The 57,010-nt window shown below is 72.7% G+C and carries 55 protein-coding genes and 1 rRNA gene (1 of these 56 cut by a window edge); 15 read left to right on the top strand and 41 right to left on the bottom strand.

All coding sequences use genetic code 11. The annotated features are described in order from the left end of the window. A protein-coding gene (locus tag ACZ7GX_RS35700; RefSeq protein WP_498783431.1) for a branched-chain amino acid ABC transporter permease crosses the window boundary here: on the bottom strand, positions 1–560 show its 5' portion. Its footprint begins 541 nt before the window's first position; the window shows 560 of its 1,101 coding nt (coding positions 1–560); its start codon is at positions 558–560; its stop codon lies off the left edge, out of view. An 89-nt stretch (positions 561–649) separates the two neighbouring features. Between ACZ7GX_RS35700 and ACZ7GX_RS35695 the strand changes: the two genes are divergently transcribed. Continuing rightward, a complete protein-coding gene (locus tag ACZ7GX_RS35695) occupies positions 650–1,858 on the top strand; it encodes an RNA-guided endonuclease InsQ/TnpB family protein (RefSeq protein ID WP_498783429.1) in 1,209 nt (402 codons plus the stop codon). 54 nt (positions 1,859–1,912) lie between these two features. Here ACZ7GX_RS35695 and ACZ7GX_RS35690 read toward each other — a convergent pair whose 3' ends face one another. The 4 genes from ACZ7GX_RS35690 to ACZ7GX_RS35675 are packed head-to-tail and all read right to left on the bottom strand — an operon-like array spanning position 1,913 to position 6,247. Next, positions 1,913–2,800, bottom strand: a complete 888-nt coding sequence (locus ACZ7GX_RS35690) for a branched-chain amino acid ABC transporter permease (protein WP_498783427.1) — start codon at positions 2,798–2,800, stop codon at positions 1,913–1,915. Continuing rightward, positions 2,797–4,650: an AMP-dependent synthetase/ligase gene (locus tag ACZ7GX_RS35685; RefSeq protein ID WP_498783425.1), complete on the bottom strand. Its 1,854-nt coding sequence runs from the start codon at positions 4,648–4,650 to the stop codon at positions 2,797–2,799. Before ACZ7GX_RS35685 ends, ACZ7GX_RS35690 begins: the two co-directional genes overlap by 4 nt. Then, complete coding sequence (locus ACZ7GX_RS35680; protein ID WP_498783423.1) at positions 4,647–5,465, bottom strand: ABC transporter ATP-binding protein; 819 nt, start codon at positions 5,463–5,465, stop codon at positions 4,647–4,649. Before ACZ7GX_RS35680 ends, ACZ7GX_RS35685 begins: the two co-directional genes overlap by 4 nt. After that, positions 5,462–6,247: an ABC transporter ATP-binding protein gene (locus tag ACZ7GX_RS35675; protein ID WP_498783421.1), complete on the bottom strand. Its 786-nt coding sequence runs from the start codon at positions 6,245–6,247 to the stop codon at positions 5,462–5,464. Before ACZ7GX_RS35675 ends, ACZ7GX_RS35680 begins: the two co-directional genes overlap by 4 nt. 211 nt (positions 6,248–6,458) lie before the next feature. Here ACZ7GX_RS35675 and ACZ7GX_RS35670 point away from each other — a divergent pair, with 211 nt between their 5' ends. From ACZ7GX_RS35670 to ACZ7GX_RS35655, 4 genes are all read left to right on the top strand, one after another. After that, positions 6,459–6,821 carry an ATP-binding protein gene (locus tag ACZ7GX_RS35670; RefSeq protein ID WP_498783419.1) on the top strand — a complete coding sequence of 121 codons (363 nt, stop codon included), beginning with the start codon at positions 6,459–6,461 and terminating at the stop codon, positions 6,819–6,821. Further along, positions 6,818–7,564 (top strand): SigB/SigF/SigG family RNA polymerase sigma factor, encoded by a 747-nt coding sequence (locus ACZ7GX_RS35665; RefSeq protein WP_230566250.1) that lies wholly within the window; start codon positions 6,818–6,820, stop codon positions 7,562–7,564. The genes ACZ7GX_RS35670 and ACZ7GX_RS35665 overlap by 4 nt, the downstream gene beginning before the upstream one ends. A gap of 109 nt (positions 7,565–7,673) precedes the next feature. Beyond that, positions 7,674–8,039 (top strand): hypothetical protein, encoded by a 366-nt coding sequence (locus ACZ7GX_RS35660; protein ID WP_498783417.1) that lies wholly within the window; start codon positions 7,674–7,676, stop codon positions 8,037–8,039. 259 nt (positions 8,040–8,298) lie between these two features. Next, the gene (locus ACZ7GX_RS35655; RefSeq protein WP_498783415.1) at positions 8,299–9,222 is read left to right on the top strand and encodes a hypothetical protein; all 924 of its coding nucleotides are present in this window, start codon (positions 8,299–8,301) and stop codon (positions 9,220–9,222) included. Positions 9,223–9,685: 463 nt separating this feature from the next. On the opposite strand, the gene ACZ7GX_RS35650 is transcribed toward ACZ7GX_RS35655, so the two are convergent. Further along, a complete protein-coding gene (locus ACZ7GX_RS35650) occupies positions 9,686–10,648 on the bottom strand; it encodes a DNA topoisomerase IB (protein WP_498783413.1) in 963 nt (320 codons plus the stop codon). 99 nt (positions 10,649–10,747) lie between these two features. Between ACZ7GX_RS35650 and ACZ7GX_RS35645 the strand changes: the two genes are divergently transcribed. Continuing rightward, entirely contained in the window at positions 10,748–11,836 is a 1,089-nt protein-coding gene (locus ACZ7GX_RS35645) for a carboxylate-amine ligase (protein ID WP_498783411.1), read from the top strand. A gap of 58 nt (positions 11,837–11,894) precedes the next feature. Then, on the top strand, positions 11,895–12,254 hold the full coding sequence (locus ACZ7GX_RS35640) for an STAS domain-containing protein (RefSeq protein ID WP_498783409.1): 360 nt from the start codon (positions 11,895–11,897) through the stop codon (positions 12,252–12,254). Positions 12,255–12,266: 12 nt separating this feature from the next. Here ACZ7GX_RS35640 and ACZ7GX_RS35635 read toward each other — a convergent pair whose 3' ends face one another. From ACZ7GX_RS35635 to ACZ7GX_RS35620, 4 genes are read right to left on the bottom strand one after another with little or no spacing between them, the layout of a single operon-like run. Continuing rightward, the gene (locus ACZ7GX_RS35635; protein WP_498783407.1) at positions 12,267–12,617 is read right to left on the bottom strand and encodes a hypothetical protein; all 351 of its coding nucleotides are present in this window, start codon (positions 12,615–12,617) and stop codon (positions 12,267–12,269) included. A 58-nt stretch (positions 12,618–12,675) separates the two neighbouring features. Continuing rightward, positions 12,676–13,104, bottom strand: a complete 429-nt coding sequence (locus ACZ7GX_RS35630; protein ID WP_498783437.1) for a nucleoside deaminase — start codon at positions 13,102–13,104, stop codon at positions 12,676–12,678. 36 nt (positions 13,105–13,140) lie between these two features. Continuing rightward, a complete protein-coding gene (locus ACZ7GX_RS35625) occupies positions 13,141–13,470 on the bottom strand; it encodes a TfoX/Sxy family protein (RefSeq protein ID WP_498783405.1) in 330 nt (109 codons plus the stop codon). Between the two features lie 25 nt (positions 13,471–13,495). Next, on the bottom strand, positions 13,496–16,111 hold the full coding sequence (locus ACZ7GX_RS35620; RefSeq protein WP_498783403.1) for a CHAT domain-containing protein: 2,616 nt from the start codon (positions 16,109–16,111) through the stop codon (positions 13,496–13,498). 76 nt (positions 16,112–16,187) lie between these two features. Between ACZ7GX_RS35620 and ACZ7GX_RS35615 the strand changes: the two genes are divergently transcribed. From ACZ7GX_RS35615 to ACZ7GX_RS35600, 4 genes are all read left to right on the top strand, one after another. Beyond that, entirely contained in the window at positions 16,188–17,390 is a 1,203-nt protein-coding gene (locus tag ACZ7GX_RS35615) for a S8 family peptidase (protein WP_498783401.1), read from the top strand. Between the two features lie 218 nt (positions 17,391–17,608). Then, the gene (locus tag ACZ7GX_RS35610) at positions 17,609–18,241 is read left to right on the top strand and encodes an RNA polymerase sigma factor (protein ID WP_498783400.1); all 633 of its coding nucleotides are present in this window, start codon (positions 17,609–17,611) and stop codon (positions 18,239–18,241) included. After that, entirely contained in the window at positions 18,207–18,671 is a 465-nt protein-coding gene (locus tag ACZ7GX_RS35605; protein WP_498783398.1) for a hypothetical protein, read from the top strand. The genes ACZ7GX_RS35610 and ACZ7GX_RS35605 overlap by 35 nt, the downstream gene beginning before the upstream one ends. Before the next feature lie 88 nt (positions 18,672–18,759). Then, entirely contained in the window at positions 18,760–20,310 is a 1,551-nt protein-coding gene (locus tag ACZ7GX_RS35600) for a diguanylate cyclase domain-containing protein (protein ID WP_498783397.1), read from the top strand. Here the strand turns inward: ACZ7GX_RS35600 and ACZ7GX_RS35595 are convergent. From ACZ7GX_RS35595 to ACZ7GX_RS35575, 5 genes are all read right to left on the bottom strand, one after another. Beyond that, positions 20,264–21,016, bottom strand: a complete 753-nt coding sequence (locus ACZ7GX_RS35595; RefSeq protein WP_498783395.1) for a class I SAM-dependent methyltransferase — start codon at positions 21,014–21,016, stop codon at positions 20,264–20,266. The two genes, ACZ7GX_RS35600 and ACZ7GX_RS35595, sit on opposite strands and share 47 nt — an antisense overlap. Positions 21,017–21,088: 72 nt before the next feature. Continuing rightward, entirely contained in the window at positions 21,089–21,685 is a 597-nt protein-coding gene (locus ACZ7GX_RS35590) for a GTP-binding protein (protein WP_498783393.1), read from the bottom strand. A 47-nt stretch (positions 21,686–21,732) separates the two neighbouring features. Next, positions 21,733–22,155, bottom strand: coding sequence for a roadblock/LC7 domain-containing protein (locus tag ACZ7GX_RS35585; RefSeq protein WP_053721145.1), 423 nt, complete (start codon positions 22,153–22,155; stop codon positions 21,733–21,735). After that, positions 22,152–25,148, bottom strand: coding sequence for a nitrate- and nitrite sensing domain-containing protein (locus ACZ7GX_RS35580; protein WP_498783391.1), 2,997 nt, complete (start codon positions 25,146–25,148; stop codon positions 22,152–22,154). The genes ACZ7GX_RS35585 and ACZ7GX_RS35580 overlap by 4 nt, the downstream gene beginning before the upstream one ends. Positions 25,149–25,557: 409 nt before the next feature. After that, positions 25,558–26,583 (bottom strand): ABC transporter substrate-binding protein, encoded by a 1,026-nt coding sequence (locus ACZ7GX_RS35575; RefSeq protein WP_498783390.1) that lies wholly within the window; start codon positions 26,581–26,583, stop codon positions 25,558–25,560. 184 nt (positions 26,584–26,767) lie between these two features. Here ACZ7GX_RS35575 and ACZ7GX_RS35570 point away from each other — a divergent pair, with 184 nt between their 5' ends. Continuing rightward, positions 26,768–27,973, top strand: a complete 1,206-nt coding sequence (locus ACZ7GX_RS35570) for a 4-hydroxybenzoate 3-monooxygenase (RefSeq protein WP_498783388.1) — start codon at positions 26,768–26,770, stop codon at positions 27,971–27,973. Between the two features lie 542 nt (positions 27,974–28,515). Here ACZ7GX_RS35570 and ACZ7GX_RS35565 read toward each other — a convergent pair. The 12 genes from ACZ7GX_RS35565 to ald all read right to left on the bottom strand — a co-directional run bounded on the left by ACZ7GX_RS35565 (position 28,516) and on the right by ald (position 41,704). Continuing rightward, positions 28,516–29,397, bottom strand: a complete 882-nt coding sequence (locus ACZ7GX_RS35565; protein WP_498783386.1) for an ABC transporter ATP-binding protein — start codon at positions 29,395–29,397, stop codon at positions 28,516–28,518. Beyond that, positions 29,394–30,200: an ABC transporter permease gene (locus ACZ7GX_RS35560; RefSeq protein ID WP_498783384.1), complete on the bottom strand. Its 807-nt coding sequence runs from the start codon at positions 30,198–30,200 to the stop codon at positions 29,394–29,396. The genes ACZ7GX_RS35565 and ACZ7GX_RS35560 overlap by 4 nt, the downstream gene beginning before the upstream one ends. Continuing rightward, entirely contained in the window at positions 30,197–30,964 is a 768-nt protein-coding gene (locus ACZ7GX_RS35555) for an ABC transporter permease (protein ID WP_498783382.1), read from the bottom strand. The genes ACZ7GX_RS35560 and ACZ7GX_RS35555 overlap by 4 nt, the downstream gene beginning before the upstream one ends. A gap of 162 nt (positions 30,965–31,126) precedes the next feature. Continuing rightward, complete coding sequence (locus ACZ7GX_RS35550) at positions 31,127–34,867, bottom strand: nSTAND1 domain-containing NTPase (protein WP_498783380.1); 3,741 nt, start codon at positions 34,865–34,867, stop codon at positions 31,127–31,129. Between the two features lie 177 nt (positions 34,868–35,044). Then, positions 35,045–35,791, bottom strand: a complete 747-nt coding sequence (locus tag ACZ7GX_RS35545; protein WP_498783378.1) for a pseudouridine synthase — start codon at positions 35,789–35,791, stop codon at positions 35,045–35,047. Beyond that, on the bottom strand, positions 35,784–36,557 hold the full coding sequence (gene scpB, locus ACZ7GX_RS35540) for an SMC-Scp complex subunit ScpB (RefSeq protein WP_498783376.1): 774 nt from the start codon (positions 36,555–36,557) through the stop codon (positions 35,784–35,786). Before scpB ends, ACZ7GX_RS35545 begins: the two co-directional genes overlap by 8 nt. Then, positions 36,554–37,423, bottom strand: coding sequence for a segregation and condensation protein A (locus tag ACZ7GX_RS35535; protein ID WP_498783374.1), 870 nt, complete (start codon positions 37,421–37,423; stop codon positions 36,554–36,556). Before ACZ7GX_RS35535 ends, scpB begins: the two co-directional genes overlap by 4 nt. Continuing rightward, the gene (locus ACZ7GX_RS35530) at positions 37,420–37,740 is read right to left on the bottom strand and encodes a hypothetical protein (RefSeq protein WP_498783372.1); all 321 of its coding nucleotides are present in this window, start codon (positions 37,738–37,740) and stop codon (positions 37,420–37,422) included. The genes ACZ7GX_RS35535 and ACZ7GX_RS35530 overlap by 4 nt, the downstream gene beginning before the upstream one ends. Next, positions 37,737–38,711 carry a ParA family protein gene (locus ACZ7GX_RS35525; protein WP_498783370.1) on the bottom strand — a complete coding sequence of 325 codons (975 nt, stop codon included), beginning with the start codon at positions 38,709–38,711 and terminating at the stop codon, positions 37,737–37,739. The genes ACZ7GX_RS35530 and ACZ7GX_RS35525 overlap by 4 nt, the downstream gene beginning before the upstream one ends. A 131-nt stretch (positions 38,712–38,842) precedes the next feature. Next, on the bottom strand, positions 38,843–39,211 hold the full coding sequence (locus ACZ7GX_RS35520) for an ArsR/SmtB family transcription factor (protein WP_498783368.1): 369 nt from the start codon (positions 39,209–39,211) through the stop codon (positions 38,843–38,845). Positions 39,212–39,296: 85 nt separating this feature from the next. Beyond that, positions 39,297–40,187, bottom strand: a complete 891-nt coding sequence (gene xerD, locus ACZ7GX_RS35515) for a site-specific tyrosine recombinase XerD (RefSeq protein ID WP_498783435.1) — start codon at positions 40,185–40,187, stop codon at positions 39,297–39,299. A 407-nt stretch (positions 40,188–40,594) separates the two neighbouring features. Beyond that, positions 40,595–41,704: an alanine dehydrogenase gene (gene ald, locus ACZ7GX_RS35510; protein WP_498783367.1), complete on the bottom strand. Its 1,110-nt coding sequence runs from the start codon at positions 41,702–41,704 to the stop codon at positions 40,595–40,597. 67 nt (positions 41,705–41,771) lie between these two features. Here ald and ACZ7GX_RS35505 point away from each other — a divergent pair, with 67 nt between their 5' ends. Continuing rightward, the gene (locus ACZ7GX_RS35505) at positions 41,772–42,371 is read left to right on the top strand and encodes a DUF1707 domain-containing protein (RefSeq protein WP_498783365.1); all 600 of its coding nucleotides are present in this window, start codon (positions 41,772–41,774) and stop codon (positions 42,369–42,371) included. On the opposite strand, the gene ACZ7GX_RS35500 is transcribed toward ACZ7GX_RS35505, so the two are convergent. Beyond that, on the bottom strand, positions 42,360–42,740 hold the full coding sequence (locus tag ACZ7GX_RS35500; protein WP_498783364.1) for a DUF2752 domain-containing protein: 381 nt from the start codon (positions 42,738–42,740) through the stop codon (positions 42,360–42,362). The genes ACZ7GX_RS35505 and ACZ7GX_RS35500 overlap by 12 nt on opposite strands. Positions 42,741–42,774: 34 nt before the next feature. Here ACZ7GX_RS35500 and ACZ7GX_RS35495 point away from each other — a divergent pair, with 34 nt between their 5' ends. Next, complete coding sequence (locus tag ACZ7GX_RS35495; RefSeq protein ID WP_498783363.1) at positions 42,775–43,158, top strand: hypothetical protein; 384 nt, start codon at positions 42,775–42,777, stop codon at positions 43,156–43,158. Positions 43,159–43,230: 72 nt separating this feature from the next. On the opposite strand, the gene ACZ7GX_RS35490 is transcribed toward ACZ7GX_RS35495, so the two are convergent. From ACZ7GX_RS35490 to ACZ7GX_RS35435, 12 genes are all read right to left on the bottom strand, one after another. Continuing rightward, positions 43,231–43,809: an NUDIX domain-containing protein gene (locus ACZ7GX_RS35490; RefSeq protein WP_498783361.1), complete on the bottom strand. Its 579-nt coding sequence runs from the start codon at positions 43,807–43,809 to the stop codon at positions 43,231–43,233. A gap of 38 nt (positions 43,810–43,847) precedes the next feature. Next, positions 43,848–45,536: a CTP synthase gene (gene pyrG / locus ACZ7GX_RS35485; RefSeq protein WP_372470788.1), complete on the bottom strand. Its 1,689-nt coding sequence runs from the start codon at positions 45,534–45,536 to the stop codon at positions 43,848–43,850. A gap of 433 nt (positions 45,537–45,969) precedes the next feature. Next, the gene (locus ACZ7GX_RS35480) at positions 45,970–46,908 is read right to left on the bottom strand and encodes a copper transporter (RefSeq protein WP_498783360.1); all 939 of its coding nucleotides are present in this window, start codon (positions 46,906–46,908) and stop codon (positions 45,970–45,972) included. Beyond that, the gene (gene steA, locus ACZ7GX_RS35475; protein ID WP_498783359.1) at positions 46,905–48,089 is read right to left on the bottom strand and encodes a putative cytokinetic ring protein SteA; all 1,185 of its coding nucleotides are present in this window, start codon (positions 48,087–48,089) and stop codon (positions 46,905–46,907) included. Before steA ends, ACZ7GX_RS35480 begins: the two co-directional genes overlap by 4 nt. 75 nt (positions 48,090–48,164) lie before the next feature. Beyond that, positions 48,165–48,929, bottom strand: a complete 765-nt coding sequence (locus tag ACZ7GX_RS35470; RefSeq protein ID WP_498783357.1) for a hypothetical protein — start codon at positions 48,927–48,929, stop codon at positions 48,165–48,167. 136 nt (positions 48,930–49,065) lie between these two features. Next, positions 49,066–49,716, bottom strand: a complete 651-nt coding sequence (locus tag ACZ7GX_RS35465) for a hypothetical protein (RefSeq protein WP_498783355.1) — start codon at positions 49,714–49,716, stop codon at positions 49,066–49,068. Then, complete coding sequence (gene recN / locus ACZ7GX_RS35460; protein WP_498783353.1) at positions 49,713–51,494, bottom strand: DNA repair protein RecN; 1,782 nt, start codon at positions 51,492–51,494, stop codon at positions 49,713–49,715. The genes ACZ7GX_RS35465 and recN overlap by 4 nt, the downstream gene beginning before the upstream one ends. Positions 51,495–51,569: 75 nt before the next feature. Then, positions 51,570–52,463, bottom strand: coding sequence for an NAD kinase (locus ACZ7GX_RS35455; RefSeq protein WP_498783351.1), 894 nt, complete (start codon positions 52,461–52,463; stop codon positions 51,570–51,572). An 11-nt stretch (positions 52,464–52,474) separates the two neighbouring features. Beyond that, the gene (locus tag ACZ7GX_RS35450) at positions 52,475–53,281 is read right to left on the bottom strand and encodes a TlyA family RNA methyltransferase (protein ID WP_498783349.1); all 807 of its coding nucleotides are present in this window, start codon (positions 53,279–53,281) and stop codon (positions 52,475–52,477) included. Positions 53,282–53,284: 3 nt separating this feature from the next. Continuing rightward, complete coding sequence (locus ACZ7GX_RS35445) at positions 53,285–53,458, bottom strand: hypothetical protein (protein WP_197289787.1); 174 nt, start codon at positions 53,456–53,458, stop codon at positions 53,285–53,287. A 5-nt stretch (positions 53,459–53,463) separates the two neighbouring features. Beyond that, positions 53,464–54,252 carry an HAD-IIA family hydrolase gene (locus tag ACZ7GX_RS35440; RefSeq protein WP_498783347.1) on the bottom strand — a complete coding sequence of 263 codons (789 nt, stop codon included), beginning with the start codon at positions 54,250–54,252 and terminating at the stop codon, positions 53,464–53,466. A 121-nt stretch (positions 54,253–54,373) separates the two neighbouring features. After that, the gene (locus ACZ7GX_RS35435; RefSeq protein ID WP_498783345.1) at positions 54,374–55,327 is read right to left on the bottom strand and encodes a hypothetical protein; all 954 of its coding nucleotides are present in this window, start codon (positions 55,325–55,327) and stop codon (positions 54,374–54,376) included. A 186-nt stretch (positions 55,328–55,513) separates the two neighbouring features. Between ACZ7GX_RS35435 and ACZ7GX_RS35430 the strand changes: the two genes are divergently transcribed. Beyond that, positions 55,514–56,815 (top strand): hypothetical protein, encoded by a 1,302-nt coding sequence (locus ACZ7GX_RS35430; RefSeq protein WP_498783343.1) that lies wholly within the window; start codon positions 55,514–55,516, stop codon positions 56,813–56,815. Positions 56,816–56,903: 88 nt separating this feature from the next. Here the strand turns inward: ACZ7GX_RS35430 and rrf are convergent. Next, positions 56,904–57,010: ribosomal RNA gene (gene rrf / locus ACZ7GX_RS35425) — 5S ribosomal RNA — on the bottom strand; the annotation flags it as partial.

The raw sequence follows: 57,010 nt of genomic DNA, 5'->3' as shown, positions 1-57,010 counted from the left end.
GGCCCGCTGAAGAACTCCGACGGCCGGTCCAGCCGCACGCCGAACAGCTCCGGCACCGCCGCCGGCCGACCCACGCCCGGACCGCCGGTCAGCGACGTCCACTCGCGGAAGACGTGCTCGCCGAGGAACACCAGCCCCAGCGTCACGATCGCCAGGTACAGCCCGCGCAGCCGGACCGCGATCGGCGCCACGATCAGCCCCGCCAGCCCCGCCACCAGCCCGGACGCCAGCAGCCACACGGGCAGCGACGTCACGCCGAACCCGAGCACCCGGCCGTCCGGGTCACCGGAGAGCGCCGCGCCCGTGTACGCGCCGATGGCCAGGAAGAACGCGTGCCCGAGCGACACCTGACCGGCGTACCCGGTCACGATGTTCAGCCCGATCGCGCCGATCGCCGCCACGAACCCCGTGGCCAGCAGCATCAGCAGGTCGTCGGTGATGGCGAACGGCACCAGCAGCGCCACCACCACCAACGCCCCCGTCCACGTCCGCTTGGGGCGCGTGTTGAGGAACGCCATGTCCTGCGCGTAGGAGGTGTAAAGCTCCGGACGACCCTTCACAGCGGCCTCCTCCGAGAGCGCCACCCGAAGGACGTAAGCCAACCGGCCACAGCCCCACTCATCACATCTCCTCGGATAGGCTGATCTTCGTGCGAACGGCGTACCGTGTACGGGCCCATCCGGACGCCGAACAGACGGTGGTGCTCAACCGCACGTTCGGCTGCGTGCGCCTGGTGTGGAACAAGACACTCGCCGTACGCCGGTGGCGCTATCTCGCCGAGGGCAAGCGGACGTCGTACAAGGAGACCGACGCGGCGCTGACTGGCTGGAAGCGCACCGAAGACCTCGCATTTCTGTCCGAGGTGTCCTCGGTTCCGCTGCAGCAGGCACTTCGCCACCAGCACGCGGCGTTCCAGAGCTTCTTCGCCGGCCGAGCGAGATATCCGAGGTTCAAGTCCCGCACCGGCCGCCAGTCCGCCCACTACACCCGCTCCGCGTTCCGAATTCGAGACGGACGGCTGTGGCTGGCCAAGACCGCTGCCCCGCTGGAGTTCGTCTGGTCCTTCGACGAAGTCGACTTCGCCGCGCTGAACCCCACGACGGTCGTGGTGTCCCGTGAGCCGGACGGCCGCTGGTACGTGACCTTCGCCATCGACACCGAGGACCCCGAACCAAGGGCGGCCGCCGGTCACCAGATCGGTGTCGACCTCGGGCTGAAGACCTTTCTCGTGACCAGTGATGGCGACCGCGTCGCCAACCCTCGTCACGTGGAGCGCAAAGCCCGGAACCTGGCCCGCCACCAGCGCAGGCTGGCTCGCTGCCGACGCGGTTCGAACAACCGGTGCAAGGCCAAGGCGAAAGTAGCCCGCGCGCATCGGAAGGTCCGCGACGCCAGGTACGACTTTCTGCACCGAACCAGCACGAACCTGGTCCGCTCGGCGGATCTCGTCGCGATCGAAGACCTGGCTGTCGGGAACATGGTGCGCAACCGTCGGCTGGCCCGCGCCATCTCCGACGCGGGTTGGGGAGAGTTCCGCCGTCAACTCGAGTACAGAGCGGCACGCGCGGGGCGCGTCCTCGTGGTGATCGACCGCTGGTACCCGTCGAGCAAGACCTGCTCCGCGTGCGGACACCTGCTCGCCGAGCTGAACCTCTCCGTCCGGCACTGGACGTGCCCGGACTGCCGCACCCGACACGATCGGGACCACAACGCGGCGAAGAACATCCTTGCGGCTGGTCGAGCCGTAGCCCGGGGAGACTCGGGTGATGCCTGCGGAGCTGATGTCAGACGGCAAGGGCCCTCCCTTCCGCGATCGGCTGTGAACCAGGAAGCCGGCACCGCGAGGTGCAGCGCATAAGCGCAACGCGCTGCGAAGCGCGTCGGGCTCCCACCTTCCGGGGCTGGGAGGAAGTCAAAGCCGCTCCACCTCCTTGCTGCCGAACAGCCCGTAGGGCCGCACCAGCAGCACGACCAGCATCAGCACGTACGGCGCGACCAGCGCGAAGTTCGGCCCGAGCCACGGCGCCACGTCACCTTGGTAGGTGCCGACCAGCGACTCCACGACCCCGACCGCCAGCCCGCCGACGACCGCGCCGCCCAGCGAGTCGAGCCCGCCGAGGATGATCGCCGGCAACGCCTTCAGCGCGATCACCCACAGCTGCTGGTCCACGCCCGCGCCGGTGGCCACGAACACCCCGGCCAGCGCGGCCAGCCCGCCCGCGATCGCCCACGACAGCGCGAACACCGAGCCGACCGAGATGCCCTGCGCCAGCGCGACCTCCTGGTCGTAGGCCACCGCGCGCATCGCCAGGCCCACCCGGGAGAACCGGAAGAACGCGAAGAGCACCGCGACCACGGCCACCGTCGTGCCGAACATGACCAGGTACCGCTGCTGCACCTCGACGCCGAGCAGCGTCACCGTCGACAGGCCCCACGGGTCGCCGACCTGCCGAACGTCCAGCCCGATGAACGCGTTGGTCACCACGCGCACCACCACGTCCACGCCGATGGTGATGATCGCGACCACGAACACCGGCTTGCCGATCATCGGCCGCAGCACGGTCCGCTCCACGCCCAGCGCCAGCACGGCGATCAGCACCGCCGCGATCGGCACGGCCGCGAAGAACCCGACCTCCGCGGCCAGGTAGCTGACCAGCACCGCGCCCGCCAGCATGAACGCCGGCTGGGCGAAGCTGATCACCCTGGTGGACTTGTAGATGATGACGAAGCCCAGCGCCAGCAGCGCGTAGATCGACCCGGAGCCGAGGCCGCGGATCAGCGATTGCAGGAACTCGGTCATCCGCGCCCCCCGGCGTACATGTCGTCGACGAGCTCGCCGAACACCTTGGCCAGCGCCGACCGCTTCACCTTCTGCGTCGCGGTCAGCTCGCCGTCCTCGTGGTCGAGCTCCTTGGGCAGCATGCGGAACTTCTTGACCTGCTCCACGGTGGCGAACCGCCCGTTGACCTCGGTCACGATGCCCTGCACCAACTCGCGCACCTCGTCCTTCTCCGCGAGGTCGCGGTAGGTGGTGTAGGCGAGGCGGCGCTGCCTGGCCCAGTGGCCGACGGTGTCGTACTCGATGCCGATCAACGCCACCAGGTACGGGCGCCGGTCGCCGAGCACGACCGCCTCCTTGATGTACGGCGAGGACTTCAGCGCGTTCTCGACCTCCGACGGCGCCACGTTCTTGCCGCCCGCGGTGATGATGATGTCCTTCATCCGGTCGGTGATCCGCACGTGCGTGCCGTCGACCCACTCGCCGACGTCGCCGGTGCGCAGCCAGCCGTCCGGGGTCATCGCCCGCCGGGTGGCCTCCTCGTCGCGCCAGTAGCCCGCGAACACGCCCGCGTGCCTGGTCTGGATCTCGCCGTCGTCGGCGATGCGCAGCTCCACGCCGGGGTGCGGCTCGCCGACCGTGCCGAGCTTCACCCGGCCGGGTCGGTTGCCAGTGGCGACGGCGCTGTTCTCGGTCATGCCGTACACCTCGTGCATCGGCACGCCGATGCCCATGAAGAACCGCAGCACCTGCGGCGAGATGGGCGCGGCGCCCGAGGCCGCGTACCGGACGTGCCGCAACCCGATCCGCGCCTTCAGCGCGCGGAAGCACAACAGCCAGCCGATGCCGTACTTGAGCCGCGTGCCGAACGTGTGCTTGCCGCCGGTGCGCACCAACTGCTCGCCGAGGCCGTCGGCCACGCGCAGCCAGAACCGGGTGGTCGCCCGCTTGAGCCAGGTGGCGCTGGACGCGCTGATCGTGATGGCCGCCAACACCTTCTCCCAGATGCGGGGCACGCCGAACAGGATCGTCGGCTGCACCTCGCGCAGGTTCGCCTGCACCGTCTCGATGGACTCGGCGAAGTGCACCTGCACCCCGGCCGACGCGCTGAACCACGTGGTGAAGATGCGTTCGGCGACGTGGCACAGCGGCAGGTACGACAGCGTGACGTCCTTCGGCGACGGCGGCGGCTCGGTGAACCCGCCGCCCTCGACCAGCGACTGGACGGCGAACTCCACGTTGGCCACGGTCAGCATCGCGCCCTTGGGCGGCCCGGTCGTGCCCGAGGTGTAGATCAACGTCATCACGTCGTCCGGCTCGACCTCGCGCATCCGGCGCGCGACCGCGTCCGGGTTCTGCTCCCGGTGCTCCGCGCCCATGGCCAGGAAGTCGTCCCACGACAGCAGCTTCGGGTTGTCGTAGCGGTGCCGGATGCCGCGCGGCTCGATGTAGACGATGCGTTCCAGGTCGGGCAGGGCGTCCAGCACGGCCAGCGCCTTGTCCACCTGCTCCTGGTCCTCGGCGATGAGCACGCGGGTGGCGGAGTGCGAGAGCAGGTACGCGACCTCGGCGGCCGGGTTCGTCGGGTACAGGCCCACGGTGACCGCGCGCACGGCCGCCGCGCCGAGGTCGGTGTAGAGCCACTCGCGGCGGTTCTCCGACCCGATCGCGACCCGGTCGCCCGCGTCGACGCCGAGCGCCAGCAGGGCGTGGCCGACCAGCTCGACCTGCGCCCAGTACCCCGCCCAGGTCACCTCGCGCCAGATGCCGAAGTCCTTGGCCCGCAACGCCACCGCGTCCGGCGTGCGGGCCGCGCGGTCGCGGACGCGGGTCACCACGGTGGTGAGCCCGGTGGTCGTGGCCGTCGTCATGCCGCACCTCCCGCGTTCTGGTGCGCCTCGCCGAGGTAGGCGCGCACCACGTCCGGGTCCTGCTGCACCTCGGCGGGCGTGCCGGTGCGGATCGGCTTGCCGAAGTCCAGCACCATCACCCGGTCGGCGAGGTCCATCACCAGGCCCATGTCGTGCTCGACCATGACCATCGCGATGCCGAGCTCGTCGCGGACGTCGAGCACGAACCGCGCCATGTCCTCGGTCTCCTCGACGTTCATGCCCGCGACCGGCTCGTCCAGCAGCAGCACCTTCGGCTCCATCGCCAGCGCGCGCCCGAGCTCCACGCGCTTCTGCACGCCGTACGGCAGCAGGCCGACCGGCAGGCGTCGCCACTGCTCCAGCTCGAGGAAGTCGATGACCTCCTCGACCGCCTCCCGGTTGGCCAGCTCCTCGCGCCGGGCCCGGCCGACCCACGCGAACGCGGCCAGCGCCCCGTACCGCATGTGGTTGTGCCTGCCCAGCATCAGGTTCTCCACCACGGTCAGGTGGGCGAACAGCTCGATGTTCTGGAACGTGCGGGCGATGCCCATGGCGGCGACCTTGTGCGGGCGCCTGCCCAGCACCTCCTCGCCCTCGAACAGGACCGAGCCCTGCTGCGGCCGGTACACGCCCGACAGCACGTTGAAGATCGACGTCTTGCCCGCGCCGTTGGGTCCGATGATGGCGAACAGCTCGCCCGCGGCGACGTGGAACGACACGCCGTCCACGGCGGTGACGCCGTCGAACGCCAGCCGCACGTCCCGCACGTCGAGCACGTTCCTCCCGGCTTCGGCGCTCCGGTCTTCGGGCTTCACGACAACCACCGCTTCCGCCGCTTGTAGTGCTTCACGTCGCGGAACGACCGCGCGGCGCCCTCGGCGCGCAGGCCCAGGTAGAACTCGCGCACGTCCTCGTCGGCCAGCAGCGCGGCCGCCGGCTTGTCCATCACGACCTTGCCGGTCTCCAGCACGTAGCCGTGGTCGGCGATGGACAGCGCCATGGTCGCGTTCTGCTCGACCAGCAGCACGGTCGTGCCCGCCGCGTTGATCTTCACGATGAGGTCGCGGATCTGCTGGACCATGAGCGGGGCCAGGCCGAGGCTCGGCTCGTCGAGCAGCAGGTAGCGCGGCTCGGACATCAGCGCCCGGCCGATCGAGAGCATCTGCTGCTCGCCGCCGGACAGGTAGCCGGCGCTCTGCCGCCGCCGTTCGCGCAACCTGGGGAACAACTCGTACATCCGGTCCAGGTTCTGCTTGACGCCGCGCGGCCTGCTGTGCCCGCCGATGCGCAGGTTCTCCTCGACCGACAGCTCGGCCAGGATGCGCCTGCCCTCCAGCGCCTGCTTCACGCCGAGCGACGCGATGCGCGACGGCGAGGCGCGGTGGATCGGATCGCCGTCCAGGGTGATCCGGCCGCGGGTGACCTTGCCGTCGTGCACGTCGAGCAGGCCGGACAGCGCTCGCAGCAGCGTCGTCTTGCCCGCTCCGTTCGCGCCCAGCAGGGCGACGATCCGCCCTTCCGGGACCTTCAGGCTCACGCCGCGCAGCACCAACATCACGTCGTCGTAGACCACCTCAAGGTTGTTCGCCTCGAGCACCAGGCGCCTCCGGGGATGTCGGGGAGGCGATCAGTATGACTCCGATCACAGGGTTACCTACCGCTGTTCGCAAACCGTGATGAACCAGCCCACGGCATGTTCGGCTTTCACGATTCTGTTGCTCAGTCCTGTGTGGACGGGTGTAGCGGGAGGGGTCCGTGGGTATGCCCCCGGCGTCCGCGACCAGGGATGTGAGGAGCGTTCGCCGCGCATGGACGCCTCGGAGGTGGAGCTCAGGGTGGCGGCCAGGCCCGCCCACCTCTCGGTCATCCGCGCGGTCGCCGGCGCGATCGCCAGGCGCACGCCCGAGCTGGCCGTCGACCTGGTCATCGCCGTCGACGAGGCGTGCAGCGCGTTGATCTCCCGGACCCTGGACCCCGCGGCCGTGCTGCGGTGCCGGTTCGCCCGGGAAGGTGATTCCGTGCGCTTCCGGGCGGAGGTCCGGTCATCGGCCGTCACCGTCCCCGATCATGACTCGTTGTACTGGCGGGTTGTCAGCTCCGTGACCGACGCGGTAGCCACCTGGGTCGACGGGGAGGGCCGGTTGCGGGTCGAGCTGAGGTGCCGGGCATGAACGCGGTGGACTACCAGCCGCTGTTCCACGAGCTGGCGGAGGCGGAGCGGGACGGCGAGCGCTACCAGCGGCTGCGTGACCGGCTGGTCACCGAGCACCTGCCGATGGCCAGGCACATCGCCGACCGGTTCGCCGAGCGCGGGGAGTCGGTGGAGGACCTGCGGCAGGTGGCGGCGGTCGGGCTGATCAACGCCGTGGACCGGTTCGACGTCACGCGCGGTATCGACTTCCTGGCGTTCGCCGTGCCGACCATCACCGGCGAGGTGCGGCGGTACCTGCGCGACCAGGGGTGGGCGCTGCGCGTGCCGCGGCGGTTGAAGGAGTTGTGCGTCGCCATCGACACGGCGCGGGTGGAGCTGTCGCGCGTGTCGGGGCGCACGCCGACGCCCAGCGAGGTCGCCAGGCACCTCGGCATCGGGGTGGACCAGGTCTACGAGGGGCTGCACGCGACGTCGGCGTACCACCTGCTGTCGTTGGACGAGCAGTCGATCAGCGAGGAGCTGAACTACGCCGAACGCTTGATCAGCGACGATCCGGCGTTGGAGGTCGTCGAGCTGCACCACGCGCTGGACCCGATGCTTCGCGGGCTGCCCAAGCGGGAGAGGCGGATCGTGGTGCTGCGGTTCTTCCGGGGCATGACGCAGAGCCAGATCGCGGACTCGGTCGGCGTGTCGCAGATGCACGTCTCGCGACTGCTGAGCCGGTCCTTGGCCCGGTTGCGCTCGTTGCTCGATGATGAGTAGCGCTCGTGCGCGGTGAGGGCTTCGTTCGGGTCTTCGGCCGGGTCTTCCGTCGAAGCTCGGTCGAGGCTCGGCCGGCGCTCGGTCTGGACGGGATGGGGTGGTCGCAGTGGTGGCAGGCCCGGTGACCCTGGCGTGGCCGCAGCGGGCAGCCCTGATCCTGGGCGTGCTGCTGGTCGCGTGGGGCGTGGTGGACCTCGTGCGGTCCGAGCCGAGGTTGGCGGTGCTGCACCTGGTGACCGGCGGGGTGCTCGGCGTGGCGTCCGCGCGGACCCGGGTGGCTCGGCTGGTCGGCTCGATGATGGGCGTCGTGTACCTGGTCGTGTTCGCGTTCGGGGTGGGTGCGCCGGGCGGGGCGATGGACGCCGGGATCGTCGGCAACGCGGTGCACCTGCTGATCGGCTTCGCCTCCGTGGGCGTCGCGGAGGGCTGCGCGTGGTGCGAACAACGCGCCCGCCGCGCCACCGGCTCCCACTAACCCCGCCCCTCTCCCCTCCCTCACCGCACCCGCTCGCACCTTCGCCGCACCCGCTCGCAGACCGGTCGGCACCCCGTCCACGATGACCGTTCCCCGCACCGATCGCGGACCCGTTCCTCAATCATCGGCGCACTTTCCTATGCCAGTGCCGATGGCGGTTCCGATGGGTTCGGATGCCAGTGCCGATGCCGGTGGACGCGGTTGCACCTATCCCCTTTCGGGTATCACCCGTGTAACCCGAACGGGGAGGACCGAACCGATGCACACGGCGAGTCTGCAAAACCTGGTCGACGTCGAAGGACCGTTCGTCTCCGTGTACCTCGACGTCGGTGATCACGTGGACCTTCGGTGGCGGGCGATGCGCGACCAGCTCCAAGCCATGGCCGCCGACCCCTACCTCGTAGCGTTGGCGCACAACGCGATCGTGTCCGGCACGACCCCGCGCGGCCTCGCCGGGCGTGGCCTGATCGTGGGCGGCGGACGCGTGCTGGTCGACCAGTACGTCCCCGTCCCACCGACCGGCTACACGGCCCGCACCGGCCCGCTCCCCTACATCCTGCCGCTGGTCGACCTGTCCGAACCCCTCCTGCCGCACGTGGTCGTCCAGGTCGGCGAGCACGGCGCGGACCTGCGCGGCGTCGACCCGACCGGCCGCCCGGTGGCGGTGGCGACGGTGGGCGCGCGACGTCCCGGACGACGCCTGGACTCCGAGGAGTTGGCCGACGTCGCCGAGGAAGCGGCCAGCCTGGTCGACCTGCTGGGTGCGCCGCTGCTGGTGCTGGCCGGGCCGCTGGCCGGGCGGCGCTCACTGCGGGTAGCCCTGCCGACCCGCTACCACCACCTGGTGGTCGAGGTCGAGGGACCACCCGATCGTGCTGTGCTGCACCTGGCCGGGCGGGCGAACCAGGACGCCCGACGGGCAGTAGTCGAACGGTTCCGCGACGAGTCCACGCGGCTCACCGGACGCGCGGTGCACGGACTGGTCGCGGTCCGGCAGGCGCTGGCCGAGGGCCGGGTCGACACCCTCCTGCTCACCGACACGCTCGTCGGCTCGCAGCAGGTCGACGACGGGCGGGCAGACGAGGTGCTGCCGTTGCGCGCGGTCGAGTGCGGGGCCGAGATCGTGCTCGTCGGCGGCGCGGTTCGGCTGCACGAAGACGTCGGCGCCCTGCTCCGCGAGTGACGTCGTCCACTACTGCCCGACCGGTGGGCGGCTCGGCCGGCGATGCGGTGACGGGCAATGCCGCCGGCCGATGACGCCCGTTGGCCGGTGATGGTCGCGGACCGGTGATGCTCGTGGACCGGTGATGCCCGCAGACCGGTGATGCCCGCAGACCGGTGATGCTCGCGGATCGGTGACGCCCGCGGGCCAGCGATGTCGGTGGCGGGTGTCGCGGTGGCCGGCGATTGCGGTGGGAACGGATGAGGTTGAGGCGGTCGGCGGTCGGCGGTCGGCGGATGGTGGTGGATGGGGCGGCGGATGTAGTGGGTGGGGTGGGTGAAGGTGGATGGGTGGTTGGCGAGGGCTCCTCATGGTTTTAACCGAGGTGCGGTAACGGTGTTTCCGTACATTTTTGGCCGTTGATCACTCGAAAGTGTGACCGGACGACCCACCGACCTGCGGAAATGGCGCACATGAGGGGTTTTCACCTCCGTAGCATCCGCAGCACGGCCCGTTCCACTGTCTCACGATCAGCCGTCCTCGGTCTGATCATCACCCCCTCGTGGTACAGCCGCACCACCCGCGGGTCGATGTAGGACTTCCTCGCGACCGCCGGCGTGTTCCCCAAGTGCTCGGCCACCTCCCGCGCCACCGCCGCCTCCACCCGCTTCCGCCCCCGCGCGGACTCCGGCCGGCCCTCCCTCGCGAACGCCGCGGCGGCCAACACCGTCGCGTGCCACGTCCGCAGGTCCTTCACCGAGAACTCCGACCCCACCAGCTCCTTGAACCGCTCGTTCACGTCGTCCGACCCGACCGCGCACCCCCGCGAGTCGACCAGCAGCCGCTCGTCCCCGCCCCGCCCCCGCAGCAACCCCCGAACGGCCCGCGCCAACGCCTCGTCCTCCACCACCGTCGTGAACTCGATCCCGCCCTTCGCCGGGTAGCAGAACTCCACAGTGGACCGTCGAACGGCCACGTGCGAGCACAGCAACGTCGCCACCCCGTGGGTCCCGTTGTCCGCCGCGTACGTCTCACCCCCGACCCGGAACACCCCGCGCTCCAGCACCGCCAACGCCACCGCCAGCACCCGCCGCCGCGACCGCCCCCGCCCGCTCAGCTCCCGCGCCACCTCCGCCCGGAACCCCGGCAGCAACGGCGCCAGCACGAGCACCCGGTCGTGCTTCTCCTCGTCCCGGTCCTGCCGCCACCGCTCGTGGTACAGGTACTGGCGCCGCCCGGCCGCGTCCGTGCCCACCGCCTGGATGTGGCCGTTCGGGTGCGGGCACACCCACACGTCGCGCCACGCGGGCGGGATGACCAGGGCCTTGATCCGCGCCACGGACTCGGCGTCGAGCGGCTCGCCGTCGGCGTCGACGTAGCTGAACCCCCGCCCACGGGCACGGCGACGCCAACCGGGCCCGGACGGATCACTGCGGCGCAATCTCACAGCGCCCAGGTTCCCGACCGCGACCCGGTGAAACGCGGACCACCCGAACGATCCACAACACCGTGGTTGAAACCCGGGCCAACTGGGTATGGGACCGGCATGACACAGCCGTGGACCGTGGGAGTCGAACAGGAGTTCCTCCTCGTCGACCCGGAGTCGCGCCGACCCGTGCCGCTGGCCGACTCGGTCGCGCAGCACGCCGGCGCGGGCCACGACGTGCAACGGGAGCTGACGCCGTTCCAGATCGAGGTCGCCACGCCGGTGTGCACGACCGCCGAGGAGTTGGCGGAGCAGGTCGTCGGCGGTCGCCTCCACCTGGCGAAGGCCGCGCACGCGGCGGGATGCCGGCTGCTGGCCTCGGCGATTCCGCCGATCGGCACGCTGGGGCCGCCGCCGGGCACGGACGACCGCCGCTACCGCATGATGGAGCACTCGCACCGCGCGATCATCGGCGGTCAGGGCGTGTGCGGGATGCACGTCCACGTGGGCGTGCCGGACCGGGACGTCGCGGTCCGGGTCTCGAACGCCCTGCGGCCGTGGCTGCCGACGTTGCTGGCGTTGAGCGTGAACTCCCCGATCGAGCAGGCCGAGGACACGGGTTACGCGAGTTGGCGCACGATCGTGTGGTCGCGGTGGCCGATCAGCGGCCCGCCGCCGCACCTGGGGTCCGCCGCCGAGTACGACCGGCTGGTCGGGGCGCTGGAGTCGACGGAGGTGCTGCTCGACACCGGGATGGTCTACTGGGACGTGCGGCCGTCCGCGCAGCACCCCACGGTCGAGGTGCGGGTCTCGGACATCCCGATGACGGCGCGCGAGGCGGTCGTCATCGCCGAGGTCATCCGGGCGTTCGCCCGCACCGCCGCCGAGTCGGGGGAACCCGAACGGGTGGATGACGTGATGTTGCGCGCCGCGTACTGGCGGGCCGCGCGCGACGGCGTGGACGGCTTGGCCGTCGACCCGCGCACGGGCAACCTGGTGCCGGCCCGGGATCGCGTGGCCGAACTGGTGTCGTGGTGCGCGAACGCCCTGGAGGACGCCTCCGCGCTGTCCACTGTGGAGGATCACCTGGCCTGGCTGGGCGCGCACGGCAGCGGCGCCGCGCGCCAGCGCCGGGCGTTCGGCGGCTCGCCGGACGCGCGCGGGCTGGTCGACCTCATCTTGGCTGAAACGGTCGACGACGGCCGTTGAGGTCTACCGTGAAGGATTCGACGCCGCGCCGGCGTCGCTGAGTGAGAGGAGTACCGGCGTGCCAGAACCCGCGGCGACGCTCGCTTCCGTTCGGGTCGACAGACCCGCGGACGGCGTGGTTGTGCTGCACGTGTCGGGCGAGTTGGACACGAGCAGCGCGGAGGAGTTGACCAGGCCGCTCACGGAGCACCTGGTCGAGAACGTGCGCGGTGTGGTGGTGGACCTCGGTGGGGTGCGCTTCCTCGGTTCGGCCGGGCTGGAGTCGCTGGTCGTCGGCAGTCAGCGGGCGAGCGCGCTCGGCGTGCCGCTGGTGCTGGTGGCGACCAGCCGGGCGACGCAGCGGCCGATCGAGGCGACCGGGCTGAGCTCGGTGTTCACCGTCGTCGGTTCCGTGCAAGAGGCGTTGGACCGGTTCTAGGGCGCCGTCGCCCTACCAGAACCGGCGGACCGTCCTGATGGCGCAGCGCACCGCCCCCACCGGGGGCAGTGCGCCCGCCGGGGGCACCACCCACCGCGATTCGGCCGCCGGGACGCGCCGCGGGCCGTGCCAGTAGCGGACGTCGGGCGGCGGCACGTGCCCCGCCACGGGTTCCGGGTCGGGTCTGGCGAGGAACAGCCAGCGCAGCCGGGGACCGGGCACGGCGAGGATCGGCCCGAGCGGTCCGGCGGAGCGGAGGTGGGTGCTGACCTCGGCGCCCCAGCTGGCCGGCACCTCCACCGCCACCGCGCCCTCGGCCAGCACCAGGGAGGCCAGTGTTTCGTCGACGTGCCACGGTTCCATGCCCGCCGATGGTGGCGTCGGCCCGTGTCGGGATTGTGTCGCCGTGCGGCGCGGCGCGTTAATCCTGGCCGATGTCCTCGAACCACAGCTCGGGCTTGGCGGCGATGAAGTCGGTCATCAGCCGGACGCACGCCTGGTCGTCCAGCAGCGTGATCTCGACACCGTGCTCGGCGAGCCAGTCGTGACCGCCGTGGAACGTCCGGGCCTCGCCGATCACCACCCGGGGTATCCCGAACTGGCGAACGAGCCCGCTGCAGTACCAGCAGGGTGACAGCGTGGTGACCATGACGGTGTCGCGGTAGCTCGCCCGGCGGCCCGCGGCGCGGAACGCGGCGGTCTCGGCGTGGGTGGAGGCGTCGCCGTCCTGCACCCGCCGGTTGTGGCCGCGGCCCAGGAGCGTGCCGTCGGCGGCGAACAGGGCCGCGCCGATCGGGATGCCGCCCTCGGCGAGCCCGGCGCGCGCTTCGGCCACCGCCACCGCCAGCATGTCCCGTGCGTCCGCGCTCTTGTCCACGGCGCCAACCTACTTGGGCGGCAGGGTCTCGACGAACTCGCGGGCCCGGCCGATCCAGTCGGTGAGGCCGGAGTCCTCGTCCAGCTCGGAGCCGTCCACCACGACCCAGCCGCGCATCACCTTGCCGGTCAGGTCGAAGACCCGCGTCCCGGGCAGGACGAGGCACTCCTCGGCCGCGTCGGGGCCGACGCGGGCGATCAGGTCGTCGCCCATCACGCCGACGAGCATGTTGCCGTGCAGCAGGAACGCGACGCCGCCGAACATCCGCTTGGCGCTCAGGCCGGGCAGGTCGCCGATCTCGTCGCGGATCCGTTCGGCCAGGTGCTCGTCGAACGCCATCTCCCGGTCCTCCCGTGTTCGATCCTCATGCGCCGAAGCACAGGAACCCGGCGCTCGCGGCGAACGCCACGTCGCCGTCGTCCCGGTGCGCCTCTTGCGCGCCCGCCAGCGCTTCCGCGGGCGGGTGGCCCGCGCCGAGCCTGCGGTGCAGGTCGACCATCAGCGGCGTGGTCACCTCGGCTGGCACCGGGATGACCGGCGCGACCAGCGTGCGCGTGCCGAGCCCGAGCAGCGCGGCGGTGAACCCCATGAGCTCGTCGCCGGGTCGCACCGCCGACAGGCCCGAGTCGCACGCCGAGAGCACGACCCGCGCGGGCGGTGTGCGCAGCCGTTCGAGGTCGTAGACGGTGAGCGGGCCGTCGGCCAGTTCCAGCGCGGAGAACAGCGGGTTGTCCGCGCGGAACGAGCCGTGGGCAGCCACGTGCGCCAGCGGCGCGCCGTCCATCGCCGACGCCACCGCGTCCACCGTCGCCGCGCCGCCCACCAGCACCGAGGGCCGGACCGGGCCGAGCGACGCGATCGCGGTGATCTCCGTCGGCGCGGCCGGCAACCGCGGCCCCGCCGCCAGGACCACCCGGTCGTGCGACACGAGCTCGGACGTCGCCGCACGCAGCCACACCGTCGCCGACGGCACCACGGTCACCGCGCGGCCGCGGCACGCGGGCAGCGCGGACCACGGCAGGCCGCCGAGCAGGCCGGTCGGCGCGAGCACCAGCGGACGGTCGTCGAGCCGCCGCCGCAACGGTTCCAGCAGCCGGTTCTGCAGCAACCGGGCCGCGTGCTCGGCGCCCGCGCGCACCGGGGTGCGGTCGACGTGATCGGGCAGCGTCACGAGCCGGTGCAGGGCGAACCGGAGCAGCCGCAGCTCGCGCAGCGCGCCGGCCGCCGGGCCGAGCCGGTGCAGCGACGCCCGGCCGCCCGCCACGACCACGGCCAGCAGCTCGCCGTCGTGGTCGACGTACTCCACCAACGCCGACGTGCCCAGCGCCCGGGCCAGCTCGCCGACCGCGGGCGGCTTGAACACCGCGCCACCGCCGCCGGTGCGCCGGGTCAGCTCGCGCACCCGCTGCTCGCCGCGCACCTGCCGCTGCCGCAGCGCCGCCGTCGGACGCCCCGCCGTGGACGCCGCTTCCAGGTCCGCCGTCACGGCGCGCAGCTCGGCCAGCGCGTCGGCCAGCCCGGAGTCCTCCGGCGGCCGGGCGGGCGTCATCCGCAGCGCGCCCGCGCGCCACGCCTCCGCCCAGCTCAGCACCCGTCCGGCCCGGCCGCCCGCGACCGCCGTGCGCAGGCCTTCCGACGCCAGCGCCGCGCCCTGCGCCCCGCTCAACGCCCGCAGCTCCGTCGCGCCCAGGGACACCCGGTACTCGTCGAGCAGCGCCAACCCGCGCCGCAACGCGATCTGCGCGCCGCGCGTGTTGCCGAGCAGGTCGCGCCGCAACGCCTCGGCGTACCAGCCCTGCACGCGGTGCGCCGCCGGTCCGCCGCGCCGGGCCGCACCCGCCGCGGTCAGCTCCGCCACGGCGCGCGAGCGGTCGCCGAGGTCGCGGGCGACCAGCGCGCCGTCGACCCGGGCCTCCAGGCCCGCCATCCGCCACCCCAGCGCGTCCAGCCGGCCCGCCACCCGGGTCAACGCCGTCACCAGCGCCCTGGTCCGCTGCCCGCTCAGGTAGGCCGCGCGCAGCTCCACGTGCCGCGCGCCCTCCGCCCACACCTCGCGCTTCTCGCGGCGGAAGCCCTTGCGGGCGGCCACCGCCATCTCCACGGCCCGGTCCAGGTCGCCCTCCAGCAACGCGACCCTGGCCCGGTAGAACAACGCCTCCGACCGGGCCAGCACCAGGTCGCCGCCCAGTTCGCCCAACGCCCGGTCGGCCGCCGCCCGCGCCTCCTCCAGCAGCGGCACGGACACCAGCAGCTCCAGCCGGTTGATCAGCAGCGCGGGCCGCGGCACCGCCAGCCGCCGGTACTCCCGCTCGGCCTCGGCGAACATCGTCAACGCCCGCGGCACGTCGCCCGCGCGCGACGCGGAGATGCCCGCGTTCCAGCGGACGTCGGCCACGGCGAGCGCCTGGTCGAGGTCCCGGTAGAGCGCGGCCGCGCGGTCGAAGTCCTCGTCCGCCGCGCGCAGGCCGCCGGTGTAGGCGCGCAGCAGCCCGCGGTTGTTCAGCGCCCGCGCCTCCACCAGCCGCTCGCCGAACCGGCGCACCACCTCGATCGCGGCGTTGTACTCGCGCAACGCCTCGTCGTACCGGCACAGGTAGTGCAGCACCAGGCCGCGTTGCATCCGGCCGCTGCCCGCGTCCACGCCGCGCAGGTTCGGCAGCGCCGCGTTGATCGCGCGCAACGCCTGGGCGTGCCGCCCGGTGTTCGACAGCACGAACGCGAGGCTCATCCGGGCGAGTGCCGCCGAACGCGCCGATCCCGCCCGTTCGGCGATGCGCACGGAATGGCGCAAGTGGCGCAGCGCCGCGTCGAACTCGTGCAACTCGCGGAACGCGAGACCGATCGCGCGTTGCGCGGCGGAGGCCTCCTCGTCGTCGCCGGAAGCCCGCGCCGCCCGCAGCGCGGACCGGCCGATCTCGATGGCCGCCCGCGGGTCCCGCTGCCGGGCTTCCAGCGCTGCGGCGGCGGAAACCCCTGCCACGAACCCACCTTATTACCAAGTCGGCTGTGGTAGCTTGCTCACACCCGGCACCCGTCGACGTCGCTGTGAGGCCTCGGTGTCCGAACCATCGAATCGCTCCGGGCTCTACCAGGAGGCCTTCCAACAGGCCATCCGCGACCACAAGAGCTACCGCCTCCACCCCGAGCGCGGCCGGGAATTCCTCTTCGTCGCCGGTGAGCTGCTGACCATTCCCGAGGACGTCGACCGGGTCGCCCGGAAACTCGCGCAGAACAACATCGGCAACTCCCGCGGCCGGGATTTCGCCGGAATGGCCCGGCTGGTGCTGGCCCGCGATTCCGACGACATCCCGGAGATCGTCCGCCTGCTGCGCGACCCCGCCCAGTGGCCCGGCGAGCGCACGCCGTACGTGCAGCCGCACCACGTGCTCGTCGGGCACGGCGGCAACATGCACGGCAACCCGGGCGAGCCGCCGCGCGTCGGCACGCCGCTGAAGGACCCGGACCCGGCGAGCACCGACCTCGGCCGCGGCGTCGTGGTCGGCATCGTGGACACGGGCATCTCGGCGAGCGCCGCGATCGACCACCCGCGGTGGCTCGGCGACGCGTTCGTCCCCAAGGCGGACGAGGTCGACGCCGCCTACCGGCACACCGACGTGTTCGCCCTCGAAGGCGGCCACGGCACGTTCGTCGCGGGCGTGGTCCGGCAAGCCGCGCCGGGCGTGCGGTTCGACCCGGAGAAGGCGTTGGACCCGAACGGTCTCGGCACCGAGGAGCAGTTCGCCCGGGCGCTGTCGTCGTTCGACGAGAAGGTCCAGGTCGTCAACGTCTCGATGGGCTGCTTCACCCAGGACGACACCGCCTCCGAACCGATCCGCCGGGCGCTCGCGGGCCTGCCGCGCGACGTCGTCGTGGTGGCCTCGGCGGGCAACCAGGGCACCACGCGGCCGAGTTGGCCGGCGGCGCTGCCCGGCGTCGTCGCCGTGTCCGGGGTCGCCGAGGAGCGCGACGGCAGCCGTGCGCCGGCCTGCTACGCCAACCACGGGCACTGGGTCGACGCGTGCGCGGTCGGCAACCGGACCAGCACGTTCCTCAAAGGCCGGTGGGAGCTGCCGGGCCTGCCGGTGGACGTCTTCGACCGGTTCGCCTACTGGCTGGGCACCTCGTTCGCCGCGCCGCACGTGGCCGGGCGGATCGCCGCGACGATGACCGAGCGCGGCCTGACCGCCGTCCAGGCCCGCGACCACCTGCTGGTCGGGCGACCGGAGTTCTTCCCCGGCTACGGGGTGCTGGTCGAGTAGGCCGATCACGCGGACCCGGCCCGACGCCTCGCGAGGTCGGCTTCCAGGCGACCGGGCCGCCACCGGCGAAGCAGCGGCCGTCAACGCTGTATCTCGCGACCCGGTCGCGACTCCGTAGTGTGTGGCAGCGAAGAATCCGAAGTCCGTGACCCGGCTGGGGTCCGCGCCGGCGCAGACCGGGGCGGAGGCGCAGCATCCCCTGGACCAGAGGAGGGGACGTGACCCCTGCTTCGCCGATCGGCGCGCTCGTGAGCGCGGCGGCGGAGGGCGACCAGCGCGCGTGGAACGAGATCGTCGCGCGCTTCTCGCCCTTGGTGCTGGCGGTGGTGCACCGGCACCGGTTGCGGCACGCGGACGCGGCGGACGTGCACCAGACCGTGTGGTTGCGGCTCGTGGAGCAGCTGGGCAACCTGCGGGAGGCGGACGCGCTGCCCGGCTGGATCGCCACGACCGCCCGCAACGAGTGCCTGCGGGTGCTGCGGGTCCAGCAGCGCACCCTGCCGTACGACCCGCGGTCCGAGGACGAGCCGGCGAGCCCGGACGACGCGGTCGCGGACCTGGACGAGGAGCTGGAGGCCGCCCAGCGGCGGCAGGCGCTGCGCGAGGGATTCCGCTCGCTGTCGGAGCCGTGCCGGGTGCTGCTGGCCAGGCTCATGGCCGACCCGCCGCCGAGCTACGCGGTCCTCGCCGAGCAGCTGGCGATGCCGGTGGGCAGCATCGGACCCACCCGGATCAGGTGCCTGGAGAAGTTGCGCAAGACTCCCGCGGTGCTGAAGCTGGTCGAGCCGCGGCCGGTGGGCGGAGGAGGTGTGGTCGGTGTTGAGGGACGATCCGGGGTGGGAAAGCGATGAGGTGCTGCTGCGCGAGCTCGGCGAGGCGCTCGCCGAGGAGCGCGACGTGCCCGAGCACCTGCTCGACGCCGCGCGGGCGGCGTTCGCGTGGCGCACGGTCGACGCCGAGCTGATCGCCCTGACCAGCTACGACTCCGTGCTGGACGCGGAGCTGGCGGGCCGGGCGCGGGCGACGCAGACCGCGCGGCAGCTCGTGTTCGACGCCGACGGCGTGTCGGTGCAGGTCGAGGTGACCGAGGCGGGTGTCGCGGGCCAGGTGCTGCCGGCGGGGCCGGGCCGGGTCGCGCTCGTCACCGCGACCGGGCCGGTGGAGGAGGCGGAGCTGGACGAGCTGGGCATGTTCCTGCTCGGCCCGCCGCCGTCGGGACCCGTCCGGTTCCGCTGCGAGGTCGGCGGCACGACGGTGATGACCGACTGGGTGTGTGTTTAACCCGATCCGGTGAAACCTTGACGCCGGTGGCCACGGGTCCGGAAGATGCGCGGTGACCTGATCTTCACCCACCGCCGCACACCCACCCATGACCGAGCCAGTCCGCGTCACCACCGCCGGGGGAAGCGCTCCCACGGCGGTCGAGGCGTGGGCGCTGCCGGAGCTGTTCCGGCAGGTCTTCGTCGGTTCCACGGCGGGCATCGCGATCTTCGACGCCCGCGGCGCGCTGGTGGGCGCCAACCCGGCGCTGGAGGCGATGCTGCCGCCGGAGGAGCTGGCGACCCTGTTCACCGCCACGCCGTCCGCCGCGGACGAGGTCAGGACGCAGCGCCGGTTCACCGACGCGGCCGGCGAGCCGATGTGGACCGAGGTGGCGCTGTCGGTGGTGCGCGACGCCGACGGCCGGCCGCGCTGGCACGTCGCCGTGGTCGAGGACACCACCGAGCAGCGGGTGCTGCGCGACTACCTGCGCCACCAGGCCCTGCACGACGTGCTGACCGGGCTGCCGAACCGGCAGAGCTTCCTGCCCAGGCTGGAGCAGGCGCTGGGCCGGCCGGGCTCGATCACGTTGTGCTACCTGGACGTGGACGGCGTCGCCATCGTCAACGACGGCCTCGGCTACGAGGCGGGCGACGAGCTGCTCCGGGTCGTGGCGCGGCGGCTGACCGCGGTGGTGGCGGAGGAGGAGAACGCCACGGTCGCGCGCATCGGCGGCGACGAGTTCGTCGTGCTGATCGAGGACTCGCCCACGACGCCGGGCATCCCCGCGCTGGCCGAGGCGATCGAGGCCGCGCTGGTCGAGCCGGTGCGGCTGGCCGGGCACGGCGTCGGCGTGTCCGCGGGCATGGGATTCGTGCGCACGTCGGCGCGCGGGTCCGACGCGATGGCGCTGTTGCGGCAGGCGCACAGCACCCTGCGCCGCGCGGAGAGCGGCGGCAAGGGCCAGTGGGGCATCTACGACGCCGGGCGGGACGCCCGCGACCGCGCCCGGCTGTCGCTGGTGGCGACCATGCCCGGCGCGTTGCAGAACGGCGAGATCGCGCTGGACTACCCGCCGGTCGACCGGGACGGCGAACGGGTCGCGGTGGCGGCCCGGCTGCGGTGGCACGAGGCGGAGTACGGCCCGGTGTCGCACGAGGAGTGCCTGCGGTTCGCCGACGAGCTCGGGCTCAGCGGCCAGCTGGCCGAGTGGGTGCTGGACGAGGCGTGCGCCTTCGCCGCGGCCGAAGGGCTGCCGGTGCTCGTGCGGCTGTCGCCGGACCAGTCGCGCGACCCGGACCTGACCGCGCCGGTCGCCGAGGCGTTGCGCTCCTCGGGGCTGCCGCCGGAGCTGCTGTGGCTGAGCCTGTCCGCGCGGTGCCTGTCCGCACCGGCCGAGGACCTGGACGCGGTGGAGGACAACCTGGTCGCGTTGGGCGGCATGGGAGTCCGCCTGCTGCTGCACGACGTCACGTTCGGCCTGCCGGAGCTGTCCGCGGTGGAGCGGCACGGCCTGCACGCCGTGGAACCGGCCCTGCCGACCGGGGAGTCGTTGGCGCACCAGGCGTTGTCCGCCGTGCTGCCGCTGGTGCGGGCGGCCGGCGCGCTGGTCGTCAGCGACGGTCGCCTGCCGGGAGCGGACCTGGTCGTGCGATCGTGATGATCTCGCGGCTGGTGTCGGTGAGCGGCGCGCGGTCCCAGAAGCCGTAGCGCTCGGCCACGTCGAAGCCGGTCTCGCGCAGCAGCGCGTCGAGGTGGTCGGCGTCGGTGAACCGCAGCGTGCCGCGGTCGACGCGGGGGTGCGGCCAGTCCGGGCTGCTGAACGTCTCGGTCATCGTGACGAGCCCGTCCTCGACGCTCTCCACGAAGTGCTCGACGCGCACCCGCTCGCCGTCGGGGCCGACGATGTCGGTGCCGTTCTCGGGCGTCCACCGCTCCCACGCCCGCGCGCCGGGGTTGCGGGTCTCGAACGCGAACCGCCCGTCCGGCTTGAGCGCCCGCCGGATCGCGGTGAACTGGGCGCGCGCCTCGTCGTCGGTGAGGAAGATCTGGAACGCGTGACCGGTCATCACGACCAGGTCGAACTCACCGTCGAACGCGACCGTGCCGAGGTCGCCGCGCACCCACTCCACGCCCGGGTCGCGCCGCGCCTGCAGGAGCATGCCCTCGGCCGGGTCGAGCCCCACCAGCCGACCGGTGTGCCCACTGGCGCGGGCGGCCTTGAGCAGCGTGCCCGTGCCGCAGCCCACGTCGAGCACGGCGTCCGCGGCCAGCACCCGCTCCAGGTAGAAGCGGTCGTCGTCGCCGAACTGGTTGATCAGGTCGTAGTAGGCGGCCAGGTCCGGGTCCTCGAAAGAATCTGCCATTCGGGCGAGTGTGGCCCGCACGGCGACGGGCCGCGACCGGATTTCCGGCCGCGGCCCGTCGCGCGGGGTGGGTCAGGCGAACATCGGCTGCCGCATCGCGTGCTGCACCAGCGTGATGAGCGTCTGCTTGGTCGACTGCCGGTTGCGCGCGTCGCAGGGCACGATCGGCACCGACTCGTCGATCGTCAGCGCCTCCCGGATGTCCTCGATGCGGTGGTGCAGCAGGCCGTCGAAGCAGTTCACGCCGATCACGTACGGCAGCTCGCGGTCCTCGAAGAAGTCGATGGAGGCGAACGCGTCCGCCAACCGGCGGGTGTCCACCAGCACGACCGCGCCGATCGCGCCCTTCACCAGGTCGTCCCACATGAACCAGAACCGGTGCTGACCGGGTGTGCCGAACAGGTAGAGGATGAGGTCGCTGTCCAGCGACACCCGGCCGAAGTCCATGGCCACCGTGGTGGTCATCTTGTTGGGCGTGGCCGAGAGGTCGTCCACGCCGACGCTGGCCTCGGTCATCACCGCCTCGGTGGTCAGCGGCACGATTTCCGACACCGACCCGACGAAGGTCGTCTTGCCGACACCGAACCCGCCGGCCACCACGATCTTCGTCGACGTGACGGTCAGGCTCGCCGCGGGTGACCCCGGCCGGTCGGGAGCGCCACCGCTCATGTTGCTCTGCTTTCCCTAGTAGTAGGACCTCGCCGGGTGGTGGGACCTCAGCCGCGCATGGCGACGTGCAACTGCGAGCGGATCTCCGGGGTGAGCTGGACGCCGACCCGCTCGACCAGCCGCGTCATCGCGTAGCCGATCAGGCCGATGTCGCAGTTCGGCGCCGCGAGCACGGCCAGGCACGAGCCGTCGCTGATGGACATCAGGAACAGGTAGCCCCGCTCCATCTCCACCACGGTCTGCTTGACGTCACCCGCCTCGAAGCAGCGCGCCGCGCCGAGGTTCAGGCTCACCAGGCCCGACGCGACGGCCGCGAGCTGCTCGGCGCGGTCGATCGGCAACCGCTCCGAGGACGCGAGCAGCAGGCCGTCCGCGGAGACCACGATCGCGTGCGCGACGCCCGCGACCCGGGCGACGAAGTCATCGACCAGCCAACTGAAGTTCTCGAGTTCCTCGGTTGCGGTGGTCACTTCTGCTCCTTGGTCTGATTCCCGCCGTTGGCGGGGGTGTTGTCGTCGAACGACACGCCTTCCCACGGCATGCCGGCGTCATCGCCCGCCTGGCGGCCGAGTTGCACACCTCGCTGGTAGGTGGCGAAGCGCTGGCGCAACCGGTCGGCGGACCTGCGCGGCGGCACGGCGGTGGCCACGCCGGCCGACGTGGCGCCGTTCGCCGACGGCTGCGCCGCCGCCGGGGCGGGCGCCGAGCCGCGCGAGGAGGGCGCGGACAGCGAACCGGGCATCAGGCGCGCCTTGGGCACGCGCTTGGGCAGGCCCGCGGTGGTCGTGTCGTCCACCGGCGCCTTGAGCGCGCTGGTCGCCCGCGTCCAGCTGTCGTCCGCCGCCGCGCCCCAGCCGGGACCGGCCGACGCGCCGGAGGACGGGATCGCCGACGGCGCGGGCTCGCGCTTGGGCAGGCCGGCCGGGGTCGAGCCGCGCGGCTCGGGCGGCTTCGGCCTGGTCGTCGGCGCGGGCGGCGGGGTGATCAGGTCGGACCGGTCGGTGTACGCGGTCTGCTCCGACGCCGTGCCGACGTGGCCGCCGTCGGTGCCCATCAGCTCGGCGCGGTCGGCGAACATCGTCCGCTCGGACGCGGTCTCCGGCGGCACGGCGGACGGCTGGTGGTCGACCTCGCCGCGCACCACGCCGCCCTCGGCCTCGCCGCCCTGGAACCAGCGCGACAGCACGTCCTCGTAGATCGGCAGCCGCTGGGTGGAGGCGTCGTCCTCCTCCCGCTCGACCGCGGCCGGCTCGGGCGCCGGTGGCCGCGCGGCCGAGGGCGGGTACGAGTAGTCCGGCACCTCTTCGCCGGGCGGCGGCACGGTCTCCGTCACGGTGGCGGTGAACAGGTCGTCCACCGGGGTCTGCTCGACCTGGAAGTACCCGTTGGGCTCGGCCTCGTGCGTGTGCACGACCTGAGGTCCGGTCGAGGCGGGCAGCTCCAGCGGCGCGTAGCCGCCGGGCGCGATCTCCGGCGTCCACTTGGGCACGCCCGCGAGCACGCCGACACCGCTCTCCTCCAGCTGCGGCGCGGCCTGGCGCTGCGGCAGCGCGGCGGGCACCGGCCGGGGCGCGAGCGGCTCGGGACCGCGGTGCAGCAGGTCCATCGGGAGCACGACCTGCGCCGTGACGCCACCCTCTATGTCGTCGTTGTTGCTCAACGTGACCCGGATGTTGTGCCGCTTGGCGAGCTGGCCGACCACGTACAGGCCCATCTCGCGGGCCACCGACACGTCGACCTCGGGCGGGTCGGCGAGCTTGGTGTTGGCCTCGATCACGTCCTGCTCCTGCATGCCGACACCGCGGTCGTGGATGCGGATGGACACCTCGCCGCGCCGGGTCTCGATCGCCCGCACGGTGACCTTGGTGGTGGGCTTGGAGAACGCGGTCGCGTTGTCCAGCAGCTCGGCGATGAGGTGCGCGAGGTCGTTGACGACGCGGCCCTGCACCTTCAGCTCCGGCGCGGGCGCGATCTGGATCCGGGCGTACTTCTCCACCTCGGACACCGCGGCGCCGAGCACCTCGGAGATCGGCACCGGCCGGGTGACGCGGCGGTTGACCGTGGTGCCGGAGAGCACCAGCAGGTTCTCGCTGTTGCGGCGCATCTGGGTGGCCAGGTGGTCCAGCTCGAACAGGCTGGCCAGCTGGTCGGGGTCCTGCTCGTCCTGCTCCAGCCGGTCGATGACGGTGATCTGCCGCTCGACCAGCGCCTGCGAGCGCCGGGACAGGTTGATGAACATGTCGTTGACGTTCGCGCGCAGCGCCACCTGCTCGACCGCCAGGCGGACGGCTTCGCGCTGCACGGCGTCGAACGCCCGGGCCACCTGGCCGACCTCTTCGGTCGTGTTGATGGGCACCGGCACCAGCGCCTCTTCCGCGGCGCGCGCCGGGTCGCGGTGCGTCCGGATCCGCTTGATCGCGTCCGGCAGGCGGTTGCGGGCCACGTCCAGCGCGGTGCGGCGCAGCACGCGCAGCGGCGTCAGCATCGAGCGGGCGACGAAGGCCATGAGGGCGAACGCGATCACCAGCGCGACGGCGACCAGCGCCGCGTCGCGCCACGCGGACGCGCGGGCCGCCTCGGTCAGGTCGATCGAGGCCTGGTCGGCCTGCCGCTCCAGGTCCTGCGACACCTGCCGCAGCAGCGCCGCGGTCTCCTCGCCGACCGCCATGACGTCGCCGTCCGAAATGGACACCTCGCCGGCGTCGGCCTGCTGCACCAGCGCCAGCTGCACCAGGCTGTTGCGCGCGTCGACCGGCGTGCCGGTCACGGTGTCCGACAGCAGCTGCCGGTTCTCCTGGCTCGCGGTGACCGCGAAGTCGGTGAGCGCCGCGTCCAGCCGGGACTGCGCCGCGCGCAGCGCGTTGGCCTGGCCGGGCGCGAACTCGCCGCGCTTGGCCGTCGACAGCAGGATCGAGTTCTGCTGCGTCAGCTGCTCCTTGGCGGAGTAGAGCGCGAGGTTGGCGCCGGCCAGCGGGGTGATCGTCTCGTTGCTCAGGCTGCTCGCGGTCGCGCGGTGCACCTGCGCCAGCGCGGCCAGCACCTGGCCGTAGGCGCTGTGCACCGAGATGTCGGGGTACTTGGTGGTGGTCACCGTGTTCCGCAGCGCGTTGAGGCCGTCCAGCGACTGCAACGACTTCTGGAACGCCTCGCGCACCGCGTCGTCGACGCCGGTCGTGGAGGCCGCGACGTCGCGCAGCCTGCCGACCTCGGTGTCGACCTTGCTCGAGCGCGTCTGGAACTCGGGGGCGTTCTCCTGGCGACCGCCCGCGACGAACCAGACCGCGGCGTCGCGTTCCAGCTGCAGGGCGTCGGACACCGCCGCCACCTGGGCGGACAGCTGGAGCTCCCGCTGGACCTGGCCGAACAGCTCCACGTCGTCCAGCTGGGTGTTCAACCTCAGCCCGGCGAGGGTCAGCGTGCTCAGCGCGGGCACCAGGAGCACCACGGCCAACTTGCTGCGCAAGCGCCAGTTCCGCAGCCGCCACCGGGACACTCCCCGGTCGCCGGGCACGGCGCCTGTGCTGGGCCCCGAGTCGGGTGGACCGCTTCCAGCGGCACCCGTGTCGAGTTGAATCCGCTCCGGATCTCTCCCGGAGGCGTGGTCGTCGTGACCGCGCACCGTCAGCACACTCCCCAGCCCGGTGAAACGACACTTCCCTACAAACCCGGTGGATCTTGGTGGAAAAACCCGCCGAGTCATACCGCCGTTCGGACGAGGTCGCCGGTAGTTTGCAAATCAACCATTGTCGCGCGGGCCACAGGTGGGCGCGCTAAACGATCGCTAACCGGCGTTCATGGATTTTTCACGCCCTCGACCCGAGCGGGAAACACCCGCGGGGGAGCCCGGCCCCGACGACGGGCTCCCCGCGGGATCAGCTACCTGACGCGGCGACCAACATCGGCTTGACGTCGAAGTCCTTCTCCAGCAAGCCGTAGGTTCGCATCAGACCCGCCACGCGCTGCAGGCGGGTGGCGTCGAGCGTGGTCGGGAACTCGCCGAAGTGCACGAGGCTGGCGGTTTCCTTGTCGACCTTCGCGTACTCGACCAGGAGCGGCTCGACCGTGGGGCGGTCCGCCGCGTCGCGCTGGCCCTTCGCCATCGCGCGCTGGAACGCGGCGACGGTGTTCGGGTTCTCCTTCACGAACTTCCCGGTCGTGGCGTAGCCCGCGATCGGGATGTCCGCGGTGGGGCCGGACGCCGCGTCGAGCACGGTGATCTGGCCGCTGGACCGCTGGGCCCGGCTGATGAACGGCTCCACCATGAAGGCGGCGTCCACCGTGCCGTTCTGGACCGCGGCCTCCATGTCGGGGAACGGGAACTCCTTGAACGTCACCTTGGAGGGGTCGACGTCGTTGGCTTCCAGCGTGGCCTTCGCGGTGAGCTCGGCGATGTTCCGGAACGTGTTGATCGCGATGGTCTTGCCCTCGAGGTCCTTGGGCGACTTGATCGGCGAGTCGGCCTTCGCGAGGATCAGGAACATCTCCGGCTTGGCCTGGTAGCCGTCGCTGACCAGCTTGAGCCCGTCGACGGCCTTGGCCGCCTCCTTCGCCTCGGCACCGAAGAACGACACCCAGTTGCCGAAGGTGATGTCGAGCTCGCCGTTGATCAAGCCCGGGATGGCCGCGGCGCCACCCTGGATGATCTTGATCTCGACCTCGAGACCCTCCTCCTGGAAGTACTTCTTCTGGATCGCGACGTGGACCGACGCGACGTCGAGGATGGGGAGCAGGCCAAGGGTGATCTTGGCCTTTTCGACCTTGCCCGGTGCGGCGGCGGCGTCGGTGGGCTTCTCCTCGGAGCCACCGAGGAGACCGCAGCCGGAGACGACGGCGAGCATCGCGACCGCGGAGACAACGCCGAAGATCCTTCGTGCCGAGAGGCCGACTCTTCGAGTCATGGGGGGCATCTCCTGTTGGAGTGAAGACTTTGCGGGGGCAGGATGCACGAGCGACAGGGTGCTGCGGAACCACTCAAAGTGACACGAGTGGTTCGACAAGACCCCAGTCGACCGACACTCGAAGGCTGATCCACTACCTTCGGTGAGCATCTTTGCACAGGCTGTCCAGAGGTTGGGGTATGCGGTGAGCGATCTTGACGCGGAATGGGCCGTACAGAGCAACCGGCGCCCGGTGGGCATCGTCGGAGCGGGCCCGGCGGGATTGACCTTGGGGAACCTGCTCCGCGAGGCCGGAATCCCCTGCGTGGTGCTGGAGAAAGGCACCCGCGAGCACATCGAGACCCGGCCGCGCGCCGGGGTGTTGGAGCACCGCGCGGTGCAAATGTTGACCGAGCACGGGCTCGCGGACCGGTTGCTCCGAGAGGCGGACAGGCATGGCGCGTGCGAATTCCGGGTGAACGGAGAATCGCACGAGGTGGACTACGCCACCCTGTACGACGGGCAGACGCACTACATCTACCCTCAGCAGGAGGTCGTCCAGGACCTCGTGCGGCACTACGTCGACGAGCGCGGCGGCGCCGTCCGGTGGTCGGTCAAGGACGTCGAACTGCACGACATCGAGTCCACTGAACCGGCTCTGACCTGGACGAACGCCGACGGCACCCGGGAGCGGCTCGACTGCTCGTTCATCGCGGGCGCGGACGGGTTCCACGGCGTGACGAGGCGCAGCATCCCGCCGGGCGCGGTGCAGGAGTTCAGCCACCAGCACGGCATCGAGTGGCTGAGCATCCTGGCGGAGGCGCCGCCATCCACCCACAAGGTGATTTACGCACTTCACCCGGACGGATTCGCGGGTCATATGCTCCGCAGTTCGACGGTTTCGCGCTACTACCTCCAGGTCCCGGTGGACGACACCGTGGACAACTGGCCGGACGAGCGCGTGTGGGCGGAGCTGCACAAGCGGCTGGCGCTTCGGGACTCCGACTGGAAGCTCACCGAGGGGCGCATCGTCGAGAAGCGGATCCTCGACATGCGCAGCCACGTGGTCGAACCGATGAACCACGGCAACCTGTACCTGCTCGGCGACGCCGCGCACATCATCACCCCGGTGGGGGCAAAGGGAATGAACCTCGCGTTGCACGACGCCGAGGTGCTCGCCGACGCCCTGGCGCGCTACCACCGAACGGGTGATGAGACGGGGTTGCGGAGCTACTCGGAGGTCTGCCTGCGGCGCGTGTGGCGTGCGCAGGAGTTCTCGCAGTGGATGGTGTTCATGATCCACCGGTCGCCGGAGCCGTTCCTGAGCCGGTTGGGCCAAGCCAGACTCGAACACCTCATCGCCTCGGGGTCGTCGGCCGGCTATTTCGCCCAAAACTACGTGGGGCCCTAGGAAGAACAACTTACGATTAGCGGGGCCTGCGCCGCGGTTGACGTCCCGCATTGACACCGGAAGACCGGCGCCTTGTTCTCCGCCACGGCATTCAGGCGTGCTCGACCCGGAGAACAAGGCGATGGCCCGATCGAATCACCGGCACATTCGAATCACCACCGGACTCGGCCGATCCCGATATCGGGCCGGTGCATTCGTCACCGATTCCGCCCGGTGGCCGCCCGGACCCACCGGCCGACATCTTCTCGCCGGCGCCCGGGCGCACGGGAATCACCACCGGAACATCCCGCCGAAACGGCCGTAAAAGGGCTCGACGCGCACGGCGCGTGATCATGCGACGACGGCGCGGTGATCTTCGACGAAGGCCTCCGCGGCAAGAAAGATGTCGAATCGTTGTGAACGATCCCCGTCGAAACCGCGTCCGGAATCCGCTTCCGCGCGGCCCCGCGCACGACAACGGGCGACCCACGGCGCCGGCGCCCTGAGAGGGCCGACAAGCCGCAGATCGCCCGCTGGGCGTTATAGGGCCTGGGAAAGGCCTGTCACGTCGTAGCGCGCTCCTCGGCCTCCGCGCGCGAGGCCTCCGCCCGCTCCGCCTCGGCCCACTTCGCCGCCTGCTCCTCGTTCGCCTTGCGCCGCGCCTTGACCTCCTCGGAGGTCTTGCCGACGTTCAGCAGCCGCGCCACCTCGGCCCGCAGGGCGACGAACGCCTCGGACTCGCGGGTGGTGATCTGGTCGCGCTCGGCGGGCAGGTCGACCTTCAGGTCCGCCACCACGGACGCGGGCGACGTGGAGAGCACCAGGATCCGGTCGCCCAGGTAGACGCTCTCGTCGATGTCGTGCGTCACCACCAGCACGGTGGTGTCCTGCTCGGTGCGGACCTTCAGCAGCAGGTCCTCCAGCTCGAACCGGGTCTGCGCGTCCACCGAGGCGAACGGCTCGTCCATCAGCAGCAGCGCGGGCCGGTAGGCCAGCGCCCTGGCGATGGCGACGCGCTGCTGCATGCCGCCGGACAGCTGCCACGGGTACTTGCGCCCGGCCGCCGACAGGCCGACCCACTCCAGCGCCTCGGCCGCGCGCGTGCGGCGCTCGGCGCGGCCCAGGGTGCGGCGCAGCGGGAACTCGACGTTCTTCTGCACCGTCAGCCAGGGGAACAGCGAGCGGCTGTAGTCCTGGAACACCACGGCGAGGTCGTCCGGCACGCCGCGGACCTCGTTGCCGTGCAGGCTGATCTCGCCGCGGGTGGGGCGGATCAGCCCGGAGATGGTGCGCAGCAGCGTGGACTTGCCGCAGCCGGACGGGCCGACGACGCAGACCAACTCGCCGGTGCCGACGGTGAACGACAGGTCGGCGATCGCGGTGTGCGCGCCGTCCTTCGCCTGGTAGGTGTGGCCGAGGTCGGCCACTTCGAGCATCGCGGTCATACTGCTTTTTCCTCCACCGTCGCGGGGGTGCGCTCCTGCTTCGGTTGCCACGCAAGGGCTTGGCGCTCGAAGGCGAGGAGCACGGTGTTGAGGGCATAGCCGAGGACACCCAGCAGGATGATCCCGGCCCACATGTCGGGGAAGTCGAACTCCCGCTGTGCGACGAGGAGTTGCGACCCGATCCCGTTGTCGGTTCCGACGAGTTCGGACACGACCATGAGCACCAGCGACAGCGACAGGGAGACCCGCAGCCCGGCGAAGATCTTCGGCGCCGCGGAGGGCAGGACGACACCGAGGATCCACTGTGGCTTGGGGATGCGGAACACCGCCGAGGTCTCGAACTTCGTGGCGTCGACGGAGCGGGCGCCGTCGATGCTGTTGAGCAGGATGGGCCACAGCACGCCGAAGACGATCGTGGCGAGCTGCATGGTGGTGCCGACGCTGAACACGAGCAGGAACACCGGCACCAGCAGGGGCGGCGGGATCGAGCGCATGAACGTCAGCAGGGGCCCGGCGTACTCCGCGGCCGTCGCGGAACGACCGAGCGCCACGCCGAGCGAGATGCCGACGACGGCCGCGATGCCCCAGCCGGCGAGCAGCCGGCCGATGCTCGGGAACACGTGGTCGAACACCGTGTCGGTGAGGAACAGGTCACCGGCCGGTCCGGAGAACCACAGGTCGTGCGCGGCCACGGCGATCTCGGTGGGGCGGGGGAAGAACGTGTCGTCGGCGTACCAGGTGAGCAGTTCCCAGACCACGACGAGGCCCGCGAACACCGCCCACCGCTGCAGGAATCGACTCACGACCGACCTCCGGTGACCGCGCTCCAGCCGACCCAGCGGCGCTGCGCGCGTTCCAGCCCTTCGTTGAGCACGTAGCCGATGATGCCCGCGACCACCGTGCCGGCCAGGACGATGTCCATCCGGCCCGCGCCGCTGCGCGCGATCGCGATGTACTGCCCGATGCCGCCGGAGCCGCCTTCCAGCAGCTCCACGCTGACGATCACGACCAGGCTCGTCGTGGCGGCGAGCCGGATGCCGGTCAGCACGAACGGCAACGCGCTGGGCAGGGCGACCGAGGCGAGCACGCGCACCCGGCCGGAGCCGAACGCCCGCGCGGTCTCGACCAGCAGGGGGTCGAGCTCGTCGAGCGCGTAGATGGTGTTGAACAGGATGGGCCAGATCGCCGCGTACACCGCGAGGGTGATCTTGGTTTCGGGTCCGATGCCGAGCAGCAGCACCGCCAGCGGGATCAACGCCACCGACGGGATGGGGCGCAGGAACTCGACGACGGCGCGGGTCGCGTGCCGGACGGGCGCCACGCTGCCCAGGACGAGGCCGAGCGGGACGGCGATCCCGACCGACAGCGCCACGGCGATGAGCACGGCGAGGACCGTCGCGATGACGTCCCGCAGGAAAGCCTCATCCCCCAACAACTTCACGAGTTCCACCGCTACGACGGACGGCGGTGGCAAGTACTCCGAGGGAACCAGCCGGAACCGGCCGACCAGCTCCCAGATGACGAGGAACCCGGCCACACCGAGCAGTCCTCGGGTGAGCGCACGCACGCGCAAACGCCTCTTCCCAGTTGATCAACCCCGACTAACCCGGCTCAATCTAGAGAGTGAAGTCCCCCGCCACAATGAGTGGCGGGAAAACTTCATGATGTGATCTTGCAACGCCGGCCCGCAGGTGGCGGGGCCGATCTCCTCGCCTTCCGCTCAGTGGAACTAGGGGTTGGCACAGGGCGGGTCGTAGGGCAAGTCGGGGAAGTGGACCTCCCACTGCCGCGCGGTGATCCCGGGGTGCGCGGTGGCGCAGATCCGGTCCACCACCGCGTCCAGGCCGGTCTCCCAGAACCGCAGCACCGAGTCGCCCGCGCTGACGAGCGTGCGCCGGTCGGACGTGAACGCCACCGAGTTGACGCCCGAGGAGTGCGCGGCGAACACGGCCACCTGCCGGGCGGGCCCGTCGCCCGCCACGTCGTGCACGCGCACCGTCCCGTCGGCGCCGGCGACCGCGACGAGGGTCCCCGCCGCCGCGACCGCGCGCACCGCCCACCCCAGCGGCTCGGCGGAGGCGAACCGCACGTCCGAGTCGGCGGCGCCGTGCCCCGGCTCGACCTCCCGCCACAGCACGGCCTCGCCGTCGGACCCCACCGTCGCCATCGCGCCGGCCGCCGACGCCACCTCGGCCGGCGACCGGGCGGCCGGCACGTCCCGCCGCCGCCGCTCGGGCCACAGCGGGACGGTCGTGTCCCACTCCTCGACCGCACCACCGGCCCTGGCCACGACCAACCGGTCGCCGTCGCCGTCGAACGCCAGCGCGGCGACCGGCGCCCCGGCGTCCCGCCCGTCGGTGAGCTCGGCGACCTGCGCCAGGGTCGCCACGTTCCACAAGCGCGGCACGCCGTCGTCGAACGCGCCGGTGACGAAGTGCGTGCCCTTCGGGCTGAACGCCACCACGTGCGCCCGGCCCGCCTCGCCGACCAGGTCGGGTGAGGCGAGGTTGGCGGTGCGCCACACCCGCACCGGCCCGTCGTCGGCGACGGTGACCAGGTGCTCGCCGTCCGGGCTGAGCGCGGCGGCGCGGACCCGGCCCGGGTGCGCGGTCAGCGGCCAGGCGGTGCGCGGGCCGCGCGGCGGGGAGATGTCGACGAGCCGCAGCACGCCGTCGACGTCCACGGTGGCGGCGAGGGGGCGATCGGCGGCGACCGTGACCGAGCGCACCGTGGCGCGGTGCGCGACCGGCAGGTCGGTGAGGTCGGTGAGCCGGACGGACCGGTCGGTCCCCGCGGTGACCAGGGCCCGTCCGCCGGCGGCGAAGGCGACCGCGGTGACCGGGCCGAGGTGGCCGTCGACCGCGGTGGCCTCGACCGGCGCGTCCCGGTCGGTGACGTCCCACAGCCGGGCGGAGCGGTCGTCCCCCGCCGTGGCCAGCACCCGCGCGTCGTCGTTGAACGCCAGCGCGCGCACGTCGCCGCCGTGCCGCAGCGCCGTCACCTGCCGGGCGGGCCGACGGGGATCGGCGACCTCCCACAGCCGCACCACCCGGTCCTCCCCCGCCGTCGCGAACACCCGGCCGTCGTCGCCGACCGCCAGCGCGGTGACCGGGCCGACGCCGCCGACCAGCACCCCGGACGCGCCGGTGGCCACGTCGACCGCGTGCACCACGTCGCCGGACACGACCGCCACCACGTGCCCGGACACGAAGGCCACCCTGGTCGACCCGCCGGTCTGCGGCAGCGGCACCGGCTCGGCGCCCGCGGCCAGGTCCCACGCCCGCGCCCGGCCGGCGACGAAGCCCGCGACCAGGTACCGGGCGTCGGGCGAGAACGCCAGGGCCGACGTCCGCTCGCCCGCGTCGACCAGCCGGTGCACGACCACGGGTCGGCGCGGGTCCGCCACCCGCCACACCACGATGGCCTTCGCGGACGCCCCGGCGAGCCACCGGCCGTCGTCGCTGAACGCCAGCACCCACGGGTCGGTCAGCCCGGCCAGCACGCCGCGGTGCTCCGGGCGCCGCGGGTCCGAGATGTCCACCAGCCGCACGTCCTGCACGCTGGTGTCGTCGGTGACGGCGAGCAGCGTGCCGGTCGGGCTGACCGCCGCCGAGCGCACCGCGATGATCCGGGTCGCGTAGGGCTCGGTGAACGCGCCGTACAACGCGTCCCGCGTCTCGGGCAGCGGCGCGAGCCGGTGCGCGGCCAGGGTGAGCTGCAACGACAGCGCCGGGTCGGTGTCGCGCAGCGCGGCGGCCTGGGTGATCACCTTGTGCGCCAACGCGATGTTGCGCTGCTCGGTCGCGGACCGCTCGGCGACGACGGCGAACACGATCGCGCTGGACGCCAGCACCAGCAGCACGGCCATCACCGACACCAGCTGCCGCAACCTCCGGGTGCGCCCGAGCTCGACGGCGCGCACCGCGTCGTCCGCGGCGACGCTGGCCTCGAGGAACCGGATCTCGCCCGGCGTGAGCCGTGGTCCGCGGGTGCCGTCGACCCACTCGCGCGCCAACGCCAGCCGGGTGCCCCGGTACAGCGCGCCGGGATCGCGGTCCAGCGCCTCCCAGGTGTGCGCGGCCTCGGTCAGCATCCGCTGCACCCGCAGGCCCGCCCGGTCCTCGGCGATCCAGTCGCGCAGCCGCGGCCAGTTGCGGATCAACGCCTCGTGCGCCAGCTCCACCGTGTCCCGGTCCAGCACCACCAGCCGGGCCTGCGCCAACGCGGCCAGCACCTCGGGGTGGTCGACCTCGGCGCGGGCGACGCGGCGCTTGGTGTCCTCGGTGCCCTCGCCGACCGCGATCAGCCGCAGGAACACCTGCTTGGCGATCAGCTGCCGGGCCGGGCTCATGGCCGTGTAGACGTGCTCGGCGCTGCGCGCGATCGAGTGCTCGACCCCGCCGACCTCCTCGTAGCCGGCCAGGGTCAGCGCGACACCGCGCCGCCGGCGCCACGTCTCCAGCAACGCGTGCGACACCAGCGGCAGCACCGCGGGCTGGCCCGCCGCGTCCGCGACCAGGCGCGTGACCAGCGCGGTCTCCACCTTGCAGCCGACCGCGACGGCGGGCGACACGATCGCCTCGCGCAGCTCGTCCGCGGACATCGGCCCGACCAGGACGTGCCCGCCGCGCAGCGCCTCCACCAGCTCCGGGTACTGGCCGCAGTGGCCGAGGAAGTCGGCCCGCACGCCGAGCACCACGCGCGTGCGGCTGGTCGGCGCGGACGTGGCGGTGGTCAGCGCGGCGATGAACGCGGCCCGTTCGGCGGGGTCCTGGCACAGCGTGAAGACCTCTTCGAACTGGTCGACCACGATCAGCAGGTCGTCGTCGCCGCCGACGAGCGCCTGCCGCACGCGCAGGTGCAGGTTCTCCGGGTACGCGGTGAACTCGGCGGCCAGCGCGGGCGCGTCACCACCGGTGCTCGCGGCGACCCGCACCGCCAGCTCCTGCACCGGCCGCGCGCCGGGCGTGAGCACGACCGAGCACCGGCCCCACGCCGCCGCCAGGCCCGCCCGCAGCACCGACGACTTGCCCGAGCCGGACGCGCCGAACACCCCGGCGAACCGGCGTTGCGCGACAAGACCCGTCAGCTCGCGCACGACGCGGTCGCGGCCGAAGAACCGGTCCGCGTCACGCACCTGGAACGCCGCCAACCCGGTGTACGGGGCCTCGGTCGTCTCCGGCGGGGTGCGCGGGTTGGCGTCGGCGATCCGTTCGGCCAGCGCGCGCCAGCGCGACTCCCACGCCACGGCGTCACCGCCGCAGGCGCGCACGTAGGCCAGCGTGACCGCGAGGCTCGGCAGCTTGCGACCGTTCGCCGCTTCCGACAGCGCCGCCGCCGAGTAGTGGGCGTCGCGGGCGAGCCGCCGGTACGTGGGGCTGCCCGCCCGTTCCCGCAGGGCTCTCAGGTCGGCGGCGAACTCGCCGAGGTCACGGCTGTCCGCCCGTAAGGGGCTCTCCGATCTGGCCATCGCTTCGTCGCCCTCCCCTTCGACGAGGGCGATTGTTCAGAAAAGCCTGTTCAGCGTCCACGCGCTGACACTGAACAACCCGTCTGCCGTAGGAATGGCGGTGGAACCGCGTGAGGGTTCCGCAGGGGGGAGCGGCGCTTGGTGGTGAAGGGGGACCCCACCAAGCGCCTGCCCCGGCTACAGCCCGACGGCCTTGTAGAGGGAGCCGACTTCCTGGCGGTTGAGCACCCGCATCGAGCCGGGGCGCTGGTTGCCCAGGCGCACCTCGCCGACGGCGGTGCGGACCAGGTGCTCGACGGGGTGGCCGACGTGGTCGAGCAGGCGGCGCACGATGTGCTTGCGGCCCTCGTGCAGGACCACCTCGACCAGCGCCTTGCCCGGCACGGACGAGACCAGCTTGAACGAGTCGACCGCGATCGGGCCGTCCTCCAGCTCGACGCCCGCGCGCAGCTGCTTGCCCAGGTCCCTCGGGATCGGGCCGGGCACCTCGGCCAGGTAGGTCTTGGTGATCTCGTAGGACGGGTGCATCAGCCGGTGCGCGAGGTCGCCGTCGTTGGTCAGCAGCAGCAGGCCCTCGGTGTCGGCGTCCAGCCTGCCGACGTGGAACAGGCGTTCCTTGCGGTTGTGCAGGTAGTCGCCGACGCACGGTCGGTGCGCGTCGTCGTGCATGGTGGACAGGACACCGCGCGGCTTGTTGAACGCGATGGTGACCACGTCCTCCTTGAGCACCACGCGCACGCCGTCGACGTGCACGACCGCGGTGTCCGGGTCGACGCGGCGGCCCTGCTCGCGGACCACCTCGCCGTCGACCTGGACGCGGCCGAGTTCGATCAGCTCCTCGGCGACCCGCCGCGAGGCGATGCCCGCCTTGGCGAGCACCTTCTGGAGCCGGATCCCCTCGGGGTTGTGGTCCTGGTCAGACATCGTCGATCGCATCCACTTCGGGCAGGAGGGGGGCGATCGGCGGCAGGTCGCCCAACGACGACAGCCCCAACCGCTCCAGGAACAGTTCGGTCGTGCGGTAAAGGATGCCACCCGTGTCGGAGTCCGTGCCCGTCTCGGCGATCAGGCCGCGCGCGACGAGCGTGCGGATGACGCCGTCCACGTTCACCCCGCGCACCGCCGCGATCCGGGCCCTGGTCACGGGCTGCCGGTAGGCGATGACCGCGAGTGTCTCCAACGCGGCCCGGGTGAGCTTGGCGCGCTGCCCGTCGAGCAGCAGCTTCTCCACGAATGGCGCGAAGCGGTCCCGCGTGTAGAACCGCCAGCCGTCCCCGATTCTACGCAGGTCGACGCCACTGCCCTGCTCGGTGTACCGGTCGGCCAGCCGGCGCAGGGCGGCGGTGACGCGCTTCACGGACTGGTCCAGCACGCCCGCGAGCTGCTCCTCCGCGATCGGGCTGTCCACGACGAGCAGGATCGACTCCAACGCGCCGTCGAGCTCGGCGTCGTCGGAGAGGTCCGGCAACCCACCCGCCTCGACCTCGTCCTCGGAACCGGGCTCGGGCTCGGGCTCCACGGCCAACGGCAACATCCCCGACTCCCCGACCGCACCGGACCCCGGCACGCCGGCGTCCGCGTCCGTGACCTGCTCGAACCCGGCCGCGACCGACTCCACCGCCACGTCGGGCCCGACCACCGGCTCGTCGGCCCCGGCCGGCCCGGGGCCGGTCGCTGCGTGGTCGCTCACCCGTACTCCTCGTCCTCGTCGCGGGCCTGCGCCTGCGCCTGTTCGATCGTGCCGCCGACCCACGTGATGCGCAGCTCGCCGAGCGGATCGGGCTGCTCGAAGGCCAGCGACTGCTCCCGGTACAGCTCCAGCAGCGCCAGGAACCGCGCCACGACCTCCATGGTCTCCGCGCACTCGGCGATCAGCTCGGCGAACGTGGCCGTCCCCAGCTCCGCCAACCGCGCCCGCAGCAGGTCCGCGTGCTCGCGCACCGAGACCCGGTGCTGGTGGATGTGCGAGGTCGACACCGTCGGCGGCGGCTTGGGCCGGAACACGACCGCGGCGATCTCGCTGAACCGCCGGGCGTCCACCCCCAGCATCACCTCGGGCAACAGCCCCTCGTACCGCTGCTCCAGCGCCACCGACCGCGGGTAGCGCCGGTACGCGCCCCGCTCCAGCTCCGCGAACAGCGCCGCGACCTGCTTGTACGCCCGGTACTGCAGCAGCCGCGCGAACAGCAGGTCCCGCGCCTCCAGCAGCGCCAGGTCGTCCTCGTCCTCCACGTCGCCCGAGGGCAGCAGGCGGGCCGCCTTGAGGTCGAGCAGGGTCGCCGCGATGACCAGGAACTCGGTCGTCTCGTCCAGGTCCCACTGGTCGCCCAACGCGCGGATGTAGGCGATGAAGTCGTCGGTGACGGTGTGCAGCGCCACCTCGGTCACGTCGAGCGTGTGCTGCGAGATCAGCTGCAGCAGCAGGTCGAACGGCCCCTCGAAGTTGGTCAGCTTGACCTTGAACCGGCCGTCGTCCGGTGCCGCGGGCGCCACCGCCTCGACTGCCTCGACCGGCGCGGCGACTTCGGGTTCGGTCTCGGGTGCGTCACCGCTCACTGCTCGCGCAACCTACGCACCAGCAGCGACTCCTCGCCGTGCCCTTCGAGGTCGTCCAGCACGATCGCGATGGCTTCGCGCACCACACGTCCGCGGTCGACCGCGAGGCCGTGCTCGCCGCGCAACGCCAGCCGCGCGTGCTCCAGCGCCAGCAGCTCCTCGTCGGACACGTACACCGTGATCTTGGTCGAGTGCTTCTGCCGCCCCGTGCCGCGCCGCGGCGCCGACTGCTCCTGGGCGGGCACGTCGGCGGCGGGGGTGCCGGTCGTGAGGCGGAACAGCTCGGACGCGCCCGGCAGTGATGGGCGTCGGGTCACCGGGCGATCACCTCGCGCGCCAACGCGCGGTAGGCCTTCGCGCCGCCCGAGCGGGGCGCCCAGCTGGTGATCGGCTCGCCGGCGACGGTCGTCTCCGGGAACCGGACGGTGCGGTTGATCACCGTGTCGAACACGACGTCGCCGAACGCCTCGACCACGCGCGCCATCACCTCGCGGGAGTGCAGGGTGCGCGGGTCGTACATGGTGGCGAGGATGCCGGTGATCTCCAGCTTCGGGTTCAACCGCTCCCTGACCTTCTCGATGGTGTCTATCAGCAGGGCGACCCCGCGCAGGCTGAAGAACTCGCACTCCAGCGGGATGAGGACGCCGTCAGCCGCCGCGAGGGCGTTGACCGTGAGCAGGCCGAGCGACGGCTGGCAGTCCACCAGCACGTAGTCGTAGTGCTCGATGACCGGGCGCAGCGTGCGGACCAGCGTGTGCTCCCGGCCCACCTCGGAGACCAGCTGGATCTCCGCGGCGGACAGGTCGATGTTGCTGGGCAGCAGGTCCATGCCCTCGACCGGGGTGCTCATGATCACGTCGCGGACGCCGACGTCGCGCTCCATGATCACGTTGTAGATCGTCTGGTCGAGCTGGTGCGGGTGCACGCCGAGGCCGACCGACAGCGCGCCCTGCGGGTCGAAGTCGACCAGCAGCACCTTCCGGCCGTACTCGGTCAGCGCCGCGCCGAGGTTGATGGTGGACGTGGTCTTGCCGACCCCGCCCTTCTGGTTGCACACCGCGAGGATCTTCGCCGGGCCGTGCCTGGCGACGAGCGGTGGGTCGGCGACGTGGCGCAGCGGGCGGCCCGTCGGCCCGATATCGCCCGCGACCTGCTCGGTCGCGTCTTCGTCAGCGGGTGCGGCGTGCGGGGCGAGGCTCAGCTCGACCGAGGCGCGCGGCACACCGGACGGTTGCGGGGGTGGTGGAGGTGGTCCCCACGCCTGACCCGCGTGCTCCGGTGTCGACATCGCCTTCCCGATTCCTAGTCCTCTGCCTGGGCGCAGCCTAGGCACACCGAGGTCCACCGGCAACGCGCCCCGCCGAAGCGCGGTCAATCGTTCTCAGCGCGTTTTGCGAGGCTCGGGGCGTCGGCGCGGGCTCAGGGCGTCGCGCCGGCCCGCGCCCCGGCCCGGTCGGCGGCGTGGTCACCGGCGTTGCGGCAGTTCCGCTCGGCCGCGCGGAGCACCACGTCGAGCAGCCCGGGGAACAGCTCGTCGAGGTCGTCGCGCCGCAGCGACACCCACCGCTGGTTGCCGCGGGCCCTGGTGCGGGTGATGCCCGCTTCCCGCAGCACGCGCAGGTGCTGCGACAACGTGGACTTGGCGACCTCCACCATCAGCGCGCCGCACAGGCGCTCGCCGTCGGAGTCGATCTGCCGCACCACCGCCAGCCGGGTGGCGTCGCTCAACGCGTGCAGCACCGCGCCCAGCTCGATCGCGCTGCGCTCGGGCTCGTCCAAGTTCGGCACCGGGTCGGCACCTCCAGCTCGTCGGGCTCATCGGAAGCGGGTGGGCGCCCGGTCGGGCGAGCCGCCCACGGTACCCGTGGACCGCTCATGTTCCACCCGATGCGCGAGGATGGGCGGTCGCGTAGACCTCGCGCAAGGTGTTGACGGTGACCAGTGTGTACACCTGGGTCGTCGTCACGGAGGCGTGACCCAGCAGTTCCTGCACGACCCGCACGTCCGCGCCGCCTTCCAGCAGGTGGGTGGCGAACGAGTGCCGCAGCGTGTGCGGTGAGACCTCGGCCTCGATGCCGGCGCGTTCGGCCGCCGTCTTCAGCACCTGCCAGGCCGTCTGCCGGCTCAACCGGCCGCCGCGGGCGTTGAGGAACAGCGCGGGCGTGCCGCGTTTGGCCAGGGTGGGGCGGGCTCGCACGAGGTATGCCTCCAGCGCCGCGAGCGCCGGGCGGCCGACCGGCACGATCCGCTGCTTGCCGCCCTTGCCGTCGAGCAGCACGGTGCGCTCGGCGGCGTCGACGTCGTCCACGTCGAGCCCGACGACTTCGCTGATCCGCGCGCCGCTGGAGTACAGCAGCTCCAGGAGGGCGCGATCGCGCAGGTGGGCGGGGGTGTCGGCGGGGCCTTCGAGGAGCTTCAGCACGTCGTCGACGGGCAGGGCCTTGGGCAGCCGGCGCGGTGGGGTCGGCGGGCGGACGGCGCGGGCGGGGTCGTGCGCGGTGAGGCCTTCGAGGTGCGCGAAGCGGTGCAACCCGCGGACCGCGACCAGGGTGCGTGCGGCGGAGGAGGCGGCCAGCCCGGACTCGCGCAGGGTGGCCAGGAAGTCCCCGACCAGGGTTTCGGTGACGTGGGCCAGGTCGTCGACCCCGTCGGCCGCCAGGTGCGCGGTGTAGCGGCGCAGGTCCCGGCCGTAGGAGTCGAGCGTGTTGCGCGCCGTCCCCCGCTCCACCGCCAGGTGGTCCAGGTACAGCCCCACCGCACGCACCGCAGGCGTCACCCGCGCTTCCGACGCATCTCCCGCAGCCGTGCCCGCCGCAGCCGTCCCCGCCGCACGGGCACGCCTGGCCGAGGCAATCGCAGCCGTATGCGCCACAGGCGTCGCCGCTGAAGGATCTGCACCCGCCGAAGCCGCCTCCGGAGAACCCCCCACGTCAGCAGCCGCAGCCGCCCGCCCCGGAGCAGCCGCCCGCCCCCCAGCGGTCCCTGCCGCCCCAGGAGCGCGACCCGAAGACCCCGCCGCCGAAGACCCCGCCGCCGTAGGAGCCGCCGCCGTAGGAGCATGCCCCGCAGGGGTCCCCGCCAGGGGGTCCCCTGCTTTCATTCTCCCAGAGGGGTCCGACAATTCCGGTGTCCCGCCGCCGGCCCCCGCCGGACCGCTCCCCCGCCCAACGCTCACAGCAGGTCCAGCGGAACGTGCCGCATCCCGTGCGCCCTGGCCACCTCGGCCTGCACGACGGCGCCGCGCACCGCGTTCACGCCCTTGGCCAACGCCGGATCGTCGCTGATCGCCCGTCGAAACCCCTTGTCCGCCAGCGCCGTCACGTAGGGCAGTGTGACGTTCGTGAGCGCCCACGTCGAGGTGTGCGGCACCGCGCCCGGCATGTTCGCCACGCAGTAGAACACCGAACCGTGCACCCGGTACGTCGGGTCGTCGTGCGTGGTCGGCCGTGAGTCGGCGAAGCAACCGCCCTGGTCGATGGCGATGTCGACGAGCACCGAGCCGGACCGCATGGTCGACACGAGCTCGTTGCCCACCAGCGTCGGGGCCTTGGCGCCGGGCACGAGCACCGCGCCGATCACCAGATCAGCCCACCGGCACGCCTTCTCCACCTCGTACGAGTTGCTCGCCACGGTCTGCAGGTGCCCCCGGTAGGCGAAGTCGATGTGCCGCAGCCGGTTGACGTTGGTGTCCAGCACGACCACCTCGGCTTGCATGCCCACGGCCACCGCGGCGGCGTTCACGCCCGCCACCCCCGCGCCGATCACCGCCACCTTCCCCGCCGGCACGCCGGGCACGCCGCCGAGCAGCACACCCCGCCCACCCTGGTTGCGCTCCAGGCAGTGCGCGCCGACCTGCACCGCCATCCGCCCCGCGACCTCGCTCATCGGCGCGAGCAGCGGCAGCGAGCCGTCCGCCAGCTGCACGGTCTCGTAGGCGATGGCGTCGATGCCGGAGGTGACGATCGCGTGCGTGCAGCGGGCGTCGGCGGCCAGGTGCAGGTAGGTGAACAGGGTCTGCCCCGGCCGCATCCGGTGGAACTCCTCGGCCACCGGCTCCTTCACCTTGAGCACCAGCTCGGCGTCGCCCCACACGTCGTCCGCGTCGCGCACGATCTCCGCGCCGGACGCGGCGAACTCGCGGTCCGGGATCGAGGAACCGCCGCCGGCCCCCGCCTCGATCAGCACGCGGTGGCCCCGCCGCACCAGCTCCACCACACCGGCGGGGGTGATGGCGACCCGGTGCTCGTGGTTCTTCACCTCTCGGGGAACTCCGACCAGCACCCCTGAAGCGTAGGTCGACCAGCGGGTTCCGGCTCGACCACCGGCTCGCGGCTGTTAGCGTTTACGTGTGTCGGAACCCCACCAGGTGCGCATCGGCGACCAGCAGCGCGAAGAGGCGATCACCGCGCTGAACGACCACTTCGCGGCCGGTCGCCTGGAGATCGGCGAGTACGAGCAGCGCGTCGGCTACGCGTCCGCGGCCCAGTCCGCGCAGGAGCTGGCGGCGCTGTTCCACGACCTGCCGCAGCCGCACCCGGTGTTCCTGCCGCCCGGCTACCCGCCGACGGCCGCGTACCCGACCCCGCCGCCGCCCGGTTACGCCGCCACGCCCGGCCAGGGCATCCCCGGCTACCCGCCGCCCGGTTACGCGGACCCGTCCCAGCCCTACGGCCCGGCGTACGGCTACCCGCCCGGGTTCAACCCCAACGCGCCGTACGGCTTCGACCCGCTGACCGGGCAGCCGTTGTCCGACAAGTCGCGCATCGCGGCGGGCGTGCTGCAGCTGGCGCTGCCGTTCGGCATCGGCCGGTTCTACATGGGCGACACGGCGATCGGCATCGCACAGCTGCTGACCTGCGGCGGGTGCGGCATCTGGTCGTTGATCGACGGGATCGTCCTGCTGGTCAACGGCGGCACGGACAGCCAGGGCCGCAAGCTACGCGACTAGGTTCCGCGCGACCATCCACGTGACGGCGAGGGCCACCACGGGCACGCCGACCTTCCGCGACACCGGCGGCGCCGGCCGCCCGTCCTTCGCCGCCCGGAACCACCGCACCCACAGCCAGGCCAGCAGCGGCAGCCCGACCAGCAGCATGACGGCGTTGAACTGCCAGGCGGCGACCAGGTCGCCGTGCAGCAGGGCGTGCACCATCCGGGTCGACCCGCAGGCCGGGCACTGGATGCCGGTCAAGGCGTAGAGGGGGCACGGCGGCAGGAACGACCCGGGCTGGCTGGGGTCCACGAACAGCAGCACCCCGCACCCGCCCACCGCCGCCGCGGCCACCGCCAACGGCCATCGCACGCCCACGAACGCCATTATCCGCTTCCCCCTCCCCGGATACTCACCAACCGTGGGCTTCTCCTGGTACGCGCACCGGGCAGGCGACGCGACCCTGCCCCTGCCGCACCGCGCGTCGGCGTTCCGCTCGTGCGTGCGGCGCTTCCACGCGGCGCCGTACGCGGTCACCATGCGCTACCTGGAGCTGGTGGCGGGCCCGTTCGAACGCGACGAGCGGGCGTTGGCGGCGGCGCTGGACGTGCTGCTGGTGCTGCGGGGCCGGTGGAAACTGCACGTGGAGGCCTACGCGGCGACCCGCCGAGCCGAGAAGCGGCGCGGCCTGCGCACACCGCGCGGAGCCACACCGTTCGACCGCGAGTACGAACGCCCGACCCTGCCCGACCTGCACCTGAACGCAGAGCTCACCGGTCCCGAGCGTTCGACGCACGCGACCTGAGCGTTCGACACGCGGACGAGTCGAACGCCCAGCGCCCGCGTGTCGAACGCTCGGGCACCGCGAGTCCCACGCTCAGGAACTGCGGGCGGCGAACCGGGTCGGGCGGTCGGTGAACGGGGCGTCGGAGGGGCGCCCCGTTCCGCCGCCGGTGACCACGGCGTGCGCGGCGAGCAGCCCGGACACGGCGGGGCCGTTGACGATCTCCCCGGCCAGGACCATGTCCACCGCCTCGGCCAACGGGAAGCTCTTCGCCTCCAGGTCGGCCTCCTCCTCGCCCTGCACCTCGCGATCGACCTCGGTGAGCCCACGAGCCAGGAACACCCGCACCACCTCGTCGGTGAACCCGGGCGAGACGGCGACGTCCACCAACGTCACCCACTCCGACGCCGCGAGCCCGACCTCCTCGGCCAACTCCCGCTCCGCGGCGGCCAGCGGCGTCTCGTCACCCGAGTCCAACAACCCGGCCGGCAGCTCCCAGAGCCGCCGGCCCAACGGGTGCCGGTACTGGTGGATCAACCTCACCGCACCGGCCTCGTCCAAGGCCACCACCGCCACCGCGCCGAGGTGTTCCACCACCTCGCGCGATGCCGTACCGCCACCAGGCATGGCGACCTCGTCCACCCGCAACGCGACGACGCGCCCGACGTGCACGTCCCGCGACGAAACAGTCCCGAACTCGTGCCGAGGAGTCACTGCGCGGCCCCCGCGGGCTCGGGCAGCGGCAGCCGGTCGGCCAGCCGGTAGTCCAACGCCGCCTTCACGAACGCCGCGAACAGCGGGTGCGGGCGGGTCGGACGGGACTTCAGCTCCGGGTGCGCCTGCGTGGCCACGAAGAACGGGTGCACGTCGGCCGGCAGCTCGACGAACTCCACCAGCCGCCCGTCCGGCGACGTCCCGGAGAACACCAACCCCGCCTCGCCCAGCTTCGAGCGGTAGGCGTTGTTGACCTCGTAGCGGTGCCGGTGCCGCTCGGAGACCTCCAGCGACCCGTACGCCGCCGCCACCTGCGAGCCCGGCAGCAACGACGCCGGGTAGGCGCCGAGCCGCATCGTGCCGCCCATGTCGCGCTGCCCGGAGACGACGTCCTCCTGGTCGGCCATGGTGCTGATCACCGGCGACCCGGTGTCCTCGAACTCCGCCGAGTTCGCGTCGGCGATCCCCGCCAGGTTCCGCGCCGCCTCGATGACCAGGCACTGCAACCCGAGGCACAGGCCGAGCAGCGGGATGCCGCGGGTCCGGGCGTAGGTGATCGCGCCGATCTTGCCCTCGATGCCGCGCACCCCGAACCCGCCGGGGATGAGGATCGCGTCGAGCCCGCCCAGGGCGTGCGCCGCGCCGGACGGCGTCTGGCACTCGTCGGAGGGCACCCACACGATCTCGACCTTGGTGCGGTGCGCGAACCCGCCGGCCCGCAGCGCCTCGGTCACCGACAGGTAGGCGTCGGGCAGGTCGACGTACTTGCCGACCAGGCCGACCCGGACCTTCTCGGACGGGTTGTGCACGCGGTCGAGCAGGTCGCCCCACACGGTCCAGTCGACGTCGCGGAACGGCAGGTCGAGCCGCCGCACCACGTACGCGTCCAGGCCCTCGCCGTGCAGCACCTTGGGGATGTCGTAGATGGACCTCGCGTCCACCGCCGCCACCACGGCCTCGGTGTCCACGTCGCACATCAGGCCGATCTTGCGCTTCAACGCGTCCGGGATCTCCCGGTCGGCCCGGCACACGATGGCGTCGGGCTGGATGCCGATGTTGCGCAGCGCGGCCACGGAGTGCTGGGTCGGCTTGGTCTTCAGCTCACCGGACGGCGCGAGGTAGGGCACCAGCGACACGTGCAGGAAGAACACGTTGTCCCGGCCGACGTCGTGGCGCACCTGCCGGCACGCCTCCAGGAACGGCAGCGACTCGATGTCGCCGACCGTGCCGCCGACCTCGGTGATCACCACGTCCGGGATGACGCCGTCGGGGCCCGGCTCGGCCATGGCCCGGATGCGCCGCTTGATCTCGTCGGTGATGTGCGGGATCACCTGGACGGTGTCGCCCAGGTACTCGCCGCGCCGCTCCTTGGCGATGACCTCGGAGTACACCTGCCCGGTGGTCACGTTCGCGTCACCGGAGAGGTCGCGCGCCAGGAACCGCTCGTAGTGGCCGATGTCGAGGTCGGTCTCCGCGCCGTCGTCGGTGACGAACACCTCGCCGTGCTGGAACGGGTTCATCGTGCCCGGGTCGACGTTCAGGTAGGGGTCGAGCTTCTGCATGGTCACGCGGAGACCGCGAGAGGTGAGCAGCTGTCCGAGGCTGGACGCGGTCAACCCCTTGCCGAGGGACGACGCCACACCCCCGGTGACGAAAACGTGCTTGGTCGTACGTGCCTGCTGCACCAAGGAGGCTCCCCGTGGTCTGGATGTCCGCTAGGGGCCGGCTGCGGTGGTTCCGCACAGCTCAGCGCCCTGTCCACGGGCCCTAACGCTAACACGCCGCCGGTCACCCAGCGCGCCGGCGGGCAGGCAAGGGCGTCACTCGGATGGCCTAGGACGGCCCGAACAGGCGACCGAGCCACCGCGAACCAGGCGCGAACCGAGCACGAACCGGGCGAGAACCAGGCGAAAACCGGGCGGGAACAGCGCGGGAACGCCCCGTTGCCGGGCCGGGACCGCCCGGGGGACCCGGTGTCCCGCCGAGCACACCCGAGGGCCTTCGCGTGCCCGACAGCCCAGGCGCTCCCGACCGCCCGAGCACACCCGAAAGCCCGAACCGATGGCGCGAGCACCCGACACCTCGGGCGCGCCGGAAGCCCTCAACCCGCCCGACGGCTCAGCCGGACGCGCCCGGTGCGGGGGCTTCGGCGTTGCCGGCCACCCCGTAGCGGCCCGCCTTGCCGTCCAACTGCTCACGCAGCGCGAGCACCACGACCACCCGCCCGGCCGCCGTGCCCGCGTGGTCCACGGTCGACAGCACGGACGTCGCCGCCGTGTCCGCCCGCACCACGCCGACCGCGCCCGTGCCGTCGGCCGACCCGTCACCGCCCGCCAGCACGGCGCCCGCGCCGGACCGGTCGAGCTGGGTGGCGAACCGCGCCACCACCGAGGCCCGGTCGGCCGCCGAGTCGCCCGTGGCCGCCCCGCCGGTCAGCACCACGGCCAGCTGCGCCGCCTGCAACCCCGGCCCCGCCTTGACGAAACCCGCGCTGGACAGCCCGCCCAGCGCCGCCGCCACCTCGTCGGGCGTGGCCTGCGGCCGGCTGCCGTCCTTGTCGAGCAGCAGCACGGCGCCGAGCAGCCCGCCCGCCCTGGTGCCGGGGTCGCCGCCGGTCGGCAGCACGGTGCCCGCCGGCTGGAGCCGGGCGACCAGGTCGAGCAGCTGGTCGGCCTTGTCCGGGTCGGTGAACGACTCGGTGAGCTGGAGCTCGCCGGTGACGGTGGCGCCCGCCGCGCGCAGCAGGTCGGTCACCGCGTCCCGGTCCTGCGGCTCGGCGCCGGCGGTGGTGACCAGCAGCACGGTCCGGTCCGCCAGCTGCCCCTTCACGGCCAGCGGTCCGACGGTGCTCGCGAACCGGTCCGCGTCGGCGAGCCGGGCGTCCAGGCCGTTGCGCTCGGACTGCAACGCGGCGACCTCCCGGCCCAGCTCGCCGTTGTCCTCATTGAGCCCGGACAGCAGCCTGCCGCTGATCGCGGTCGAGCCGAGCACCACCCCCACGGCCAGCGCCAGGAACACCGCGGTGATGGAGACGATGTGGTAGCGCAGCGAGATCACCCGAACAACCCCCTGAACCAGTCGACGACGGAGCGGAACGCGTCGGCCGCGAGGTCCACGTAGACCTGGCCGACCCCGGACACCGCCAGCGCGGCCACCATCGCCGCCACCGCGGCCAGCACCAGCAGGACGATCAGCCCCGACGACACCCGGCCGCGGTGCAGGGTCGCGACGGCGTGCCCGTCGACCAGCTTGTTGCCGAGCTTGAGCCGGGTGAGGAACGTCGAGGGCGTGGACCCGGCGTTGCCCCGGTCCAGGAACTCCCGCAGGCCGGCCTGCAGGCCCACGGTCACCACCAGGGACGCGCCGTGCGCCTCGGCCAGCAGCAGGGCCAGGTCCTCGGAGTTGCCGCTCGCGGGGAACGTCACCGCGCCGATGCCCAGGTCCTGGATGCGCTCCAGGCCGGGCGCGTGGCCGTCGACCTGCGCCGGCACCACGACCTCCGAGCCGGACCGCAACGTCGCGGTGGCGATGGCGTCCGGGTCGCCGACGATGACGTCCGGGTCGAAGCCCGCCTCGTGCAGGGTGTCCGCGCCCGCGTCCACCCCGATCAGCACCGGCCGGTGCTCGCGGATGTAGCGGCGCAGCTTGCGCAGCTCCTCGGCGTGCCGGGGACCGCCCGCGACGACCAGCACCTGCCGGTCGCGGATCGGCACGAGCAGCTCGGGCACGCCGATGCCGTCCAGCAGCAGCGCCCGTTCCCGGCGCAGGAACTCGATCGTGTTCGCCGAGAACGCCTCCAGCTGGGCGGCCATGCCCGCCTTGGCCTCGATCATCGCGTCGGCGATCGACTCGGCGTCCTGCGCGACGCCGCGCGCGACCTCCTTGTCGCCGACGAACACCGCGCCGTCGTGCAGCCGCAGCTTGGTGCCGTCCTTGATCTCGCGCAGCACCGCCGTGCCGACGCCGTCGATCAGCGGGACGCCCGCCTCGACCAGGAGCTCCGGGCCGAGGTTAGGGAACCGGCCGGAGATGGACGTCGACGCGTTGACCACGCCCACCACCCCCGCGTGCACGAGGGCCTCGGCGGTACGGCGGTCGATGTCGACGTGGTCGAGGACCGCGACGTCACCGGGACTCAGCCGGCGCAGCAGGTCGCCCGAGCGGCGGTCGACGCGCGCCACACCGGTGACGCCTGGCAGTTCGTGGTGCGCGCGGCCGAGCAACCCGGAGAGCTTCATGAACCGATGGTGACTCACGTCGCGCGCGGTCGGCGGCCAACACGCCGAGCCGATCCGGGCTGGTCAGTGACACCACTAATCCACAGTGGACGGATTACCCCCGGTAGGGTGACGTCGTGGGTCGGTCGCCGGATCCGGCGCGCCGTGCGGTCGTGGCAGGTCGGCGAGGGGCGGCAGCTCGGCCACCGGTGGCGCCACGGGACCGGCCGGCGGGGCGGGGTCACCCGGTGGGACGTCGAGCTCGGACACGGGGATGGCGATGCCGAACGGCGGCGTGTCGTCGTCGTCCGCCACCTGGTACACCGACACCCCGGTGGGCCGCGGCACGCGGGCCGGCCAGTCCTGCGCCACCACCGCGCCGACGAGCATCGCCAGCGCCGACGCGCCGATCAGCCACGTGCCCGTGCCGACGAACTCCTCGTGGGTGACCATGGGCGACGACATGTCGACGCTGAACAGCGTCCGCAACGTCTCCAGCGCGGTCCACAGCGTGCCGACGACCACCCCGACCGCCGCGAGCACGCCGAACCGGCCCACCGCCGCGAGCAGCGGCGAGCGCAGTTGCAGCAACGCGCCCACCGCGGCGAGGACGGCGGCGAAGACCAGGCCGTAGCCGTAGACGGGGAAGTCGAACTGGACGCCGCCCGCGTTGCCCGACGGCGGTTCCTCCACGTACTCCCAGCCGGAGAGCGCCATGAGCCGGCGGATCCCGTTGGGCACCGAGACGTCCATCCCCGGCCGCACGGAGGTCTCCACCCCGTACAGCGGGAACAACGAGCCCAACACCACCATGAGCGCGCCCGCGCCGATGGTCAGGACGACGAACGCGCGCCGGGTCATGTGGCCTTCTCCTCCGTGCTCGGTGGCGTGCCGCGGCCCGGCGGACCGACCACTCCACACCTACCAGCAAAGCCGGGACGGGCGCCGTCGCCAACGGCCGACCGGGTGCGGTTTCGCCCCCGGCCCGGCCTCGCCGTCACGGTCCTTCGACGCGGCGGTCGTCGTGCCGGGAGTCGTCGGGCCGGGAGTCCGGGAGCCGCGCGACCTCGACCTCGGCCACGGGGATGCCGAACGGCGGGGTGTCGGTGTCGTCCTCGACGCCGTCGACCCGGTAGACCACGGGCCCCTCAGGGCGCGGCTCGGGCCGCCGGGCGTGCAGCAGCACGACGCCGACCACGGCGACCACCACCGACGCGCCGAGCACCACGACGCCCTCGCCGACCGTCACCGCGAAGGGTTGCCCCTCGGGCTGCCGCGACGCGTTGCCGACGACGGCCACGACGTACGCGACCGCACTCGACACCGCCCCCACGAGCACGCCGGTGCCGCCGATCGCCAGGTAGCGGGAGGCCAGGCGCTGCGACTCCGGCAGGAACACCAGCGCCACCGCGATGCCCAGCAGCACGGCCGCCACGACGATCGGCACCCCGTACTGGGTGCTCTGCACGGTGCCGAAGTCCAGACCTTCCGGCACGTTGGCGAAGACGTGCTGCCACGAGGTCACGATGACCATCGGCGGCGCGCCCACCGACTCGCCGCCCTGCGTGAACAACGGCAGGAACGTGCCGATCACGGCCCCGACACCGGCCACCACCAGCAGGACCGCGCCGAGCAGCCGGCTGCTCACTTCTTCTTCGCCTTGCGCCGCACCACGGGCACGGTGTCCTTGTCGGCCTTCGCCGCCGCCAGCAGCTCCTCGGCGTGCGCGCGGCCGGTGTCGGTGGAGTCCATGCCGGCGAGCATCCGGGCCAGCTCGACCACGCGCTGCGACTCGTCCAGCCTGCGCACGCCGCTGCGGGTCAGCACGCCGTCCGCGGTCTTGTCCACCACCAGGTGCCGGTCGGCGAACGCGGCGACCTGCGGCAGGTGCGTGACCACGATGACCTGGTGGCTGCGCGCCAACCGGGCGAGCCTGCGGCCCACCTCGACCGCCGCCCGGCCGCCGACACCGGCGTCGACCTCGTCGAACACCAGCGTGGGCACCGGGTCGGAGTGCGACAGCACGACCTCCAGCGCCAGCATCACCCGCGACAGCTCACCGCCGGACGCGCCCTTGTGCACCGGCAGCGCGGGCGCGCCGGGGTGCGCGATCAGCCGCAGCTCCACGTCGTCGACACCGCTGGCGCCGGCGTGCAGCAGCTGCGCGCCCACCTTCAACGCCTGCGGGTCGCCCTGCTCCGCCACCCTGGGCCGCACCGCGACCTCGACCGTGGCGTGCGGCATGGCCAGGCCGGTCAGCTCGTCCGACACCGCCTTGCCCAGCTCCTCGGCCGCGGCGACCCGTTCGGCGGTCACTTGCCCCGCGTAGGTGGCCAGCTCCACGGCCAGCTCGTCGCGCCGCGCGGCCAACGCCGCCAACGCCTCGTCCGACGTGTCGAGCCCGGCCAACCGCGACGAGGCGTCCCGAGCCCACGCGATCACGCCGTCCACGTCCGCGGCGTACTTGCGGGTCAACGACTTCAGCTCGGACTGGCGGGCGAGCACCTGCTCCAACCGCGCCGGGTCCGCGTCCAGGTGCTCCAGGTACGAGGCGATCTCCGCGCCGACGTCGGCGAGCAGCGTCTCCGCCTCCACCAGCCGCGGCTCCAGGTCGCGCAGCTTCGGGTCGTCCGACGCCGTCAGCCGCCGCCGCGCCTCGCCGATCAGGCCGAGCGCGCCGGGCACGTCCGGGTCGCCGTCGGGCGAGCCCGCCACCGCGTACTGCGCGCCCGAGGCGGCCTCGCGCAACTGGTCGGCGTCGGCGAGCCGGCGCGCCTCGGCGACCAGCTCCTCGTCCTCGCCGGGCTTGGGGTCGATCGAGCCGATCTCGGTCAGGCCGTGCCGCAGCATCTCGGCCTCGCGCGCCAGCTCGTGCGACCGCGCGGTGCGCTCGGTCAGCTCGGTCGCCACCCGCAGCCACTCGTCGCGGACCTTGCGGTAGGACCGCAGCGGCTCGGCGACCTCGTCACCGGCGAACCGGTCCAGCACGGAGCGCTGCTCGGCGGGCCGCAGCAGCCGCAGCTGGTCGTTCTGCCCGTGCACCGCGATCAGCTGCTCGGCCAGCTCGGACAGCACGCCGACCGGCACGGAGCGGCCGCCGAGGTGGGCCCGGGAACGCCCGTCCGCGCCGACGGTGCGGATCGCGATCACGCTGCCGTCGTCGTCGGGCTCGCCGCCGACCTCCTCGGCGACCTTCGCCGCCGGACTGCCCGCGGGCGCCTGGAACCGCCCCTCGACCACCGCCTTGTCCGCGCCGTTGCGCACGCGGGACGCCTCGGCCCGACCACCGCTCAGCAGGTGGAGCCCGGTCACGACCATCGTCTTGCCCGCGCCGGTCTCGCCCGTCACCACGGTGAAACCGGCATCGAGCTCAAGGGTGGCCTCGTCGATCACACCGAGGCCCTGGATGCGCATCTCGGCCAGCACGCACGGAACACTACTGGGCGACACAGACAAAGCGTGTGCTCGGGGGCGGGTGTCCCCGTGTCGATCAAGCCGGCCTCACTTGGCCGACGGACCCCGCCACCCCTGCACCGGCAGCTCGAACTTCTCCACCAGCCGGTCGGTGAACGGACCCGGCCGCAACCGGACCAGCCGCAACGGCGTGCGGCCGCCGACCACCTCGACCCGCGCCCCCGGCGGCAGGTTCACCGTGCGGCGACCGTCCGCGCACAGCACCGCCGGATGGCCCTCCGGGTCGACCTCCAGCGCCACCACGGACGCCGGCGACACCACCAGGGGCCGGGCGAACAGGGCGTGCGCGTTGCTCGGCACCACCAGCAGCGCCTGCACGTCCGGCCACACCACCGGGCCGCCCGCGGAGAACGCGTACGCCGTCGACCCGGTCGGGGTCGCCACCAGCACGCCGTCGCAGCCGAACGCCGACACCGGCCGCCCGTCCACCTCCACCACGACGTCCAGGATCCGCTCCCGGGTGCTCTTCTCCACGCTGGCCTCGTTGAGCGCCCACGTGCCCTCCAGCACCTCGCCGTCGACCGACGCCGTGATGTCGAGCGTCATCCGCTCCTCGACCTCGTAGTCCCGGTCGACGACGTGCTTGATCGCCTCGTACAGCGCGTCGGAGTCGGCCTCGGCCAGGAACCCGACCCGGCCCAGGTTCACCCCCAGCACCGGCACGCCCGCCGCCCGCGCCAGCTCGGCGGCGCGCAGCAGGGTGCCGTCGCCGCCGAGCACGAACACCAGCTCCGTGCCCTCGGCGGCCTTCTCGTCGGCGAGCACGACCTGCGTGAAGCACGACGGGTCCAGCTCCGGCGCCTCGTCCTCCAGCACCCGCAGCTTCACCCCGCCCGCCGCGAACCGGGCCGCGACCTCCTGCGCCACCAGCACGTTGCTGCGCCGTCCGGTGTGGACGACGAGCAGGATCTCCCTCGTCACTGGATCCGTCCTCACTGGGGACCTTCCGCTACGGCGGCGCGCACGAGCGCGGTGGCGTCCGCCGCGTCGAGGGGCTCGCCCCGGCGCAGCCAGACGAAGAACTCGACGTTGCCCGACGGACCGGGCAGCGGGCTCGCGGTGACGCCGCGCAGGCGCAGGCCGAGCCCGGCGGCGGACGCGACCACGTCCAGCACCGCCTCGGCCCGCAGCTCCGGGTCGCGCACCACACCGCCCGACCCGAGGCGTTCCTTCCCGACCTCGAACTGGGGTTTCACCATCGGCAGCAAGTCGCCCTCCTCGTCGAGGCACGCGGCCAGCGCCGGCAGCACCAGCCTCAACGAGATGAACGACAGATCGGCCACCACCAGTTCAACGGGACCGCCGATGTCCTCGGGCGTCAACGAACGCACGTTCGTCTTGTCCTTGACCACGACCCGGTCGTCGGTGCGCAACCGCCAGTCCAGCAGGCCCCGGCCGACGTCGCCCGCGACGACCTGGCGGGCGCCCGCGCGCAGCAGCACGTCGGTGAACCCGCCGGTGGACGCGCCCGCGTCCAGGCACCGCCTGCCCTTCACGTCGACCCCGTCGAACGCCTCCAGCGCGCCGACGAGCTTGTGCGCGCCCCGCGAGGCGTAGTTCGGGTCGTCGGTCTCGCGGACCACCAGCGCGGTGTCCAACTCGACGGCGGTGGCGGGTTTCGTGGCCACGGTGCCGCGCACGGTCACCCGGCCCTCGGCGACGAGTTGGCTCGCGTGCTCCCGTGACCTGGCCAGCCCGCGGCGGACCAGTTCGGCGTCCAGCCGAGCCCTGCGCGGCACCGGTCAGACCTTGTCGATGGTGGACAACGCGGCCGTCAACGCCGTGTGCGCGTCGTCGAACCGGGCCACGTGCTCGACCACGTCCAGCGCGTCCAGCCCGTCGAGACCGGCCAGGGCGTCGTCGATCCCGGCCACGGGATCACGCGGCGGGCCGGGGAGGGGAACCTCGAAGCTCACAGGATTCAAGGTAGCCGATGGAGCACGGACAAGTCGGCAGCCACGTAGGTCGGCCGGCGGTCCGCCGGCAGCGCGTCCGCCTCGGCCTCGGTGGACACGCCGGTGAGCACCAGCAGCGAGTCCATGCCCGCGTTGACCGCGCCCGCGATGTCGGTGTCCAGCCGGTCGCCGACGACCAGCGGCCGTTGCGCGCCCGCCGACTTCGCCGCCTGCTCCAGCAGGGGCGTGGCCGGCTTGCCCGCCACCAGCGGTTCCGCGCCGGTCGCCGTCCGCAACGCGGCGACCAGCGACCCGTTGCCGGGCAGCAGGCCGCGTTCGGTGGGCAGGGTGGCGTCCACGTTGCAGGCGATCCAGTGCGCGCCGCCCTGGCGGATCGCGACGCACGCCTCGGCCAGCTCGCGCCAGCCCAGGTCCTGCGACAGGCCCTGGACGACGGCTCGGGCGTGCTCGGCGGTGCGGGTGGGCCGGTACCCGCGCAGCCGCACCTGCTCGGCCAGCGCGTCCGTGCCGAGGACGAGAACGTGCTCGCCCTGCGGCACCAGGTCGAGCAGCATCGCCGCGCCCGCCTGGGCGCTCGTGCTGACCTCGTCCAGCGCGGCGTGGAAGCCGAGCTCGGTCAGGTGCTCGGCGACCGTCTCCGGCGACCGGGAGGCGTTGTTGGTGACGAACCTGATGCCGGTGCCGTGCTCGCGGGCGGCGGCCACGGCCTCGACCGCGCCGGGCACGGCCTCCTGCCCCCGGTAGACCGTGCCGTCGAGGTCGAGCAGCAGGGCGTCGTAGCGGTCCAGCAGCACAGGCGTCTCCGTTCAGGAGTTGTCCGGTCGGCAACAGTCTGAAGGCTCGACCCCGGGTGGGGCCGAGCCTTCAGCTGTGCTCTCCGTCATGTGACAGCGGTCTTGCCGGTCTCGCGGTGCGTCAGTCCTGCGGGCTGAGGTCGAACGCGCGCTCGGCGGCGTCGGTCTCGTTGTCGTCGTCGGCCTGGGCGGCGTTGAGGAACCACTTCACGGCTTCCTCGGTGCGGCCTGCGGCCTCCAGGTTGTCGGCGTAGGCGTAGAACAGGCGCGCGCTCCACGGGTCGCGCCGCTTCTCGTCCAGGTCGTCGCCCTGCAACGCCACCACGGCCGCGTCCAGCTGACCCATGTCCCGGCGGGCGCCGGCCGCGACGATCCGCAGCTCCACCGCCTCGTCCGGGGACAGCTGCGACACCTGCGCCTCGCGTGCCAGCTCGATGGCCCGCTCGGGACGACCCAGCGCCCGCTCGCAGTCGGCCATCACCGCGACGTGCCCGGTGCCGTGCGACATGCGCCGCGCGGTCCGCAGCTCGGACAACGCCTCGGCCCACTCGCCGGCGTGGTAGGCGGCCAGCCCGGCGGCCTCCCGGACCACCGCGACCCGCGCCGCCTTCGTCCGCGCGTACCGCGCGTGCTCCAGCGCCAACTCCGGCTCGCTGTCGATCAGCATGCCCGCCGCCGCCAGGTGCCGGCCCACGATCTCGGCCAAGCCCTTGGGCAACCCGCGCAGCTCCTGCTTCACCTCGGGGTCGAGGATGGAGATGTCGGCGTCCTCGGGGAGCTCCGGCGTCCGGGCCCGGGTGAACACGCGCTCCCCGGAGTCGCCCTCACCGGCCACCGCCTCACCGGCCGCCACCGCCTCAGACGCATCCGACTCCGGCGCCTCGGACCGCGCAGCCGCCGACTCGGGCGCCTCCGCAGCCACGACAGCCGCCTCGTCATCGCCCTGGTCGTCGTCGCTCTCGTCGACGGCCTCGGACTTCTCGCCCGCCGCCTCGACCTCGGACTCGACCACGGCCTGCGCCGTCACAGACTCCCGGACCTCAACCGCGTCGTCCGCGACTGCCTCGACCGCCACCGCGTCGACCTCGACCGAGGTGTCCTCGGTGACCTGCTGCTCGTCGGCCTGCGCGACGCGCTCCTGGAACCGCGCGGCCCGATCACGGCTGCGCGAGTCCCGCTTGTCGCTGCCGGCGGGCCGGTCGTACCCGGTCTTGCCCTGCTCGGCCCGGTCCTGGCGAGGCTTCTCGTAGCGGGGCTTGTCGTGACCCGGCTTGTCGTAACGAGGCCGGTCGTCCCGACGCTGGTACCCGCCGCGGTCACCACTGGGCCGGTCGTCCCGACGCTGGTAGCCGCCGCGCTCGCCACCCCGGTCGTCGCGACGCGGGTAGCTGGGGCGGTCGCCACCGGAACGGTCGTCACGGGGCCGGTACTCACGACGCTCGCCACCACGCTCGCCACCACGGTCATCACGCCGGGGGTAGCTGGGGCGGTCGCCGCCAGGACGGTCGTCCCGGCGCTGGTACCCACCACGATCGCCACTGGGCCGGTCGTCCCGACGCGGGTAGCTGGGACGCTCCCCGCCGCGGTCGTCCCGGCGCTGGTACCCACCACGGTCACCGCTCGGCCGGTCGTCCCGACGCGGGTAGCTCGGCCGGTCGCCACCGGCCCGGTCATCCCGACGCGGGTAGCCGGAACGCTCCCCACCCCGAGCACCGCCGGGCTTGTCGTCGCGCCGCTGGTAACCACCACGGTCGCCACCGGGGCGGTCATCCCTGCGCTGGTACCCGCCGCGGTCACTGCCACCCCGGTCGTCCCGGCGCTGGTAACCGCCGCGGTCACCACCGGTCCGGTCACCGCCGGAGCGGTTCGGGCGGTCGCTGCCGTAACGGTCGTCCCGGCGCGGGTAGCTCGGGCGGTCGCCACCAGGCCGGTCGTCGCGGCGCTGGTACCCACCGCGATCGCCACCACGGTCACCGCCGGAGGAGCGGTCGTCGCGCCGCTGGTAGCCACCACGGTCGCCACTGGGCCGGTCATCCCGACGCGGGTAGCTCGGGCGGTCGCCCCGGTCGCCCCCGCGGTCGGAACCGCGATCGTCGCGCCGGTCGTAGCGGGGACGCTCACCACGGCTGTCATCGCGCCGGAACCCGCCCCGGTCACCGGTGCGGTCGTCGCGACGTGGTGCGCCACCGCGGTCATCGCGGCGCGGGTAGCCGGGTCGGTCACCGGAATCCCGGCGGAAGCCGCCGCTCCGGTTGTCATCGCGTCGCGGAGCTGCGCCGCGGTCGTCACGCGGCTTGTCATAACGAGGCCGCTCGCCCCGGTTGTCATCCCGCCGGTCGCCACCGCGCGGCTTGTCGCCACTGGTGTACCGGTCGTTGCCCGGCCGGTCGTCCCGACGCGGGTAACCACCGGACGACCGCTCGCCCGATCCACGGGCGTCACGGCCACCACCGGTGGTCGGCTTACGAGTTCCCTGGGCACGGCCACCGTCATCGGATCGGCGCGGTCGGTCTCCCTGGCCACGCTGACGGTCGCCGGGTCGATCCCCGAACCTGGGCACTAGCTCCTCCTACTGTGGACACGCCGAAAGGGCTTGTGGTTTGGAGCACAAATCAATGTGCCCCCAACCACAAGCCCTTTCAGGGAAGAATGTTCGGCGGCGTCCTACTCTCCCACACCCTCACGAGTGCAGTACCATCGGCGCTGGAAGGCTTAACTACCGGGTTCGGAATGGGACCGGGTGTTCCCCAACCGCTAT

Source organism: Actinosynnema sp. NPDC037264 (genome assembly GCF_055603705.1).
This window is presented reverse-complemented; position numbering and strand designations above follow the sequence as displayed.

Excerpts from the sequence above, each read along its gene's own strand:
- ACZ7GX_RS35690 (WP_498783427.1), bottom strand. The coding sequence starts at position 2,800 with ATGACCGAGTTCCTGCAATCGCTGATCCGCGGCCTCGGCTCCGGGTCG.
- ACZ7GX_RS35685 (WP_498783425.1), bottom strand. The coding sequence starts at position 4,650 with ATGACGACGGCCACGACCACCGGGCTCACCACCGTGGTGACCCGCGTC.
- ACZ7GX_RS35670 (WP_498783419.1), top strand. The coding sequence starts at position 6,459 with ATGGACGCCTCGGAGGTGGAGCTCAGGGTGGCGGCCAGGCCCGCCCAC.
- ACZ7GX_RS35665 (WP_230566250.1), top strand. The coding sequence starts at position 6,818 with ATGAACGCGGTGGACTACCAGCCGCTGTTCCACGAGCTGGCGGAGGCG.
- ACZ7GX_RS35655 (WP_498783415.1), top strand. The coding sequence starts at position 8,299 with ATGCACACGGCGAGTCTGCAAAACCTGGTCGACGTCGAAGGACCGTTC.
- ACZ7GX_RS35645 (WP_498783411.1), top strand. The coding sequence starts at position 10,748 with ATGACACAGCCGTGGACCGTGGGAGTCGAACAGGAGTTCCTCCTCGTC.
- ACZ7GX_RS35635 (WP_498783407.1), bottom strand. The coding sequence starts at position 12,617 with ATGGAACCGTGGCACGTCGACGAAACACTGGCCTCCCTGGTGCTGGCC.
- ACZ7GX_RS35630 (WP_498783437.1), bottom strand. The coding sequence starts at position 13,104 with ATGCTGGCGGTGGCGGTGGCCGAAGCGCGCGCCGGGCTCGCCGAGGGC.
- ACZ7GX_RS35625 (WP_498783405.1), bottom strand. The coding sequence starts at position 13,470 with ATGGCGTTCGACGAGCACCTGGCCGAACGGATCCGCGACGAGATCGGC.
- ACZ7GX_RS35600 (WP_498783397.1), top strand. The coding sequence starts at position 18,760 with ATGACCGAGCCAGTCCGCGTCACCACCGCCGGGGGAAGCGCTCCCACG.
- ACZ7GX_RS35595 (WP_498783395.1), bottom strand. The coding sequence starts at position 21,016 with ATGGCAGATTCTTTCGAGGACCCGGACCTGGCCGCCTACTACGACCTG.
- ACZ7GX_RS35590 (WP_498783393.1), bottom strand. The coding sequence starts at position 21,685 with ATGAGCGGTGGCGCTCCCGACCGGCCGGGGTCACCCGCGGCGAGCCTG.
- ACZ7GX_RS35575 (WP_498783390.1), bottom strand. The coding sequence starts at position 26,583 with ATGACTCGAAGAGTCGGCCTCTCGGCACGAAGGATCTTCGGCGTTGTC.
- ACZ7GX_RS35565 (WP_498783386.1), bottom strand. The coding sequence starts at position 29,397 with ATGACCGCGATGCTCGAAGTGGCCGACCTCGGCCACACCTACCAGGCG.
- ACZ7GX_RS35550 (WP_498783380.1), bottom strand. The coding sequence starts at position 34,867 with ATGGCCAGATCGGAGAGCCCCTTACGGGCGGACAGCCGTGACCTCGGC.
- ACZ7GX_RS35545 (WP_498783378.1), bottom strand. The coding sequence starts at position 35,791 with ATGTCTGACCAGGACCACAACCCCGAGGGGATCCGGCTCCAGAAGGTG.
- ACZ7GX_RS35525 (WP_498783370.1), bottom strand. The coding sequence starts at position 38,711 with ATGTCGACACCGGAGCACGCGGGTCAGGCGTGGGGACCACCTCCACCA.
- ACZ7GX_RS35500 (WP_498783364.1), bottom strand. The coding sequence starts at position 42,740 with ATGGCGTTCGTGGGCGTGCGATGGCCGTTGGCGGTGGCCGCGGCGGCG.
- steA (WP_498783359.1), bottom strand. The coding sequence starts at position 48,089 with ATGAAGCTCTCCGGGTTGCTCGGCCGCGCGCACCACGAACTGCCAGGC.
- ACZ7GX_RS35470 (WP_498783357.1), bottom strand. The coding sequence starts at position 48,929 with ATGACCCGGCGCGCGTTCGTCGTCCTGACCATCGGCGCGGGCGCGCTC.